This is a genomic window from Chryseobacterium sp. JUb7 (assembly GCF_024806495.1).
In the GTDB taxonomy this organism is placed as follows: domain Bacteria; phylum Bacteroidota; class Bacteroidia; order Flavobacteriales; family Weeksellaceae; genus Chryseobacterium.
This window is the reverse complement of record NZ_JANUFF010000020.1, coordinates 1-50,131: the sequence shown is the minus strand read 5'-3', so window position 1 is coordinate 50,131 and position 50,131 is coordinate 1. Positions and strand designations below refer to the sequence as shown.

General features: G+C 34.5%; 42 protein-coding genes and 4 pseudogenes. 4 read left to right on the top strand and 42 right to left on the bottom strand.

The genetic code is table 11. From position 1 onward, the window contains the following. The 4 genes from M2373_RS21955 to M2373_RS21940 all read right to left on the bottom strand — a co-directional run. Positions 1-5,747, bottom strand: a 5,747-nt coding sequence (locus tag M2373_RS21955) for a hypothetical protein (protein ID WP_259113543.1), incomplete at its 3' end; no start/stop codon positions are given. Positions 5,748-5,763: 16 nt separating this feature from the next. Beyond that, entirely contained in the window at positions 5,764-6,420 is a 657-nt protein-coding gene (locus tag M2373_RS21950) for a hypothetical protein (protein ID WP_259113541.1), read from the bottom strand. 51 nt (positions 6,421-6,471) lie between these two features. Further along, positions 6,472-9,903, bottom strand: coding sequence for a hypothetical protein (locus M2373_RS21945; protein ID WP_259113539.1), 3,432 nt, complete (start codon positions 9,901-9,903; stop codon positions 6,472-6,474). Between the two features lie 548 nt (positions 9,904-10,451). Continuing rightward, positions 10,452-11,105, bottom strand: a complete 654-nt coding sequence (locus tag M2373_RS21940) for a hypothetical protein (RefSeq protein ID WP_259113537.1) — start codon at positions 11,103-11,105, stop codon at positions 10,452-10,454. 478 nt (positions 11,106-11,583) lie between these two features. Here M2373_RS21940 and M2373_RS21935 point away from each other — a divergent pair, with 478 nt between their 5' ends. From M2373_RS21935 to M2373_RS21920, 4 genes are all read left to right on the top strand, one after another. Continuing rightward, positions 11,584-12,612: a methionine ABC transporter ATP-binding protein gene (locus tag M2373_RS21935; RefSeq protein WP_259113535.1), complete on the top strand. Its 1,029-nt coding sequence runs from the start codon at positions 11,584-11,586 to the stop codon at positions 12,610-12,612. Next, positions 12,605-13,261, top strand: coding sequence for a methionine ABC transporter permease MetI (metI, locus tag M2373_RS21930; protein ID WP_259113533.1), 657 nt, complete (start codon positions 12,605-12,607; stop codon positions 13,259-13,261). The genes M2373_RS21935 and metI overlap by 8 nt, the downstream gene beginning before the upstream one ends. A gap of 220 nt (positions 13,262-13,481) precedes the next feature. Then, positions 13,482-14,294, top strand: coding sequence for a methionine ABC transporter substrate-binding lipoprotein MetQ (metQ, locus tag M2373_RS21925; RefSeq protein ID WP_259113531.1), 813 nt, complete (start codon positions 13,482-13,484; stop codon positions 14,292-14,294). Between the two features lie 479 nt (positions 14,295-14,773). After that, a complete protein-coding gene (locus M2373_RS21920) occupies positions 14,774-17,038 on the top strand; it encodes a glycoside hydrolase family 3 C-terminal domain-containing protein (RefSeq protein WP_259113529.1) in 2,265 nt (754 codons plus the stop codon). A 51-nt stretch (positions 17,039-17,089) separates the two neighbouring features. On the opposite strand, the gene M2373_RS21915 is transcribed toward M2373_RS21920, so the two are convergent. The 38 genes and pseudogenes from M2373_RS21915 to M2373_RS21735 all read right to left on the bottom strand — a co-directional run bounded on the left by M2373_RS21915 (position 17,090) and on the right by M2373_RS21735 (position 49,599). Next, complete coding sequence (locus tag M2373_RS21915) at positions 17,090-17,890, bottom strand: hypothetical protein (protein ID WP_259113527.1); 801 nt, start codon at positions 17,888-17,890, stop codon at positions 17,090-17,092. Positions 17,891-18,285: 395 nt separating this feature from the next. Further along, entirely contained in the window at positions 18,286-20,448 is a 2,163-nt protein-coding gene (locus M2373_RS21910; RefSeq protein ID WP_259113526.1) for an outer membrane beta-barrel family protein, read from the bottom strand. Positions 20,449-20,715: 267 nt separating this feature from the next. Continuing rightward, on the bottom strand, positions 20,716-21,135 hold the full coding sequence (locus M2373_RS21905; RefSeq protein ID WP_259113525.1) for a hypothetical protein: 420 nt from the start codon (positions 21,133-21,135) through the stop codon (positions 20,716-20,718). A 5-nt stretch (positions 21,136-21,140) separates the two neighbouring features. Further along, complete coding sequence (locus M2373_RS21900) at positions 21,141-21,785, bottom strand: Hint domain-containing protein (protein WP_259113550.1); 645 nt, start codon at positions 21,783-21,785, stop codon at positions 21,141-21,143. A 351-nt stretch (positions 21,786-22,136) separates the two neighbouring features. Next, complete coding sequence (locus M2373_RS21895) at positions 22,137-22,535, bottom strand: hypothetical protein (RefSeq protein WP_259113523.1); 399 nt, start codon at positions 22,533-22,535, stop codon at positions 22,137-22,139. A gap of 444 nt (positions 22,536-22,979) precedes the next feature. Beyond that, complete coding sequence (locus M2373_RS21890; protein ID WP_259113521.1) at positions 22,980-23,147, bottom strand: hypothetical protein; 168 nt, start codon at positions 23,145-23,147, stop codon at positions 22,980-22,982. Positions 23,148-23,165: 18 nt separating this feature from the next. Further along, positions 23,166-23,357: pseudogene (locus M2373_RS21885) on the bottom strand (hypothetical protein); the annotation flags it as partial. 65 nt (positions 23,358-23,422) lie between these two features. Beyond that, positions 23,423-23,788 carry a hypothetical protein gene (locus tag M2373_RS21880; RefSeq protein WP_259113520.1) on the bottom strand — a complete coding sequence of 122 codons (366 nt, stop codon included), beginning with the start codon at positions 23,786-23,788 and terminating at the stop codon, positions 23,423-23,425. Between the two features lies 1 nt (position 23,789). Next, on the bottom strand, positions 23,790-24,194 hold the full coding sequence (locus tag M2373_RS21875) for a hypothetical protein (protein WP_259113518.1): 405 nt from the start codon (positions 24,192-24,194) through the stop codon (positions 23,790-23,792). 12 nt (positions 24,195-24,206) lie between these two features. After that, positions 24,207-24,533 (bottom strand): hypothetical protein, encoded by a 327-nt coding sequence (locus tag M2373_RS21870; protein WP_259113516.1) that lies wholly within the window; start codon positions 24,531-24,533, stop codon positions 24,207-24,209. 5 nt (positions 24,534-24,538) lie between these two features. Then, positions 24,539-25,039 (bottom strand): Hint domain-containing protein, encoded by a 501-nt coding sequence (locus M2373_RS21865; protein WP_259113549.1) that lies wholly within the window; start codon positions 25,037-25,039, stop codon positions 24,539-24,541. A 44-nt stretch (positions 25,040-25,083) separates the two neighbouring features. Beyond that, positions 25,084-25,557, bottom strand: a complete 474-nt coding sequence (locus M2373_RS21860; RefSeq protein ID WP_259113515.1) for a CPCC family cysteine-rich protein — start codon at positions 25,555-25,557, stop codon at positions 25,084-25,086. Between the two features lie 106 nt (positions 25,558-25,663). Continuing rightward, positions 25,664-26,146 carry a hypothetical protein gene (locus M2373_RS21855; protein ID WP_259113513.1) on the bottom strand — a complete coding sequence of 161 codons (483 nt, stop codon included), beginning with the start codon at positions 26,144-26,146 and terminating at the stop codon, positions 25,664-25,666. Positions 26,147-26,248: 102 nt separating this feature from the next. After that, positions 26,249-26,647 carry a hypothetical protein gene (locus M2373_RS21850; RefSeq protein WP_259113511.1) on the bottom strand — a complete coding sequence of 133 codons (399 nt, stop codon included), beginning with the start codon at positions 26,645-26,647 and terminating at the stop codon, positions 26,249-26,251. Continuing rightward, positions 26,644-26,895 carry a hypothetical protein gene (locus M2373_RS21845; protein WP_259113510.1) on the bottom strand — a complete coding sequence of 84 codons (252 nt, stop codon included), beginning with the start codon at positions 26,893-26,895 and terminating at the stop codon, positions 26,644-26,646. Before M2373_RS21845 ends, M2373_RS21850 begins: the two co-directional genes overlap by 4 nt. Positions 26,896-26,946: 51 nt before the next feature. After that, positions 26,947-27,021, bottom strand: a pseudogene (locus tag M2373_RS22615) (hypothetical protein); the annotation flags it as partial. 27 nt (positions 27,022-27,048) lie between these two features. Beyond that, the gene (locus M2373_RS21840) at positions 27,049-27,600 is read right to left on the bottom strand and encodes a hypothetical protein (protein ID WP_259113508.1); all 552 of its coding nucleotides are present in this window, start codon (positions 27,598-27,600) and stop codon (positions 27,049-27,051) included. Between the two features lie 14 nt (positions 27,601-27,614). Continuing rightward, positions 27,615-28,394, bottom strand: coding sequence for a Hint domain-containing protein (locus M2373_RS21835; protein WP_259113548.1), 780 nt, complete (start codon positions 28,392-28,394; stop codon positions 27,615-27,617). 522 nt (positions 28,395-28,916) lie between these two features. Further along, positions 28,917-29,138: pseudogene (locus M2373_RS21830) on the bottom strand (RHS repeat-associated core domain-containing protein); the annotation flags it as partial. A gap of 262 nt (positions 29,139-29,400) precedes the next feature. After that, positions 29,401-29,718 carry a hypothetical protein gene (locus tag M2373_RS21825; protein ID WP_259113507.1) on the bottom strand — a complete coding sequence of 106 codons (318 nt, stop codon included), beginning with the start codon at positions 29,716-29,718 and terminating at the stop codon, positions 29,401-29,403. A 100-nt stretch (positions 29,719-29,818) separates the two neighbouring features. Then, entirely contained in the window at positions 29,819-30,154 is a 336-nt protein-coding gene (locus tag M2373_RS21820; RefSeq protein WP_259113505.1) for an SMI1/KNR4 family protein, read from the bottom strand. Beyond that, positions 30,144-30,773 carry a hypothetical protein gene (locus M2373_RS21815; protein WP_259113503.1) on the bottom strand — a complete coding sequence of 210 codons (630 nt, stop codon included), beginning with the start codon at positions 30,771-30,773 and terminating at the stop codon, positions 30,144-30,146. Before M2373_RS21815 ends, M2373_RS21820 begins: the two co-directional genes overlap by 11 nt. 46 nt (positions 30,774-30,819) lie before the next feature. Next, positions 30,820-31,239: a hypothetical protein gene (locus M2373_RS21810; RefSeq protein WP_259113501.1), complete on the bottom strand. Its 420-nt coding sequence runs from the start codon at positions 31,237-31,239 to the stop codon at positions 30,820-30,822. Between the two features lie 153 nt (positions 31,240-31,392). Further along, entirely contained in the window at positions 31,393-31,701 is a 309-nt protein-coding gene (locus M2373_RS21805) for a hypothetical protein (RefSeq protein ID WP_259113500.1), read from the bottom strand. A gap of 13 nt (positions 31,702-31,714) precedes the next feature. Beyond that, on the bottom strand, positions 31,715-31,984 hold the full coding sequence (locus M2373_RS21800) for a papain fold toxin domain-containing protein (protein WP_409013223.1): 270 nt from the start codon (positions 31,982-31,984) through the stop codon (positions 31,715-31,717). 579 nt (positions 31,985-32,563) lie between these two features. Continuing rightward, positions 32,564-32,782, bottom strand: a pseudogene (locus M2373_RS21795) (RHS repeat domain-containing protein); the annotation flags it as partial. Positions 32,783-32,923: 141 nt separating this feature from the next. After that, the gene (locus tag M2373_RS21790) at positions 32,924-33,178 is read right to left on the bottom strand and encodes a hypothetical protein (RefSeq protein WP_259113499.1); all 255 of its coding nucleotides are present in this window, start codon (positions 33,176-33,178) and stop codon (positions 32,924-32,926) included. Then, positions 33,171-33,644, bottom strand: a complete 474-nt coding sequence (locus tag M2373_RS21785; RefSeq protein WP_259113497.1) for a hypothetical protein — start codon at positions 33,642-33,644, stop codon at positions 33,171-33,173. Before M2373_RS21785 ends, M2373_RS21790 begins: the two co-directional genes overlap by 8 nt. 72 nt (positions 33,645-33,716) lie before the next feature. Further along, positions 33,717-33,920 carry a hypothetical protein gene (locus M2373_RS21780; protein ID WP_259113495.1) on the bottom strand — a complete coding sequence of 68 codons (204 nt, stop codon included), beginning with the start codon at positions 33,918-33,920 and terminating at the stop codon, positions 33,717-33,719. A gap of 371 nt (positions 33,921-34,291) precedes the next feature. Beyond that, on the bottom strand, positions 34,292-34,459 hold the full coding sequence (locus tag M2373_RS21775; RefSeq protein WP_259113493.1) for a hypothetical protein: 168 nt from the start codon (positions 34,457-34,459) through the stop codon (positions 34,292-34,294). Between the two features lie 96 nt (positions 34,460-34,555). Beyond that, positions 34,556-34,903 (bottom strand): hypothetical protein, encoded by a 348-nt coding sequence (locus M2373_RS21770; protein WP_259113491.1) that lies wholly within the window; start codon positions 34,901-34,903, stop codon positions 34,556-34,558. 5 nt (positions 34,904-34,908) lie between these two features. Continuing rightward, entirely contained in the window at positions 34,909-38,253 is a 3,345-nt protein-coding gene (locus M2373_RS21765) for an RHS repeat-associated core domain-containing protein (protein ID WP_259113544.1), read from the bottom strand. A gap of 254 nt (positions 38,254-38,507) precedes the next feature. After that, positions 38,508-41,318, bottom strand: a complete 2,811-nt coding sequence (locus tag M2373_RS21760; protein ID WP_259113490.1) for a hypothetical protein — start codon at positions 41,316-41,318, stop codon at positions 38,508-38,510. Positions 41,319-41,325: 7 nt separating this feature from the next. After that, positions 41,326-42,900 carry a T9SS type A sorting domain-containing protein gene (locus M2373_RS21755; protein ID WP_259113488.1) on the bottom strand — a complete coding sequence of 525 codons (1,575 nt, stop codon included), beginning with the start codon at positions 42,898-42,900 and terminating at the stop codon, positions 41,326-41,328. 361 nt (positions 42,901-43,261) lie between these two features. Then, positions 43,262-43,810 carry a DUF2652 domain-containing protein gene (locus tag M2373_RS21750; protein WP_259113487.1) on the bottom strand — a complete coding sequence of 183 codons (549 nt, stop codon included), beginning with the start codon at positions 43,808-43,810 and terminating at the stop codon, positions 43,262-43,264. 56 nt (positions 43,811-43,866) lie between these two features. Beyond that, complete coding sequence (locus M2373_RS21745) at positions 43,867-45,285, bottom strand: efflux transporter outer membrane subunit (protein ID WP_259113485.1); 1,419 nt, start codon at positions 45,283-45,285, stop codon at positions 43,867-43,869. A gap of 18 nt (positions 45,286-45,303) precedes the next feature. Beyond that, entirely contained in the window at positions 45,304-48,444 is a 3,141-nt protein-coding gene (locus M2373_RS21740; RefSeq protein ID WP_259113483.1) for an efflux RND transporter permease subunit, read from the bottom strand. Between the two features lie 9 nt (positions 48,445-48,453). Next, on the bottom strand, positions 48,454-49,599 hold the full coding sequence (locus M2373_RS21735; RefSeq protein ID WP_259113481.1) for an efflux RND transporter periplasmic adaptor subunit: 1,146 nt from the start codon (positions 49,597-49,599) through the stop codon (positions 48,454-48,456). Between the last annotated feature and the right edge of the window lie 532 nt (positions 49,600-50,131).

Genomic DNA, 50,131 nt, shown 5'->3' with positions numbered 1-50,131 from the left:
GCATACTGGCTCAATACGGTTGGAATAGCAGGGTCGGTATCCGTAAGCCACTCTTCGAAGGTTTGGGAAATCTCACTAGGTGAAGTCTCGATAAACTGCTCGCTGGCACCGATATAAGGTGGGTTAATCACCGAAATGCCTTCCACAGGGTCTTTGATAATGATCTTCATTGTTCCTCCAAGAGGCTTCAGACCTTTATAGGTTGGCCATCCATCTAACAGTTTAGAGACATAACTCGAAGTAAAGTACATAGAGATTTCTGTCGTATCATCCTGGTAGAATAACGGCTTGGCATTCACCAGGTTTCCGTCTGCATTAGGATAAGATCGCTGGTAATCGATGTACGCTCTCAAAGAGGTATGAGGATACTGATCAGGATGTGCCGTCTGCTGCTCAATGGTATTCCAGTTGGTATCGCGGAGAACTCCTGTGGTATCTTCCAAAATATGGATCGATCCGTCCGGATTTTCAATCTTGATATCTCCATACGTAGCATCCCTGTCCAGATGGAAGAACCCTAAAGGTCCCGTCGTACGGAAGGCATAACCGTAAGTATAAGGCTTGTGAACCAAATTATCTACTGTATCTTTAACCGTAAACTTCATATAATACGCCGTATCCGGTCTCCAAATCGGCTGTACAGAATGCGTGATCGCGGCAACAGCTGCCTGGGCTTCGGCTGCAATAGCCGCCTGAGAAGGAATACTAAGATTGAACTCATAATCTTCTACCGATAACCATTTAACCTCGTGGAATAACGTAAAGCATTTCTTGCTGCTTGAGCAGTTGCCCAAATCTTTAAGCATTGAAATAATCTCTTCACAGGCCGTATTATAGGCTCCTCGATACATCACATAATAGCTCCACCCTCTCATAAGCGTCGTAGAGATGATATTAATCTGTCTGAATAAAACATCATTCAGATAGAAATATTCAGGATGACTTTCGATAAACTGATTGTAAGCTTCCATAAATGGAGAATTGCTCATCGGTGGTCTGTCATTAAAGATCCCAAACTCTTTGGTAGAAAGCTCTGTACTTAAATTACACAAAGTAGAAATTACACAGATATTCATATCTCTCGACAATCTCTCAATCTGTCTGAACTTCGTTCTTAAAGACTGAAAACGAGAGATAATACCCAGGTTATCCATCGGATTACTGCCAACATAGTATGAAAGATCTTCAAGCAATTTAGCATACTGATCCAGATAAACAGTATATAAAGCAGATGAAGTAATACCCGACTGCAAGTCTGAAAGCATCGAATGGAAAACTCCCGACTCTACCTTACTTCTGATGAAAGCTCCGAACTGTAATGCATTAGGAGCATTAACACCTCCGGGGAAGAAGTCATTATTATAATGCTGGACAATCTGTGGGTATAGTTTGCACAACATCTCGTCCTTATCCTGTCTCATACCCTCACATCCGATCGACTGCAGTTTTTCCAGCTGAGACTGCAGACTCATATACTGCTGCCAGTCGCTTGGCTGTACCTGCCCGACATAGCCGCCATTGCCCAAAGCCTGCTGATAACCCTGCTGCATCAATACTGCCATCTGTTCCTGGATAAGATTGATCTGTACGGAATCCGCTACATCAGGAATAATAACGATTTTTGTAATCCCTTTTTTCGCAATATATTCAGGAACCTCAATCTTATCATTCAGTGTATCCCGTGAATAGTATTCTTCATCCATATCGTACTGAACAAAAGACTGCGTATCATCAATTAGAGGACTGAAATACTGAATCGTTAATCCTGTACTGTACGTACTTAGCTTAAGCTCAACCTTTTGAGACGGTGCAGGAAGCATGATCGTAAGGTGAGATTTGTTCTTGAATTCCAGTGATTTATCGAAGCCATAGATATTTACGGCATCAGATACCTTACCCGAATCGCCCTGCATCACAGGATTGCCGTTAGGATCTACACTATACTGTACATCGCCCGAGATCTGGTAAGAAGCTCCTTTACTCTGGAAGAAGCTGTTGTTCGATGCATAATACTGCGTATTCAATGGCTTATCTAAAAAGTCGGAAAGTGAATCATCGATATTCTGCCCTGTACAGAACAGGGTCGATGGCATCACGCCGTACTGCTCAGGAATAAACCAACCAGGATTTCCCTGCTCCGTATAAGAGAATGGCGTCATCCCTAAAATACGGATCGCATTGTACTGATTGTCCTTTTTCTGCCACTGACCCGCTTTGGCCGCATCCAGATACGTATTACCCGGATCCATAGCTTTGAATGGGTTATATTTAATCCATCCTGCAGGAATCAGCTGACCGGTAGCAGGATCAACATGCGCTTCTTCTTTGTAGGCATTGATCTCGATACTCTCAAGCGTATACTGGTGTTTGACCTGTCTCATTTCAAGACCTTTCATCACCTTATCAGGCGGGATAAGATCTACGGCATTACCCGCAGCGCTCGTATATCCGCCAATGATCTCATTGGATATTGAGCTCGGAAGTAAGCCCTTCGTGGTTTTGATATCAATATAGGTATCCAGTGGGACCACTTTGGTAATCGTATTTACCGCCGGATAAGATTCAGGATTACTAACCTGCTGAAGATCAAAGGTCTCATTGGTAAGCATGCTCACCCCTTTGACAAGACTCTCGGTCTGATCTGATATTTCTGTAAACGGATTCACAGGCGTTCTGTCAACCGTCTTATTGAATTCCCATTTAAGCTCGATCTTGGCACTGAAGCTCAGTTTAAAGAATAAAATCTTGATCTTAAACGCTACACTGAATGCGCCGTAGATAAGGAAAGGCTCGGGAGATTCTACCGCAAGAAGGATCGTGACCGAAGCGTAGATACGGATGATTTTAACATCGATATCAATCGTTAAACCAGCCTCAAAGTAAGCGCCCATCTGGGGCTTCTGGAAACTGATTTTTCCACCCAGTTCAAGATAAGCCAGAACAAAAATCTTAATCGGTCCGAATTTTCTGTCGAACCTGAATTCTCCTCGTGCTCCCGCTTCAATACCTTTGCCCGAAATCATTAAAAATGCTTTCAGCGTAAAGAGATTCTTCAGAAGACTTGCCGTAATAGGCGCCTGCTTGGTTCCGAAATTAATGTACCAAGCCGATGGATTGTTAAAGAAGAAACCGGCCTGAATCTCAGCATAAAGCTTGATGATATCTCCTGAACTTTCAGGGAATTTATAATCCGCTCCAAATCCGAATTCCAAAGAATTATCTCCGAAAATAAAGAACGCAAAGAATGGTGGATCATCCTGATACGTTACCCTGCTCGATAAAAGCTTCATCCTGGCATCGACCATCACCATCGACGGTAAAGACAACAGAAGCATCGCATTGGCTGAGATGATATTTCCATTGGCCATCGTATCACCTAAAAGGGCACCGACTCCTAACGAGAACGGGAAATTGTAATGCTCTGTCTTATCAGGACGGTTGAATTTATTAACCCCAACTCCACGCTCAGGGGCGGTATAATACTGATACCACGTGTTCTCGGAAGTCATCCCGATCGCTTCTTTCTCAGCCACATAACGGTAGCCTAAAAGACCGCGGAAGCCATAAATAGATACCGGACCAAGCGCAATAGGGTTCGGTAGTTCAATGTGAGCATCAATCAGAAACGCAGGATATTTGGGCGCAAGACGCATATCTACGCCTCCCGTGATTCTAGGGTTTTTAACCTTTAAGCTCACACCGCCCTTATATTCCTGGAATTCTCCCGGCTCAGGGATCGAAAGCCATCCTTTGATCGAAACCGTAGGATCACTCGAATTCGCAGGAATGATCATATCGACATGGATCGTCTGGATATGAAGATACGAATCCGGTCCTTTACCCTCAGCATCATTATTATCAACCGTATAGTAATACTTGATTCCGTCTCCTCGTGCATCAATTCCTGCGACACCGATACTTACGCCGCCATCGAAGCCGAAGTAGTTGTACTTACGGATAACTCCTCCTTTTTCTCGCTCGTGAGAACCAAAGTGGATCGCCGTAACTGAAACGTCTACCGGTCCAATCGGAATTTTGATAGGCTTGGGAAGCGTCATATTGCCACCGTTGACCCTGAAGTCGATATGACCGTCGCTGTAAATCCTTAATGCGGAAATGCTTAAAGTCTGACCTTTTAATAATTCGCCGAAAGTGCCTAAGAATTCTACGTCGGCCGAAGCGCCGATGAAAAACTTACCGTCTTCCTTGCCCAGTTCTACGGACTTTAAATGCAAGGCGAAAACTCCTGGTAAGGTGATTTTTGGATCAAAAGGCGGAACGGCTGCCGCTGTTAAAAGAAAATCACCATCGGCATCTAAATGTCCCGTTACATCTATTGTTGCAGGGGCGCCATTTGAGCTTTCAAATTTTGGAATTACTAGTCTTGCTTTAATATTGGATGAGACAATATCACTCTGTTTGAAGGTAATATCAAAAGAGTTAAAGCCGATACTCCATGGATTTTCAGCATTTTTATCTAGCTTCATCCATAAAAAATCCATTTGACCTGGAGCATTTCCCGTATCAATAGCTTCTAGAGCAATAGTTCCTGAAATTCCTCCTGTTCCTATTAAGAGATGCTTTCCTGATATTTTAAGGGTTTGGCTTACTGTATCATCTTTTGAAAACCATTTTTTAGGAAGTAAAATATCTGTTTGCTCTGTATAAACTCCCATAAATTCTGGAGGACGACCATCCTCATCGGCTTCAGGAAAATTACTTTTTGTACTAAGGTCTATTTTTAAATTATGTATGTTTACAATAAGTCCTGTATTTCCTATTTGTACCGGTGTTACTGTATTAATAACAAGATCCATATTATATCCAAAACCTTGTGTTGTATCAGCATAAAATAGTGCCTCTGCAAAAGTAAATATTGCTTTAGGAGTTTGCTCTTGTATGGGGGCATTTGAATTAGTTGCAGGAATTATTTCATATGAAACATCTTCACTATTTATTATTGTTCCTTCCGGATAAACAGGTGTAAGCATATTTCTTGGAAATTCGATACCTGCAGAAAGCGCTAATGTCGCACGAGCTTTTGGTAAGATAATATCTTTGATGAATGTTGCAATATCTATAGGGACTAACTCAGCGAATATAGCTTTAAGTTTATTATTTAAATCACTAATTGAACCATTGGTAAGATACAAAGCAACGACAACTTCATATACAGGAAGGTTGGTTTGATTATTAATCTCATTAACTATAAAATCAATTTCATTTTCAGTATTAATTGGTAATGAAATTGCAACTCCGTACTGTGCATTGACATCAGAAATCAGTTTACTGATGCCGGACAATGTCGAGTTATCATTTAAAATATTTTTTAAGATTAAGCTTAAAACTTCTTTTTCTGTAATGTTAAAAATTTCAAGTAACAAATTAAAATAATCTTTTACTGAAAAAGAAACAGTGCTCAGATTAAAAGAATTTTTGTACGTTAATGCTTTCCATTCCCATTCTACAGTTAATGGGAAAGAAGAAATATTATTATCCTGATGATCAGGATTTAAAACAAAAGAAATATTGGTTCCGGGAATTTCAATTGCTAATTTTTGTAAACTGACGATATCTAAGCTGTAGAATGCTGCATCTCCTTTAATACTCTTTGAGAATTGCAAATTTTTATAATACATTTTATCAAATAAATGTACAATTCCATCACGTACGAAAGATAATATTTCAGGGATATCGTTAACAGTTACAATTTCGGATATAGCCGGATAGTATACTGGTTGAGACATATTTAGTTATTGGTTTTTATAGGTTATTAAAAATTTTTGAGCTTTTCTGTTTAAGAAAATCACCATGAACTCCATCATATATTCGAAAAATAAATTCATTGCTGTTTAGGGATTCTCTAAACTTCAATACCCAATAGGACTTTTTTAATTCAAAATCCTGTGGTGTTAATCCTATTACAGGAATGCCTGTAAGATCATCATCCAGATAGATCCTATAGATAGATCCATTTTGATAGCTATTTTCTTTTATTACATTAATGATACTTTGTATGTCTATTTTGAAACACTCATCATAATTTTTGCTTTCATATAATTCACCTTGATTGAATTTTTCAATTATTTTCACATACCTTTGAACAGCTATTTCGTCGCTTTCAGAAACATGAATTGTTTCGGTATTTTGAGATTTTACATATTTCTGTAATAATCCTTCTGAATTATAAGTATAAAAGTCATTTGTATTTTCCCTGATATTTGTAATATTTTCGGTGATTCCAACGATTTTAAAATCTTTCTTCGAAACAAAAATTGTACTTATAGTATTGTCTTTTGTTTCATAAATATAAAAACTACCTTCTCCAGAAGCCTCTGGGATAATTTTTCTATTATCTAAAATTTCATCTACACTTGCTATTGATAAATTTTCTAATTCTGTGACATTTATTTTTTTCATATTTTTTTTACTTATTTGGTAGTTGATATAGCCATACATGAAGTACGAAACTTATACTTCTTTGAGTATGACAGGATTTCTTTTCATAACATTCCACTGGTATTTCATTGAAGTTGTTCTGTAACCGGTTGTCAACGAAGTACTGTTTTTGTAGTCCATAATATTATCTGTGATAAATTTTTTCATGGTGTACATACTATCGTCTGAAAAAGAATGATATAATCCTAATCCGTGCATACTCTCATGCCCTGATGTATTTACATCATTATCACTTGCGGGTACTGCTTTATATAAACCAGATTTATATAATATAATATCGGGAACATTAATTTTTGATACTTCACCAGAGGTAACAATAGTTCCACTTACTGGAGCAGGTTCCCCACAAAGCTCATCAATACAGAAAATTTTTATTTCATTACTTATTTGGTCGGAAGAACTAAGTAGACCTTTAATATATGAATGCTGTACTCTAGGTCGGAGATATGCAGTCCCAGCAATAGCTCCATAAGATGTGTAAAATACAGGTCTGCTAGCTCTTGTCAGATCTAAAGAAACTGTCCTGAAGGCCTTTATATCAATTAATGATTGATTCAAAGTTTTATTAATTTCACTTAATATTTTATTTCTAGTTACAAATGGTGCTACCGTTTCCAAACCAGTCACTGTTGAGGATGGATCTAAATCTGTCGTACAGTTAATAAGTAAAATACTAGTTTCATATCGGTTATCCTTAGAATTTGGTATCACTTTAAGCTCTCCTGAAAATTTTTCACCCCCCCCCTCAGTAGATATACATCTAATGGTTTTTACTTCCGCAAATTCATTTTTAGCTTTAACTTCTATTTCTATTGAATTGGGAAAAGCACCTGAAGAAGTATTATTAATTTTTAAATTGGTAAAAATATTTCCTGATTCATCCGTTGTATCAGGCAAAATTGAAGTTAAGGATGTATTTATTGATCGTATCTCAAAATGCTTCTTTTCAAACTTTAACTTCAATAGGGAAATTGCGGATGGAGAACTGAAATTTAGGATTAGGTTAAGCCTAACAGTAGTTAAACATTTATCTTTTCCTTCTTCATTTAATTTAGGAAACGGTGTTGCGACACCTAAATGATTCTTAGAGGGATATATTGCTAACCATGGTGAAGAATAAGTTGATTCAAGACCTAACTGTCTTGGATAAGAAAAAAAATTTTGTGTTAAAGAATGAAATTCTTCTTTTTCAGCACGAAAATTGGTATCGTTATCGTCTTTCTCATCCGTTGTTGCATTCAGATAATAATGTCCTACGGTTTGTAAATACTTTCTATTTCCAGAATCACCAGGGAGACCTGAGTCCTGGATTCTAATCCAGTCAAAACCAAATTCTCCTTGCCAATCAGTTTTTGGTCTAAAGTGCACTTCATTACTTGAAATTTCTGAGAAAAACTCTTGATAACTGGCAAATTCTTTTGAACAGAAAAATAATCCATCTACAGTAAAAACTTCAACAATATTTGAACCTGTTGGATATTTAATTTCCAAATTTCCGGCACTATTTTCAAATTTTAATCCAACGCTGTATTTCTTATAACTTTTATTAGCTGGAGAGCTGACTTCGTTCAAATGAATAGAGATATTGCTAACATCCGATGGAAGATGTGATGTTGAAGAACCTGTTATGGGCGTAAGATTATTATATAATATTTTATTATATTCCTCTTCAGTAATTCCAAATAAGAAAAATTTTTGCGTTAATCTATGATTTTCTTTATGAATTAGTGACAATGTAGAAATGTCATTACCACTATCATTGATTTTACCTTTATAAATAGCATAGTTTCTATCGTTAAATAAGAAAGATGATAATTCCTCATTACTTTTAATCGTTTCACTCGTTTTGGAAACATTAAATGCACTATTATTCAACTCACTATTTTCACTGCCATATGTATCTGTAATACTTGCAATATATAATTTTCGTTTTTTTACTCCTCCAGTTAAATTTTTACCATAGTCACTAAAAACTTTTTGTTGAGTAACTGCATTTCTAAACTTTAATAAATCAGATAAGTTGGCCGTATTGTAGCGATTAAGCAAGTGAACTTTATTAATTCCACTACCGGGAGTCTCAAAAATATCTTTCGTATTAAAAGTCCATAAATCTTCATGATACTTTTGTGATGGTAAACGCTGAGAAGCTTTTATATAGCCGAAATGAAAAGAAGAAACAGGATAATTTTTTGTGGGGGACGTTGCTGGTAAACCAATATTACTAAATAAAGAAACAATAGGCTTACACTGGCCAACTGGATAGCCATTTCCTAATTCATTCACATCCTTAAAACACTCTGCATCATATCTAGGAAAGTTTAGGTAAGCAAAGAAATTAATATCCGTACTATATACTTGGGTATCTAAATTATACTCAAAACTAAATTGAAATCTATTAACAGTAGTTGCTAAAGGTTGGTCAAATTCTTTAATTAAAATAGGCCATCCGTCTTGTTCATAACTTACTTGATTTTCTGGCTGCCCAGATAAAGTAACCGATACTTTTCCAGTAGGATATAATGATGTTCCATAATAATTGTAAGACCTACCTCTTTCTCCCACTAAATAGAAATAAAGCTTATGTCTAGTCTGATAATGCTTCACGGCATTATTGTAAATATCTCCTCCAGAACTTACAGGTGCTGTCATCGAATGAAAACGTAAATTTCCATTATTGATATGAGCTCCCCAAAATGCTGCAGCATCAATAAACTGATGAATATATTCTTTATATTTTTTCTTTGCAGCAGCTCCTGAAATTGGAGATAAATCCAATACATGATTATATTTTCTTGCAAAACCTAAGTTAAAATTAAAAGTTTCCTGTTCATAATCAAGATGATAATCACCTCTATCTATCACGATATCCAAACCTATGAATCCTGAGAAATTTCCTAGTAACTCTCCTTTAGTACATTTAGGTAAACTAATTTCTGAATCTGATTTAAAAAAAAATTCATCTAATAATGTAGTATCAGGCATACTTGCGTCATACCCTATTGATTTAGCCTCTATTTGGGTAGCCGGAGGCACATTGATAGCTGTTGAAATAGCAAAATTTAATGCCCAGATCCTTTTAAGAAAATCTGGAGAATTACTGGTAGAAGATGCTAAATTTGCACCATTTATAATATCAGCCTTATTTACACCTCTATATATAAAATACTTAATTTTAAAGGGAGAATAAGAGACAGTAGGCCGTAGGATAATATTCACTTTAGAGTTATCCTCTGTATTATTTTGTATAAGAATATATCCGTCACAAATTGCAAAAACTTTTGAAACAGCAGAAGATCTTACAAAGGAAGTAGTCCTATATTTACTTGACAGATTGCCTTGTACAGGACCAAAACCATCTACCGCCAAATTAGCAATATCTGGAGTTGAAATGTTAGTATGATCCACAAAAAAGTGGGAATTAGGGGAAAATTTATTTATAGACATTATAAAAAATTTTAGTTGTTAAATGAAAGATTAATAAGTATTTATTGACTATTCTGTCAGCATAAATTATTTGAACGAAATACTATTCTATATTTATAAAAAAAATAAAGTTTCATAGATATCGTAATTGCCTTGAAAGAAAGAGCAGAAATATGATAATTAAGTGTAATAAAATACTTATATTTTTTCGTAAATAATTATTGTTTGTTTTTTATAGAAGCAAATAAAACAAGGGAAAATGTTTTTATTACATTAAGTATATTTATTTTATTTTTAATATTTTATTTTTTGATTCCTTATTCTTAATAGCAAAACTAGTTCTGGTTAACGACAGATCTCGACGTATTAAATTTTATTTTAGAAATTATATTTTCATAGTAAGTTTTATCATTAAAATATCATTTCCCTTATTTATTCGCTTATGAATAAAGCAAAACTACTAATGCATTACGTCAAAACTCGACGTATTATTTTTTTTGATTATTTATATATAAAAAAGTAGCAGGCCGATTAAATCAGCCTGCTACTTTTAAATCTTACTTATAAATTTAAGATATGAAAATTACACTTGAACTTTTTTCTAAAATAAATCTGCCGGATATACCATCATAAATTCTCAGAAAAAACTCATTACTACCTTCAATCTTACTATATCTTATGACCCAATAAGGTGTATTCAAATTAAAATCATTTTTCGTTAGTCCTAGAATTGGAACATTTGTCAGTTCGTCATCTAAATAAATTTTTGATATTGATACATCTTTATATTCATTCTTTTCGACAATTGCAAGAATATCATTTAATTTTATTTTAAAAAGACTATTATAGTTTTTTTGGAATACTATATTTCTGCTCTCATTAAACCTCTCAATTATCATAACGTATCGGTTAACAGAAACTGGTTTCATACCCAATTTCTGAATTATTTCAGAATCTTTAGATTTTATATACTGTTGTAAATTGCCATTTGATAAGTAAGAAAATAATTCTGTAATATTTTCTTTCGAGTATTTAACAGTCTTGGTAACTTGAAAAATTTTAGAGTTCTTTTTAGATACGCTAATGTTTATATCTTTATTTTTCTTTTTCTCGTATATATAAAAGCCTCCTTCGCCCGATGCTTCAAAAACAACTTCTTTATTTTTTGATTTATAATTTTTATCTTTTGAAAGATTTTCTAGCTGGATAATATCTATTTTCATGTTTTCTCCGTTTTTACAGGGTAAACTACCGCAGTTATTAATTGAAAGAAATATTAGAGAAGTAATTATTATGCGTACCATATACTATTATAACTTGTATTATACAGACACTTGCTGTATCAATTATTTACCTTACTTAAAGTATCTAAAGTTACTAAAATTCACGATATTAAAAAGTACTTTAATTACAAATTAAATCTAACAAAAATTCAAATATGATAAAAAAACAAAAAAGTCTACTTTTTTAGTGGACTAATAAGAATTTATGCCTTATATTTGCAACCGTAATCAGGATATTATATAATGAAGGCAGAATTTAAAAACAATTCAGTGAGAAAACATACCATCAATACTATGATGATGTATTGCTGTATGCCTGAATTTCAAATTTGCTGTGGTTGACCTTACTTTTATATGACATATTTTTAAAGGCTTTACCACGCGGTAAAGCCTTTTTTTAATAAGAACAGAATCAAAAATGATAGAGATAAAGAATATTTCAAAAACTTTTCACCAGAAGAAACAGTCTTTTAAAGCATTGGATGACGTGAGCCTCAATATCGAAAAAGGTGATATTGTCGGAATCATAGGATTTTCCGGAGCCGGAAAAAGTACTTTAATCCGAACGGTGAACCTCCTTGAAAGGCCGGATCAGGGTGAAATTATTATTAACGGAAAAGATTTTACAAAATTAAATTCAAAACAATTAGCCCGCGAGAGAAAAAAAATCGGAATGATTTTTCAGCATTTCAATCTTCTTTCATCAAGAACGGTTTTTGAAAATATTGCCCTTCCCTTAGAACTGGATCATAATAATAAAACCGATATCAACAGAAAAGTTAACGAACTGCTGACCATCGTGGGACTGGAAGATAAAGCCAATGATTATCCCAGAAGTCTGTCGGGTGGACAAAAGCAAAGAGTCGCCATTGCACGAGCTTTAGCCAATGATCCCTATCTCCTGCTTTGTGATGAAGCAACAAGTGCACTCGACCCGGCAACCACTCAGTCTATTTTACAGTTACTGAGAGATATCAACCAGAGACTGGGCATTACGATTTTATTAATCACCCACGAAATGGAAGTCATCAAAACGGTCTGCAACCACGTAGCTGTGATTGACAAAGGGAAATTATTAGCCAAAGGAACTTTAAGCGAGATTGTCTCCGACAAAGAGAATCCTATTATCAAACAATTTTTAAACTCTGGGGTTATGACTATACCGCAAGAACTGAATAAAAAACTAAAAAAAGAGCCGCAAGAGGGATTATTTCCCCTTATTGAAGTAGAGCTGAACGAAAAAATATCTGTTGAAGAATTACTTTCAATAGTCTATGATAAATATAAAATTCCTTACAAACTTTTGAAAGCGGATGTAGAATATCTTGGCGAGTCCAACTTTGGAAAATTGCTGCTTCAGCTTCAGGGGGAAGAGGAGAAAAATCAACAGGCGATCTATTATTTCAATCAGAATAAAATTCAAAATACAGTAAGAGGATATGCTTAGTGATACAGTAATTTCTCTTTTATCAAAGGGAGTTTGGGAAACGGTTTATATGACGTTTGTTTCAGGGTTTTTCGGATTTGTTCTGGGGCTGCCTGTTGGAATTTTATTGTTTTTAACCAGAAAAGATCAATTGTTGGAAAACCAAATTTATAACAGAATTCTATCTGTTCTGGTGAATATTTTCAGGTCTATCCCTTTCATTATTTTAATTGTCTGGATGATTCCTTTTACAAGAAGTATAGTCGGAACATCGATCGGTATGAACGCTGCACTCGTTCCATTGAGTATTGGTGCCGCACCTTTTATTGCAAGGCTGGTGGAAAACAGCCTTCTTGAAGTTCCTCAGGGACTGATTGAAACATCAAGAGCCCTTGGAGCGAGCCCACTTCAGATTATCCGGAAAGTTTTGTTACCTGAAGCATTACCTTCATTAATCAATAATGCTACCATTACCTTAATCACCTTAGTCGGTTATTCTGCGATGGGAGGAGCTGTAGGAGCCGGCGGACTGGGACAAATCGGGTATCAATACGGTTATATAGGTTATGACGCAGTGATTATGAATCTGGTTTTGGGTTTACTGGTTGCCATCGTCTTTATCATTCAGTTTTCCGGAGACAGACTGGCAAAAAGATTTGATCATCGTTAACCTTGAATGTTGAATAATTTCAGTATTTGAGAATATAAAAATATGAGCACTTCAGAAAATATTATGTGTACGTGAAATAGTGTGGTGGTATTGAAAATTTCAGCCATCAATCCGGCGAAAAAATAGCAAAAAGGTGTAAAGCCATATTCTATTTTTATCTAGTAACTCAAAATTTAGCCTTTTTGCTTTTTCGCCATTTTTTAAAGAAAAATAATTTACAATGAAAAAAATAAAGATTTTAGGTCTATTAACAGCAGGACTCTTATTATTCACTGCCTGTCAATCTTCAAAAAAAGATGATCCGAACTATATTAAAGTCGGAATCACTTCCGGTCCGGAACAGGAAATTGCAGAAACAGCAAAAAAAGTAGCTAAAGAAAAATATAACCTTGACGTAGAACTGGTGGCATTCAATGATTATGTTGTGCCCAACGAAGCTTTGAATAACGGCGATATTGACGCCAATGCTTTTCAGCATGTTCCTTATCTGAACGAACAGTCAAAACAACGGGGCTATAAACTGGCAGTTGTAGGAAATACTTTTGTTTACCCTATCGTAGCGTATTCAAAAAAAATAAAAAATATTAATGAACTTAAAAACGGGAGTACAGTTGTCATTCCGAATGACCCGACCAATGGAGGGCGTTCTTTACTTCTTTTACAGAAAAACGGTTTACTAAAACTGAAAGACGGCATCGGATTATTACCAAAAGTTACTGATATTGTGGATAACCCGAAACAGTTAAAAATCCTGGAAATCGAAGCACCTCAATTACCAAGAGTATTGGATGATAAAGAGGTGGTAATTGCGATTATCAATAATAATTTTGCCGCACAGGCCGGTTTGGATGCCGATAAAGACGGAATTTTTAAAGAAGATAAAGATTCACCTTATGTGAATGTCGTTGTTGCAAGGCATGATAACAAAGATGCTGAAAAAGTAAAAAACTTTTTAAAAGCTTACCAGTCTGATGAAGTTGTAAAAAAAGCAGCAGAAATTTTCAAAGGAGGTGCAGTGAAAGGCTGGAATTAATTTAAAGCTATAAGCAATCGGCTGTAAGCTGATTTGCCGACAAAAATATTCTATTATTATATATTTAGACATTGTTTCAATTCTTTTGAAATGATGTCTTTTCTTTTTTAACACATAAAAGCCTGCTTAAATTTCATTAAGACATTCTCAACATATTGGTTTTCAAAAACCCTGAATTATGATCTTCGACAGACTAAGACTGACCAATCTGGTACTCAATGTATGATTTGGAGGTATCAGGTTGAGCTCAGCCTGTAGTGAGCTTGACGAACTATCGGAACCTCTTAGAGTTTTTTTCAAGCTAAATTTAAACATGCTCTAAGTTATAAAATGGAATACTTTTAAAAACTGATCCTGAAACCTACAAATTTGAAACAATCAATTGGTTAGAAATAACCATTTATTCAAAATATTCATTTTCTCAATTTGAGATAATAAATATTTTCCTTATTTTTGTTTCCAATCAAAAAAAGGCTTTTATGTTAAAGAAAACTGCCATTGTAAGTTTATTCACCCTTATTTCTGCTTCGTATATGGCTCAATCAAATACTACTTTACCCGTTTATTTAGATGAATCAAAATCTGTAGAACAGCGTGTTCAGGATGCACTTTCAAGAATGACCACTGAAGAGAAAATTGCGATGCTTCATGCTCAGTCAAAATTCAGCTCTCCGGGAGTGCCAAGATTGGGAATTCCTGAATTCTGGACAACAGACGGTCCTCATGGAGTACGTCCGGAAGTAATGTGGGATGAATGGAACCAGGCAGGATGGACTAATGACTCTATTATTGCCTACCCGGCTTTAACTGCTCTTTCTGCAACATGGAATAAAAAAATGTCGTGGAATTATGGAAAAGCTTTAGGTGAAGAAGCCCGTTACAGAAAAAAAGACATTCTTCTGGGACCAGGAGTGAATATTTACAGAACTCCTCTGAACGGAAGAAACTTTGAATATATGGGTGAAGATCCTTATCTGACCTCAAAAATGGTCGTACCTTATATCAAGGGGGTCCAATCCAATGGTGTAGCCACTTCGGTGAAGCATTTTGCCCTGAATAATCAGGAAATGTTCCGTCATACCAGCAATGTAAAGATAGACGACAGAACATTATATGAAATCTATCTTCCACCATTTAAAGCGGCTGTGACCGAAGGAGATTCTTGGACAATCATGGGTGCTTATGATATGTACAAAGGTCAGTATGCAAGCCAGAACCAATATCTTTTGAATGATATTCTGAAAGGTGAATGGAAATACAAAGGTGTTGTAGTTTCCGACTGGGGCGCTGTAAACAATACCGAGCAGGCTATCCATAACGGACTGGATCTTGAATTCGGAAGCTGGACCAACGGACTTTCCGCAGGGACAAAAAATGCGTATGATAATTATTATCTGGCAAAACCTTATTTAGATTTAATTAAATCCGGAAAGGTCGGAACCAAAGAGCTTGATGACAAAGTGACAAGACTTTTGACCCTTGCTTATAAAACAACAATGAACAGAAACAAGCCTTTCGGAAATATTGCTTCTGAAGAGCACAAAGCTGTAGCTAAAGAAATCGGTGAAGAGGGAATCGTATTGCTGAAAAATCAGGGTAACGTGCTTCCGATCGACCTTAATAAAGCTAAAAAAATTGCCGTAATCGGTGAAAATGCCATTAAAATCATGACTGTTGGTGGTGGTTCATCTTCATTAAAAGTGAAATATGAAACCCTTCCTTTAGACGGAATTAAAGCCAGGTTCGGAAAACAGTCTGATGTACAATATGCAAGAGGTTACGTCGGTGATATCGGTGGGGAATACAACGGTGTAAAATCCGGTCAGGATCTGAAAGATACGCGCTCGCCTCAGGAATTACTAAACGAAGCTGTAGAACTGGCAAAAAAATCTGATTATGTTATTTTCGTAGGAGGATTAAACAAAGCTGATTTCCAGGACAGTGAAGGAAACGACAGAAAAAGCTACGGACTACCATATAATCAGGATAATGTGATTGCAGCTCTGGCAAAAGCAAATAAAAATCTTGCTGTAGTACTAGTTTCAGGAAATGCAGTGGCCATGCCATGGATTAAGGAAGTTCCGACGGTTTTACAATCCTGGTATTTAGGTTCTGAAGCTGGAAACTCAATCGCATCAGTACTGGCAGGTGATGCCAATCCATCCGGAAAGTTACCATTTACTTTCCCTGTGAAGCTGGAGGATAATTCAGCGCATCAGCTGGGAGAATATCCTGGACAAAAAGATGAGCTGGCAGCAGGAAAAGGGAAAGATCAGCAAAACCCAATCAATATTACCTACAATGAAGGAATTTTCGTTGGATACCGTTGGCATGACACGAAAAAAATCAAACCTTTATTCAGTTTCGGCCATGGTTTGAGCTATACTACTTTTGAGTTTGGAAAAGCGAAAGCCGATAAAACGACAATTTCTCAGGACGATAAAATTACATTTACCGTTTCTGTAAAAAACACAGGAAAGAAAGCCGGAGCGGAAGTTGCTCAGTTATATATTTCTGATTTAAAATCTTCCGTTGAAAGACCTACCAAGGAACTGAAAGGTTTTGAAAAGGTATATTTAAATCCCGGAGAAGAAAAAGAAGTGACCTTTACGATTGACAAAACAGCTCTAAGTTTCTTCGATGCTCAAAAACACGACTGGGTAGCTGAACCGGGAGATTTTGAAGCACAAATCGGAAATTCTTCCGACGCCATTAAAACGAAGGTGAAGTTTACTTTAAAGTAATCTTACTTATATATTTCTAAAACGAATGTCCGGATTTTATTCGGGCATTTTTTATTTATGAGTATAAAAAAATTTTCTCTCTTCTATTAATTTTTTATTTCCGTCTTTTATTTCAAATATTTTCACAACATTCCCTTTTTCATCAAGTTCTTTTTGTTGTTTGGGTAAGTTATATAAATCAACTATTTCTGCATCCTTTTCTCCTTCAATTTGTAAACTCCCTTTCATAGATAAAATATTGCCTTGCTCATCTAATAAATAAGTTCCAACGAATTTTTGCCGTGGAAAAGTAAATTGTTCAGATTCATAATTGTAGCCATTTCCATTGAGAAGCCAATCATATTTTTTTATATCATTAACAACAATATCATTATTTGAATAAAATATATTAATAATCTCTTTTTTTCGCCCTTTTTCATCATTGATTTGAAATACTTTATTCTGAAGTTTACTTTCAGAATTATAATAATTTTTCGAAATAGTATTTATTCTATAAATATATTCTGCAACCCTGCTGAAGATGGTATCTTTAAGCTTGTTATTTCTGATAACAACACCAGTTAAAAATTCTTTTTCTTTTATTAATTTATAGCTATCATTATAATTTAAGATAGCATATAATAATTTTGCATGTAAATCATCCTTAGGTTTTTCGTAATTACAAAATAGAAAGTCATTTTCATTTTTACGATGATGGATTACATTAGCTAAAACTAGTTTTTCATTTTTATTTTTATAAATCTGTATTGAATCAAATGTACTTTTAATTAAATTCTCATTCAAAACATATTGTATCTGAGCATAAGCACACAAACTGGAAAATAAAAGTATAGTTATCAAAAATTTCTTCATAGTTATTAAATCACGCTGACAAATTAAAACAAAATATTTAGTAAAAGTATTTCTGAAATTTAAAAATCAATCTATGATAGTATCAAATGATACTATCATCAATATTTAAAAACTATAATACCAGGAAATAAAAGAACAGAAAGTTCCCTACCCTGTTATTCATGTTTTAGAAGACTTTATTCATTTTGGAGTTCAGGGAGAGCTCCATCAATGATGATTCAGTTATCTCATCATCATGTGGCTGGAAGCTGGAAGAGAAAGGCTGAAGGTTGCTGTTAATCTATTTGTAAGGATTTTTATGAGCACTAAGTTGTCTTATAGTTATGGTTTAGCTAATTCAAAAAAAAGACATGCACAAAACAGGCATGTCTTCATTTTATTAAAAAAGCAAATGGCTACTTACCTCCGCCGCCATTTTTTTCAACATCGATTTTCGTATTTCCTTTTACTTTCTGATTTCCAAAACGTTTTACTAGGGTAAGAGAAACTCCATACCAGTCAGATTGTGAAGAGTTTCTGAAAGTACCTGTCGAACTGAAGGTAGTTGCATCAAAATTAGGTCTCTGGAAAATATTCATCAGCTGTACGCTGGCTTCCATCTGTGTTTTCGGGAAAATTTTGGTTACCGAAATATTATGAAAGACATTGGTTCTGTTTGCTAAAGAATTTCCGTTATTCTGATTCGAAAGTTCAACCCACGCACTCAGATTAATGTTTTTATTAAAAAGATTCGTGTATGAAAGATTGGTAGATCCGCCCCAATAGCTGATATAGTTTCTAGGGCCTGAACCATCTTCTTTATTGAGTCCGTTTTTGGTATTAAAATCACTGTTGTCAATATAATACCATCCGAAACCTACATTAACGCTCAGTTTATTTTTAAGAAAAGTCTGGTTCGTACTTGCAAAAAGATAGTATTTTTCTACTTTTCCAGGGAAATTACCCGGATAAGAAATCGTTTTATTGTTTTCATAATCATAGGTTGTCCAATAATCCTGTTTTGTAAACATATACCTTGCAGAAAGGAAATACTTCTTAAAAACTCCTAATTTCATTACTACCCTGTCACTTGGATTGGGTTCCAGATCCATATTTCCACGGGTATAGATCCCATCGTTATTGGGAATAAGAAACGGATTAAATTCCGAATACCAAGGTCGCCAGATATTACGGTTATAAGTTACACTAAGATCATATTTATCAGAAAAAGAATACTTTAACAATAAATTAGGCAAAAAAGTTCCGTAAGAATCTTTTCTGTAGGTTCCGGCAACATCCTGACGTACTTTAAAATCAATATGTTCATAGCGAAGTCCGATTCTGGTTTCCAGTTTTTTGAAAAAGGTCCTGCTGTAGTTGGCATACAGTGAATTGATATTATCCCTGTAATGGAAAATGTCATTCATCCGAAGGTCGCTATCCAAATGATTTCCGTACAAATCGTTGGGAATAACGTTATTGTTAAAATCCATTTTTCCTCCGACTTCAAATGTAGCCCCGGATTTTCCTAAAGGCTGAGTGTAATCTACTTTCAGGTAATAGTTCCGCATCTGATTATTGGAGTTAATTCCCAATTCATCCGCTACAGGCTCTGTACTGATATCTTTTATAAAAAGACTGTTATCTTTCTGAGAATCGTAATTGGTCCCGATGTTAATATCTAAAATTTTATTTTTCTCTTTATCGTAATATTTATAAAAAAAATTGGTTCCCAGCGTTCGGTTTAGTCCCTTTGAATTTTGAGTCTGAACGTATGAATCTTCAAAAGCATTATTCATAAAATTGGCTCCGCTTGCATCAGACGACGACGATGTATTACTCTGATAGTATTCAAGAATAAGTCCTATATTATTTTTTTCATTCAATTCATATTCGGAAGTTGAAGAAAGAGACGGACTCTGATTTTTATAAATACTTTCGCTCTCTATCTGTGTAATTTTATTATTCTCATATAAGGTGTTGAAGATAGAATTTTGCTGAACATAAGTATTGTCACTATAACTTCCGATTACCGTCTGGGTAAATTTTTCTTTATGATAATTAAGGTTCAGGTTGGTATACTGAGAATTCTTCCGGTTCTGTCTGTTATTAAATGTAGCACTTCCCTTCAGCCCTTCATCATCGCGCTTTTTAAGAACAATATTAATGACAGATCCTGCACTTTCATACCGCGAAGACGGACTTGTGATCACTTCTATTTTCAGTAGATTATCGGCAGGAATCGTGGCAAGATATTCCTTTAATTCTTTTCCTGTAAAAACAGATTTTCTATCGTTGATATAAACCGTTACGGATTCTCCTTCCGCCTTTATGGCATCGTTATTATCAATGCTTACCAACGGAGTCATTCTCAGTACATCCCAGGTTGTATTTCCTGCGACGATCGAGCTGTTGGCAACATTAAAAACAGTTCGGTCCACTTTGGACTCTACCGTTGGTTTTCTGGCTGTCAACGTAACCGCAGCAATTTCTTTTTCTTGTTTTATGGTATCATTTTTTTCCTGAGCAAATGCCAGGAGACCCGCCAGTAAGGCAATTGGCGAAAATAACTTCTTCATTAATTATTTGTTTTCCATTATAAGACACCTCAGTCTGAATAATTGTTACATGAAAAAGTAAAAAAGGTAAAAAAAATCTACAACATAACCGTATTAACTAAAAAAGCGTCTGGATTTCTCTGGACGCTTGGTATATTACTTTTCTATTGAGTTAATCTTAAAGCATTTAGTTTGGTTTCCTCCTTTAATTTTAATTATATTCTACTTCATAGGCTTTTAAAAGATTGGAAAAATTCCTGCAAAAAAAAAGTAAAGGAATAATTTATTTTAATATTGATCTAAATTCTTCTCAATAGAAATATTTAAATGTGTTAAATGTTTTAGCATTTCTATTATTATTATCCATGATTTTCCTTCAAGTTTTAATGGTAATATTTTTTCATTGTAATAAATATTTAAACAGCTTTCATTAAGAGTTTTAATATTTTTAAACATTTCAATTTTTGAAATATTACTTAAAAGTATTATATCTAAGTTATTATTATAATTATAAATTGTTTTATCTGTTATTAGCCACCATTCAAAATCATTTACAAAAGATGTAATAATAGGTTTTTCCGTTATCGATAAATTAATACTTTGCAAAATAATATTTTGTTTGGAAATATTTAAAGTCTTCCATAATTCAGTATAATTCAGGTCGAGTTTACTCCTTCTGAATTTTGCTTCTAAAGTTGATATTTTCATTGTATTTAGGGAATTGGGGCTGTAAGTCTTATTGATGATTCACTTAATTTTTCAAAAGTGAAACCTAATCTTCGAGCAACAGTTTCATTAAATAATTTATTATTCATTATATCTTTTCCTCTTAGTTCAAGCATTGTTGCTCCATGACTTTTTGCTTCATTAAACATTGTTTTTAGTAATAAATTAAGGTCCGTTGATTCTTGTGCTTTAGCTAATAATGAAATAGACTTTGTATATGTATTTCCAGAAATATAGTTTTTTGAATACACAAAATATTGCCCTTCCGCATATAAGTCATCTGTTAAACCTAAAAATCTTTCACAATTATTATGCACCAAAATCCCTTTCTCAGAAACATAGTAATTATGGTTGTCTTCAACCTCAAAGTTATAGACTTTTACCTTTTCATCCAAGAAATTAATAGATTCTACAGGAGAAGTTGTTCCGTCCAAAGTGGTTAAAAGCATTCCTCTGATAAGGTCTTTGGCTTCTATCCAGTTTCCGTTTACGTAGAAAGGGTGCTCCGGAGTACAGGTAATTTCTGTGCCGTTAACAGAAATTTTCACTAATGAAGAAGAGGTATTTCTGGATAATGCTACTACTTTTTTCAGTTCTTTTTTGTCTGTTTTTTCATTGTAGCTCCATACCAGATCGCCTTCTTTAGAGCCTGTTTAAATTTTATGTGTATTATATTTATTGTTTTTAAGAAGGGTTTTATCTAAGAGCATGTCTAAATTTAGTTCAAAAAATATCTAAGATTTCGACAAGCTCAATCTGACACCGTTAAATCATACATTTAGTATTAGGTTTGTCAGTCTGAGCCTGTCGAAGACTAGAATTAATATGTATTGAAAATCAATATAATAAAAATATTAGAAAGAATTTTAAACAGGCTCTTAATATCTTCAATCTTTTTGTTGCCTTTTTCTACGGCTACTAAAGCTCTTAAAAAAATAGCATTGAAATTCAACGCTATTTTTTTAAACAATTCTCTTTTTATTTTAAATATTAGGACACTCTAAATGGTCTAAATTGAATAAATCATTTTTAGAAATTATAAAATTATTTTTCTTAATGTCTTCATAGAAATTAGATGGAAGTACCAAATCATTATGCTCAATAAATTCACAAATATTATCCAACCAAATCCACTTTCCATCGGTACGAATAGAAATTTCTCCTGATTCTATGATTGATGTAAAAGGATTTTGAAAAGCAGATCTGCTTGTAGAGGCAACTATATGCCCATTTTTTAAATAATTCAACAATGCAACCTTTTGATAGTTACTATTAATTTCATTATTTATAAAAGAAGTTATTGTTGGAAAATTATTATAATCTTCTCCATATTCTTTCCAAAATCCAAACCATTTATATGGCCAATTTTCTAATTCTCTCAATATATATATTATTATAAAATTGCTGACAAGATAAATATCCTCCTATAAATGAATCTAAAAGATAAATATCTTTTGTTTTTAAATACATTAAAGGTCTTTTCTCAATGTATGGTAATATTTCGTGTATAGTCATAATTTAAAAAAAAATCCTCTAAAGTATCTAATAATTTTGCAACTTTTTCTTCCTTAGATAATTTCTCATTAATATAATCAAACTGTGCAAACCAATTCATATTAGGTGCTCTAAATGTTACTTTATCCTGATACCATTTTGAGATTTCTCTTTCAAAATTTATATTAAGAGCGAATTCTAAACTGTAAAAAAAGCACCTTCAAAAAAATGGATATAGTCTTTTAAAACAGCATTTGCTCCGTCGAAAAAAACCATACCTGGTCTCCTTTTAATGTTATGTATTAATTCTATAATTTTAGTTTCCATTTATTTTATTTTACTGTTCTTTTTGAAACAATTTCAAACATTAGATCTGAATTATATTCAAATAGCTGTATGTATTTTTCCATGGCCATTCCTGCAGAGCCAGTTAATCTATCATAGACCATTCCATTTTTGGTTGCTGCAACATGCCAACTCCAGCCGGAGTTTTCTCCCATTACGTTACCCAATTGGTTTCAAAACCTAGGTATTATTTGTAAATATTCAGCTCCTTTTCCTAATGCTCCTACAGCTCTGTCTACAACCACTTCACAGCCATTTCTTACGCTTAAACTTCTTGCTTTACTTAACCAATCCAAACAAGTATTATGCATCAAAATCCCTTTCTCAGAAACATAATAATTATGGTTGCCTTCTACTTCAAAGTTGTAGACTTTTACTTTCTATAAAATATTCTTCTACTGAAATAGTAAAGGAATATATATTTAATAACTTAGTTATTTAAAGGAATAATTATTGATTCTAACTTTTGTTTTAGATCAATTTCTGGGTCATTAAAAAACTCTCTTATTTTAATAAACAATTTTTTTTTTGCTATTTCGTCATCATCGTTAGACTCGATTTCTAAGATATAAGCTGTCCAAATTAATGCTGTATTTTTACCTTTTTGATTAATCCATACAGATAAACGATAATTAATTTCATCTTGTATATATGTTCCTAATGAATAAAAATAACCTTGAACAAAAACTGATATAGTATTATAACTATTATCAGTTACAAAGTAAAGAGGTCTTTTCTCTAATAAATCAAAAAGATATTCAAAATTAGTATATAAATTATTTTCTTTATTTTCCATTTTATTTAAATATTAAATCATCAGCGTATTCAAATAATTTTTTGTAATCGTTAATGTGCATTCCCGAAGGCCCTGTTAATCTATCAAATACTGTATCACCAACTCTGACTGCCTTATGGTAAAACCATTTTCCAATAGTTTCCTCTCCATACTTAACGGGGCCTAAACCTAATGCTCTCCCATTAACAGTCATAGGGTTCGAAACCGTCATAATATCTCCTCCAACCACTTTTTGGATAGCTAATGCATCTGCATCACAACTTGCATTCTGTAGGACTTTAGCAGTTACTTTTCCAAATGGCCACTCGCAATTATTATGCACCAAAATCCCTTTCTCAGAAACATAATAATTATTGTTGTCTTCTACCTCAAAGTTAAAGACTTTAAAAAGGAGCAGATAAACCACTCCTTTTATATTCTATTTTAATGAATAATTTTTCAAATCATAACTTTCAAAAAATTCTATTAATGTATTTAAGAACTTTTCAATTTGTTCTTTTTGCTCTAAACTTTCATTAATATGCTTGAATTGTGCAAACCATACCATATTGGGAGCTTTAAATGTTACTCTTTCTTGATACCATTTTGATAATTCTCTCTCTATATCAATATTATGTTCAAGATAAATGTTGCAAAAAAAACCTTGAAAATAAATAATGTATGTATTTAAGTTATCATCGGACCAAAAAAACATTTTCGGCCTTGACTTAATATGTCTAATTAATTCTAAAATTTTTGATTGCATTATGTCTATTTAATTGTTCTTACCGCAGTTTGTTCGAAACTGATAAAAGAATGATTTTCAAAAAGTTTTATATAATCTTCTACGAGCATTCCAGCTTTTCCTGTTAATCTATCAAAAACTCTCCCATCCTTAATAGCTGCAACGTGCCATCTCCAACCTGAATATTGTCCTTGAACTTCTCCTAATTCAAAACCTAATCTTGGAGTTATTTGTAAATATTCTGCTCCTTGTCCTAAGCTTTTTACAGCTCTATCTGCTACAACTTCGCAACCACTTTTGATTACACTGAAACTTCTTGCCTTACTAAGCCAGTCTAAGCAATCATTATGTACCAAAATCCCTTTCTCAGAAACATAATAATTATGGTTGCCTTCTACTTCAAAGTTATAGACTTTTACCTTTTCATCCAAGAAATTAATAGATTCTACAGGAGAAGTTGTTCCGTCCAAAGTGGTTAAAAGCATTCCTTTGGTAAGGTCTTTGGCTTCTATCCAGTTTCCGTTTATTAAAATTAAAAGAGACCGAACTTTTATCCGGCCTCCTTTATGATTTAACTTGTAGAGGTATTTTTATAATATTTCAATTTACCTTCTTTGTCTACATATTCCAAGAATCTTTCTAAAATAGCTCCTTTTATTTTAAAGTTATTTTTTGCCTCATTTAATGTCATATGGTTTACATGACTATATTTGGACAGATCATTTCCTCCGTCATCTTCCCAAAAACATACTTTACAAATTTGATAATTTCCTCTTTCAAGAATTGTTTTGTAATTGCAACAAAAACATGTAAATAATTCTTTTGGGGCACCACTAACATTTATAGACAATTGATAGAAATTTCTGATTTTCTCTTCTATATATGATAATTTTATTCCAGAATACCGATCTCTTATATACTCAAATAATTCTTCTTCTTCAAATCCTTCCTCTTCAACCATATTCTTGCGTTCTTCAACTGTCATTTTAGAATATTCTTCTAATGATAATATATTTATAGCTGAATTTAAATCTAATTCTATCATAATTTATTTTATTAAAGTCGCAGTCAAATCAAGAGTATCTTTAACCTTATAATTCAAAATAGATTGACAAAACTATCAATCTATTTTGAATTCATTTTATAAAAATTTAATTTTTATTATCTGGATTTAAAAACCATTTCCCCTCTTTTTTATATAACAATATATTACAAATTAACATTTTACAAAAAAATGCAGGATAATAAGAATCTATTATTGCTAATAATTTTGTTTTATCTGTTCTTTCTACACATATAAAATTTGTCTTAGGATGTTGATCATTATCTTTTTTATAATTAAATTTTTCATAATCATTACATAATCCTTCAAAATCATTAGAGTAAACTTCATCATATTTGTTATCTATTATTGAAACAACTCTTTCAGTTGTTATTAACAAATATGAGTCACTTAAATTACAGACCAGAATAGGTAATTCATCTTTTTTTAGTGATACAAATTTAGATTCATAACCGTCATCTAATAATTTGATATTTATTTTATCATTAAAAGTTACCCAGTCTTTTGGTTGTTTATCCACGCACTTATGACTAATTTCAAGCGCTTTATCTTTAAATTCTTTTGTGTTCATAAAAAATTAATGTAAAACTTTTCCCCAAATAACAGTATCCGATTACCTTCAACCTCAAAGTTATTTAAAATAGGTTATCTCAAAAAGAGATAACCTATAAGTTTAATGTCTTATAACATAGGTAAGAATATTGAAAATGATATGCCATGTTAATTTCTCTAGTCTTAAAATAAAAATATGTGTATCCTTTTTAACAATTTCTAGACTATCACATTCGGAATTTCCTCTTCCTTCATCAAAAATTTCAGGAATATTAACTATTTCAATCTCATCAAGAGAAATAATGAAATTATCTGTAATAATTCTAATATCTGTTAACAACCAATAATTATCTTCTGAGGCAAAATAACTTAAAATAGGAGTTTCATTTTCTAAGAATAAAATATTATTGTTTATTTTATATTGTAAATCTTTATCCAAATTTTCATACAAGTCTGTTTTTAAGATATTCTTTTTAATTCTTTTAAATTTGGATTTAATAATATTTATATTTTTTATCATTTTAAAAATGTCACTAGTTCTATACTATTTTTACTAAGTTCTTGATATGTATAACCTAATATTTCTGCACCTCTTTGATTCATTAATCGAGTTTCAACAATATCAATACCTTTAATGACAATTTTATCTACGCCTGCTTTTTGTGCTTGTACTTCAAAAGCTCTAACAAGATTAAACAGACTTTTACCTTCATAATTTGCTAATCCTTGTATTGTTCTTGTATAAACTCCATTTTCTATTGAAGTCATACCTCTTACATAAAATCCTTGTATAAATTCTTTTGTATATTCACAATTATTATGCACCAAAATCCCTTTCTCAGAAACATAATAATTATGGTTGCCTTCAACTTCAAAATTATAATAAAGAGCTATTCTATTAAAGAATAGCTCTTTTTATTATTATTTATAAAATCCAGAAATTATATCTTCTTCTGTTTTTAAAGATTGGATCTTATCAATCACATCATTTTTTGTAATTTCTTTTAGAAGTAGAAATCTATTTAAAACAAAGGCAATCGTGGTAGGATAATATTGAACATATACATCTTCTAATCTTTTATTTGTTGTTTGAACCAAATAATCCAAAGTACAATAAGTCCAATAGAAAGTATTTTTGCTCTTTTTTGAAATAGCTTCAATCATAATAATTTCTAATTCCTCTATATCAATTTGAAAATTTGTATAAAAATAAAAAGCTTCATTTTCTGTTAATAAGAATTTCTTTTTTATTTCAAAAAAGAAAGTTCCGTTTTCATTAATTTCTGTTGGACTATAAAAATTAACATTTTCATCTTCATAATTATAATAATGACCTTCCTCTTCATAAATTAATATATCACATATTAATTTATCTCTATACTTATAACCCCTTGCTAAAGAATGCCCTCGCAAAAAGCTTGAAAATTCATATGGTTGAAAACCAAAAAGTTCCTTATTTATATCTAATTTCATTTAGTTTAAAGTTTTTATTTAAAAAGATAGGGATGTACACTTCCAATTCTTGTTGCAGTTTCATCCATCCATATTCTAACTTGAGTTGTAGTTCCTGATTCATTTATTAGCCTTCCAAAATCCAATATTATTTGGTTTGCTCCTTTTGCAGAAGTTCCAAATGTACCTTCACCTCTACCAATACGTAAAGCTGCCTCTTCTAATACATCCGTATATGATAGACCTTTTTTGAACATCTGAGATATTGGTCTTCCTTCTGGGTTAATATGGAATTTTCCTAAGTAAAAATGCTCAGAAATATGACTTGTAAAACTTGATGCCTTATTTCCTAATGTATTTTTAATAGCACTTGCCCACTCACAATTATTATGTACCAAAATCCCTTTCTCAGAAACATAATAATTATGGTTATCTTCTACTTCAAAGTTATAGACTTTTACCTTTTCATCCAAGAAATTAATAGATTTTACAGGAGATGCTGTTCCATCTAAAGTGGTTAAAAGCATTCCTCTGGTAAGATCTTTGGCTTCTATCCAGTTTCCGTTTACGTAGAATGGGTGCTCCGGAGTACAGGTAATTTCTGTGCCGTTAAGAGAAATTTTCACTAATGAAGAAGAGGTATTTCTGGATAATGCTACAACTTTTTTCAGTTCTTTTTTGCCTGTCTGTTCGTTGTAGCTCCATACCAAGTCTCCTTCTTTTATATCTTCAATCTTTTTATTACCTTTTTCTGTAGTAATTAAAGTACCTTCTGTAAAACAGATTTTAAGAAGACCATTCGTCACCCTTCCCATTGGTCCGCAGATGTATTTGGTAAGATTCATGGCTCTCCATCCTGCAGCTAAAAGCTCTCCTCCTGCAAATGATCCCGGTAACTCCAGAAACAGAAAATTTTCTGCTGCAGATACAGACTGTCCCACTTTTGTATGTTCTATAGCATAATACAGAAGAGAACGGTTCATATTAAGAGTTACTTCTCCTAATGCTCCTGTAAATTTGCTATACATCGTAAAGCTATTCGTTTCTAAATTCTCAGCACTGTTCCAGTTTTTTCTACCTCCTTTTCCCCTAATCATCACTTCAGGAACATTGTAATGCGGACCATCTTCAGCACCACCAACACCCTTGCCCCAGTCTACACCAACCTCCATTAAAAGACGTCTTGTCGTGCCATTCCCCCATTTGATAGTATTCCCATCATAATCCATTGAACCTCCTGCATCATTGGTAAAGCCGGACCCTGTATTATACCAGTTTCTGCCACTCGCAGAACCATGAATCTGATTGATAAATGCCTGAGACAGCATTCCATCCGGATCTATGAATAAAATAGGGTTATTGTTTCCATAGATATAAGGAGACATTCTTCTGGTAGCTTCAGCTAAGGGGTCTATAACGCCCCATCTTGCAATTTCAGGCATATACAGCCTTTCTCCATAATCATTCCAACCCGTTTCTTCCTGAAGTTCTTTGCCATTGTACTGGTATTTATAAGCAGTGTTTCCGGCTAAGCCGTTATGAGCTCCATGCTTTAAACCAAAAGGATAGTAATTGTTTTCTTCAAGAACTTCTGCGCCGTTTTTGCAAAACTTTTTTCAAATAAAATTAGGGTGTTGTTTTAACATCCTAATTGTTTGTAAATTCTTAAAGCAATAAAGAAGTAGTAAATTTTGTTTCTTAAAGAAGATATCACCCAATCCTTACTAATTCTAAAAGTTTCATAATAGATCTTCTATGTCAGCTTCAGTGAGATTAAAACTTATCAATACTTTATATGCTTCTTCGGAAACTGCTAAAGTATTATCCTTCGTGATAAAAAAAATCACTTTTATGTGGTTCTCCACTTACTTTAGCCCATAAAAAAGTAGGAAGTTCTTTACTGGGATAAAGTTCTTCAAATGTTTCTGATTTTGAAGTTATAACCTCTTCAAAACTAATTCCTGTAAGATGTTGCTTTTCTATATCATTTCGTAATCTTTCAGTAACTATATAACATGGAAAAGATTCAAGAATATCATCTCCCATCCATCCATCCATCCATCCATCCATCCATCCATCCATCCATCCATCCATCCATCCATCCATCCATCCATCCATCCATCCATCCATCAAACTCATAATGGAGTTTTTTTACTACTGGAGGAAAAAATGAATTATCCATTTCGGTTTCTTCTCCTAGTCCACCAGCTACTTCTGGTTCTAAAATTCTATACATAATTTAGATTATCTCTAAGTCTTCGTTTTCAAATTTATATATAAACTCGGAAAATGAATTTGCAAGCAAAATAGCATCAGTTTCTTCCATACCCACAAATGGTATTGAATAAATTTTCTTATTCTCTTTGTTAAAAAATATTCCAGTCCCTCCACCATTTGTCCCTATGGTTATAAAGTTTGGAAGTAATTTTTCAATTTCATACTCTGTATTAATTTCATCCAATTCATTTAAGGGAAATAATTCAATATAACCGTTATTAGAAGATAGCTCTTTATCTTCTAAACCTTTCATAAAAGAAATATAATCTTTGGGAAGTTCAAATTTATTAAACGTCATCTTTACAAATTTTCACATTGTCATGGTGCATTAAAAACCTATATCCAAATGGCAGAGCCAGATATTTCAAAATATCAGGACGGGCAAAAACAACATGATAAAAATGTACCATTTTTAAAGACTTAATATCATCATTATAATCATCTGTGATAAGGTACCATCCAGTTTCATCCTGAGGTGAATCATATCTAATTCCTTCTATATCTTTTCCTTCGTAAACACCATCTGATATAACAACTGACTGATTGAAGTTTGGAAAAAGAGGAATCAGATTTTGCTGCCAACATATTTCCCCTTGCTCTCTGACAACCGAAATTGCTGTATCACAACCTTGATTAAAACCACTGCCGTCAGAGTTTGCTTCATAAAGATCATAACAGTTATCTTCATTTAATCTAAACTGTAAAAGCCATGAATAATAACCAATATTCTGATTTTCTGAGATAACTGGCTTGCTATCTACAACATAATCTATAATGTATTTAATGACCTCTATATAGTTTTCAGGTTGATTTTTGCCAATAGTGACTCTAATTTCTTTAGTTATAAAAGAATATAATCCTCCTGTTTCTATAAAGCCATTAATTAAACTTATTTCAATGTCTCTATATGTTATCATAATTTGATTTTGTTAACAAAAAGCAGACTTAAAAAAACATAAATAATTATGTAATTTCACATTTAAAACTATTTTTCTCGTTCACTACAAAAGCAAGAAGAATAGCACTGTTTGAAAAAGTTATAAGATGTGTATTATCTTTAATACTTAATCCAAATACTAAATTTAGTTTACTTTTTTGTGCTTTCATTATTTCGATAAATCCTCCTGAAAAAGTATAATGATTATTCTCTACATTTACAACATCAGAGAGTTTTATACAGTCAAAATATCCTATAGTGAAAGGGCTTCTTTGTTCGATATTTTTACAGTATAAAACCTCAGTTTCAAATTCAATATTCAAAATATCCCCTTCAAAAAGCTCTGCTTCCAGACTAATCTTATTATTACTGTATGAGTATTTTTTCAGTTCAGAATCTCCTGTATTCGAGAAAATTTTTTGTAGCTTTTGTGTAAAATCTTTCATTATTCCCTTCATTAAAATGCTTTATTCTTTCTGTCTTGGCTTAATAAAATTATAGCTCAATTTCTTTACCTAATAAGTAGTATAAATTTTATATCAAAGCTAATACTAAAAGTAGTAATTTATTTTATTGAAGCCATGAAAGAAATGTTCTGATCAATTGTTTATTGATTTCTCTTTTTTAAATAAATGATATTCTCTAAAGAAAACATCCACAGAATTCAAATTTTCAGTCTTACTTATTATTTCTATAAAATCAGCCCAAGTCAAATTATTTTCTAGATTAAATTTTCTTTGCAACCATTCATAAAAACTTGATCTAAAGTCATCTTTAAAGTCTTTATCTTTAAGATATTCACTTGCAAAAAATCCTCCTAAAAATGTTTCCAAAAAATATACATCCTTTTCACGAAAATACATTTGAGGTCTTTTTTCTATTTTAAGTAATAATTCTTCTATGCTCATAATAATTTAAAATTTAAAAAGGTTTTATTATAGGTGCGCGCATCCCAGGGAATCCCACTCCTAAATCGCTTGCCCATTGATTATATGGCAAACCTTTAGGGAACATATTATCATATACTATATTTCCTACTTTTACACCAACATGATCTCCGTTTGTAGAAATGGTTTTCCCTAATCTTTCAGACCAAATAAATCCTGTATCTGACTTTAAAACAACCATTTCTCCTTTTATACCCTTTGCCATCATTTTTTCAACTAAACTTGAAGCAAAATCTTTGCACATATTTAACTGTTTTAAAGAAGAAGGAATCGTTTCAATAATTGTATTAACTCCATTTCCTCCCCAAATCTTCGACATTGCTACTTTTGAAAGAGCCTTTCTTTCTAATCCTTCAGCAGCAGCTTCAGGATTAACAAAAATCATAGCAACAGCACCTACTGTTTCTCTTTCTTCAGCATAAGGACCTACACCCACATTACCAATCGCTGAGTAAGGGTCAGCATTTCCAAATAAAATAGTACTTATTATAAACCAAGTATCAATTCTTTCTTCTTTAACAGGACCTATCTCTAGTTTCCCAGTTCTCGAAACTGTAGCTCCCGGTAAAATAGTCGTAGCCCCTGCACCTTTTTCTCTGTTACTAAATAGGCTTGTCAACCAGCTGGTGTTACGTTCCCACCAACTAGGTCTTGGTCCCAATGCCGTATTTGGAGCAGAAGCTTTGCCACCAAACCGTTCTCCACTATAACCTATTCCGTTGCCTGTTCCATCATCAAAACCACTCCCGTTATTAGTATAGGTACCGCTTCCTAATCCGGATAATCCATCCATAAAAGATTGGAATAATCTTCCATCGGGATCTATAAAAGATACGGGATTATTAACCCCGTAATTATAAGGAGTATGCCTTCTTAAGGCTTCTGCCATAGGATCCATGACACCCCATCTTCCCAGATCCGGCATGTACATTCTGGCTCCATAATCGTTCCAGCCTGTTTCCTGTTGCAATTCTTTACCGTTATACTGATACTTATACACAGGATTTCCGGCTAAAATATTGTAGCCTTCATGCTTTAACCCAAAAGGATAATAATTGTTTTCTGTAAGAACTTCTGCGCCGTTTTTGCAAAACTTTTTTCAAATAAAATTAGGGTATTAAAAAAATAAACACCCTAATTCTTTAAAATTTTCTCAACTTAGAGTATAAAAGTATCAATTGCATTATAACCAATTAAGATAATCATCCTCATTTTTTAGAGCCCGTGGTAAAAAATCATTAGTAGTTTTATGAATGTATTCCCAGTCTTCATTGGTTAATCGAATATCTTTTCCAAGGTTGTAAATTTTAAATGATAATTGTTTATCATCAATAGATACTTCTAAAAACGGGTTCAAATCTTTTTTAAAAAAAACTTCTAAATATGGATAATCCGAATTAATATCTCCTACTTCTTCTATTTTAATATTACTATTCATTATTTCTGTGATTTAGCTCGTCTTTATAATTAAATCTATACTTCCAGTTTTCAATTTCATCAGAAAAATAATTACGATTATTTCTAAAACTTTCATAAGATATTTCATTTAAATCTAAATCTTTGAATAAAAATGTAAAATCAATAAAATTATTATTAAAATTCATATTAAATTTAAAAGGGTCTACCCATTGTTCAGTAGTATTATCTTTCCCCCAAATCATAATTCCCTCAATTAATATTATATTATCAAATCGATTAACTTTAGTAATCAAACTATCATCTATCCAAATTGTATTATCAATATTTGAATCTTCTTTAATTAATGAATATAATAAGCCTGCTAATAAAAAAGAAGTGTCACCCAAAAACTCATTATAATATATTGTGTCTTTTAAATTAATCTTATTAATCTTATCCTGTAGCTCCTCTAATAGTATTTCAGCAATTTCATTTGTCGATTTCATATTTATTTTAAGTATTTTTCGAGATATTTTATTAAATTTTGTTCAGCGCCTTGTCTTTCTCCATGAGTGAGATCACGTCCCAACTTTTATTCTTTGTTGTGCACTTATTTTAAGTTCTTGAAGTAATATTTTTAATTCATCTTTAGAAAACCTAGCTAAATCGATGATTCTAGGTAAGGCACCATGTACTTTTTTCGTTGCATCTATGGATGGTAATTTCTTTAAAAAGCCAGGACCTTTAAATACTCCACCAGGTCCAAGAGGCAGGTCTCCCATATAGGGTCTTATTCCTGTAACTTTTCCATTTGCATCTACATTATAATGTATTCCGTCTGAATCGATCCATTCTCTAGGTTCAAGAGCAGCCCATAATCGGCCAAAAAATGTTGTTTTATTTTCAAGTACTTTATCACCAATTTTGCTAGTTTATCTGGTTCTCCATCAAGATTCCCTGCTCCAAATTTCGTAAAATCCACATGCGAAAACGGATTTTTCCCTTGCCCATCGAGTAAAGATAATCATTATTTAAGGGCAAAAATAAAACGGATAATCAAAAATGGTTATCCGTTTTTCTATAAATTTATTGCGTTTGTAATTGTTGACCCCCCTTTCATAAAGGAAACCAACATGTTTGGTACATTACCCAGTTATGAATTACTTTGAAATAATATTTTATCATGTTCAAGATTAGAGTCATAATTGAAAATTCTATCTTGATTAATCCATTTATTTTTACCTATTAATACTCCTCCTGCGATTATATAATATTTAGATTTTTCAGATTTTAATTCAAATATTTTTGTAACTAATTTCATTTCAGGCTATTGCGGTTCATAATAAAAAATGCCCCTATAATTATCACATTTCTTTTTATCCTTTTATTATCAAAACATTAAAAATATAATAATAAACTACCAACTATAAATACTAGTAAATTTTACATTTGGTTTTTCATTTAACCTTTCAATATTGAAATCAGGTTTTACCCAGATGCACTCATTTTTATCATTAATGATGTAAATTTCACTTTTATCCTTATTTATGTAAACGCTATCAATATGATCAACTATTACTCTTCCTAGTTTATAACTATTTTCATTTGTTTTATACGCATATAATATTGATTGCGTTGGTTTATCTAAATATACATCATCCTTAAGTTGAAACATAAAACTTTCTGCATTTTCTGAAAATATTTTATTGCATGAAATACATATTAAGCTGATTAATATTATTGATAAATATCTTTTTGTATTCATAATCTTTATTTTGAATTTATCCATTTATAATTAAAGTGAATGTTAATTGTTGTTGTTCCTAATGGGGTAATTTTATTACTTCTTTTAAATGAGTCTTTATCATTTCTAGATATACCGGAAGAAACAGTATACTGATCAAAAACTTTCACATATAATTTATTACCTCTTTTTTGCATATCATATATCATGCCTCCCCGCCAAATAGACTGGTCAGCCAATCCTTTTAAATGGGCATCTATGCTTCCACTTATGCCAATTTTATCAGGACTTGATCCTATATAATATCTTTGTACTTGCCCTTCTTTTACTTTTCCTTCCCTGTAATCATTTGCAAACATAGTAGTCGCTCTTGCTGAAGAATTGGACCATTTTATATCTTCTGTTAAAGCATCTCCAGGATAGAAGTTTCTATTTTCAGGACCTGTACCTGAAGCATATTCATACATTAATATAGCTGTTGTCTTTTTTGCACTCTGTTTAAATATATTTTGTTTATCATCTTCTGTTAATTTATCCAAAGTAAATGGAGTGCCAAATAATTTATTTGCAAAAGTAGATAAACCTTGAATAAGGGCATAATGTTGAGCTGTATATTTAGGTCCAGGACCATCAATCCCAAATTTCGTAAAATCAATATGCGAAAAAGGACTCTCATTACCGCTTAAAAGAGAAGTTGAAATTGAGCTTCGCTTTGATGGCATATTATCCCTTAATTGTATAAAAGCATCAATAGCATCCTGACCTGTATAAGTTTTGGCATCATTTCCATCTGGATCAATGATCATCACAGGATTGTTGATGGCATAATTAAACGGACTATAGCTATTATACTTTTCAGATAATGCATCCATCACGCCCCATCTTCCCAATTCCGGCATGTACATTCTGGCTCCATAATCGTTCCAGCCCGTTTCCTGTTGCAATTCTTTACCGTTATACTGATACTTATACGCAGGATTTCCGGCTAAAATATTGTAGCCTTCATGCTTTAACCCAAAAGGATAATAGTTGTTTTCTTCAAGAACTTCTGCGCCGTTTCCATTGTTAAAGTAGCTTACACGCACATTTCCCAGATGGTCAACATAGCTGTAAATATACTTATTATTCTCAAAATTATAATACCCTTCCGAGGTAGGAACAAACTTGATCAGAGGATCAGAATTTGTAGACACTATTTCATACTGAAAACCGTCCAGATATTCCGTTATTTTTTGTTTGTAGACCGAGTCTTCACTGTATTTGTATACTTTCTTCAGCTTTGTGCCATCTGCTCTGTAGGTAAATGCGGTATTTACATTCTGCCATACACCTCTGGTAAAATATAATTGGTCAAACTTCATCGCTGTTGGGAGATCAAGGAAATTATATCTGATTTCTAAAATCCCTTTATCCTTATGCTCCTTCATATTACCGTTGTCATCGTAGGCAATGGTATTTCCGGATATATCGGGATATCCTCTGTAGTTGGTAGAGGTATCGTTTACAGTAGCCAGGCGGTTTCCGGTGTACTGGTAAGTAAGATTATCGATCTGTTCTTTAATTCCTGTGGCTCCTTTGCTGTTTCTCTGCAGGGATTTGATGTTTCCATTCAGGTCATAATCAATAGTTTCGTTAAAGAAATCATTCCCGGGAACAGAAGAGTTGGGCTCAGAATAGGTAGCCTTTTTGAGTCGGTTCAGCGGATCATACTGGTACGAATATCTTTTCAGGATATCATCCTGGGAGGTTCTCCAGTCGATCTGGGAGATATTTCCGTTGTACTTTCCGTCCGTTCCGTTCTGGTACTTCATTTCATAGCCAAAAAGTTTTCCGTTCAGAGCTGCCGGATCATTGATTCTGGTCATCCAGCCGCGGATGTTGTAGGCATAGTCAATGCTCTGAAGATTGTTGCCCACTTTTTTATTGGTCAGCTGCGAGAGCTCGTTGTATGTATTCTCCGTCAGAAGCTCCTGAGGCTGCCCGTTGATCTGATGCCAGTGCTTCATCATCCTGTTTTGGCTGTCATACTCAAAAGTCTGGGTGATGATTTTTTCGGGATCTGTCGCCAGTCTTTTGTGGTAGGTTTTGGTTTGTCTGGTGACTCCTGCAAAATCCAGTTCGCTTTCTGTTTTCGTGTATCCACCGAGATGGTTCAGGGAAAGGGCGCCAATGGATCTTCCTTTTACATCAAAGTATACAAAAGTTTTGGTCCAGCTGTCATCTTCTATATTTTTTACATAAGAAGCCATGGGCAGGTCTTTGGTGTTTTTTCCGGTAGTGCTGTGCCCGAACTGCTTCAGAACTTTCTGTCCCATAATCTGGGTTGGGATAACCACCTCAGAAGGAAGGCTAGGATAGGTATCATAATAATTAACGGTCAGGATCGTCATGCTTCCCGTAGGAAAAGCATTTTTGGTATAGTAAATATTTTCTCCGTTCTGTACGATAGGATTGGTATTATCCCTGCTTTCATTATTTCCCGGGTTGACAGACATGCTGTTAAGAGAATTTTGCATGGTAGCTCTGTCTGCTGTATTGGCAAAAAAACCGGTATATAATACTCTTCCAAAATGATCATATTTGGTGAAGATCCAGCCTCTTTTTAGAAAATTATTGGCTGTAGATCTTAAATTGGCATCTTGGGTGAGTACCATTCGGTCCTGCTTGTCGTACACCATATATTCCCAGTCTTTTCCGGGAAGTTTTTTCTCGGCAAGCCTGTTTTTGCTGTCGTATTGGTACTGGTAACAAAGATCATTTAAGGTTGAAGCTGAGATTGAAGCTAAGGTAGAGGCCAAAGGAGGAAGAACGTACGCCAGTTGCTTATACTCATTGTATACATAATAAGTATCGGTATTCTGAGAAGTACTCACCACTTTTCTTACCAACACGGTCTGTCCCGAACCGTCTTTGAATTCGATCGTAGCATTGCCGTCTTCGTCTTTAACCGTATTTTTAATCAGTGATCCTGTACGGTATTCTTCGGGAACAGCCTGAAATTGGTTGATGTAAAGTTTCTGTGCAGAATCCCAGGTGCTGGAAACATGGTATTTTTTAACATGGTCAGAAGCGGTATTGAGATCGTAAGCGAATACCACAGGCTTATCTGACCATGCGCTTCCAACGGATTTCTGCTGGAGCAGTCTTTCGAGGGGAGAGCTTTCCAGTACCTTTTCGGTGAAGATTTTTTCTCCGGTATAGAAGTTGGTGGCATCGGCAACGGGATAAGGATTCAGTCCTGAAGTTTGGGAATAAATCTGCCCATTCGTTGTCGAAGTTTGCGGAACAGGAAGGTAGTCTCTGGTCTGTCTTCCGTGCTCATCATACACGATGGGAGTGACCAGGTCTTTTCCTGAAGGAGTCGCTTTGATTCCGATGACCTATTTGGGCCTTCCCAAATAATCAAAATACTGGATGGTCTCTACCTTTCTGATGCATGTAGAATCTAGGCAGGTGGTACTTTGTATATAGTTTTCCGAGTTGGTCTGCGCATTGAATACGGCTGCTACAAACAGGGATAGGTATAGTATTATTTTTGTTTTCATAAGCTTTATTGAGTTATAAGTAATGAGCTATGAGTTGGATGTTGGTAACATCATTTATAACTCATCATTCATAACTATGTTTACTGTTTGTAGTTGTATTTATATTTCTTTAAAACATTTCCGTTTTCATCGGTGATCTTATCCAGTCTTCCGGCGCTGTCGTATTGATAGATTTCGCGGATTCCGGAAGGCGGGGTCATGCTCTTCATCCCGATCAGCGGATCGTAGACATAGGTGGTGATCTGGAAATTGGCAAGTTCAGATTTATTCCTGAAAAGATCCAGGGCACTCTGTAAGGCCTGTTCTGAAGTATTGTCTACATCTGCATTCGACCTGGTGACCATATCTGAGATATAAGATGAAATCTGGCTGTAGGTTGCTCCTTCTATTTTGGCAATAGGCTGGGTATTGCTATAGCCCCAGACTACAGAAACAGGAATCCCGTCTTTTGTGGTGTACTGTTCAAGGTTTCCTTTACTGTCATACTGATTGAACGTTACTTCAGAGGCCAGAATATTCTGCGAATCATAAGCAAGAGCTGATGAAGGAAGCTTGTTGGCTGGGTTATCATATTTTGTCTCTGATCTTGCCATTATTTTTCCTGCATCTGCAGCATCTTTTTTAATAACGGTGGTAGTTTCTAAGGGAATTCCAAACATATTAACACTGATCAACTTTTGATTATTTTTATCTAAAGGATACCAGTAAGAGGTTTCCTGAATGCTACCGTCAAAAGCTGTTGATCTTTGCAGATGGGTTCTGTAATTATTTGTATTTCTGAATATCTCTGTTTTTGTTTCCGTTACTCCTGAATCAAAGTAGTTTCGCGAAATTACAGCCTCATTTTTGATCCATGCTGTTTTTGTGTAAGGGGTTCCTGTGATTCCATTATTAACAATAGGGTATTCAGCAGAAGGATAATCCTCCATCGTATAGTCAAACAGGTCTTCTGATAATTTCTGATTGGAAGCATTATAGAGCTCTTTTTTCTCTAAAAGACCGTCGCGTGTTAGATTGTAGTTAGGAATATAGTATATAGGAAGAGGAGTATCTGTATTTCCTATATAAGCATCAGTTCCTTTGAAATAATATTTAGTATATCCTTTTGTATCCCCGGAAACCTTAACATTTTTATAAATGATTACGGGGTTGGCTGGAGCCGCACCATCGTCTGCAAATCCACCACTTTCAAAGTATCTGCTGGATATACTTGGGTCATCAAATTTCTGATAATCATATTCTTCAATTTTCATTGGAATAGTTGTCCAAGAAATATTATCGCGGGGTTCGTTATAATAACTGATTTTCTTTATTCTGGGGAATGCCCTTTGATAAGATCTAAGTTCCTGTATAGTAGTGGATTCACCAATTACTTCAGCAGCTAAAAAATAGATAGGCTCTACAAATGTTCCTGCCGTTGTACTACTTAAAGTCGCATAATACTCTCCCGGAGTAAAGGTTATGGTAGTTTGCTCTGGGAAATTATCAGGGTCTGTAGAATAAACGTTACCCAAACTATATGGGGTTGCCTGATAGGTACTTCCTACCTTTTTATAAAATACAAGATTCCATAAATATCCGGCTAAACTTCCTACAGGTGCACTAATAGTGATCTTTTTTTCTTCGGTAATGTTGAAGAAAAATTGTTTAGTAGAATTGTTAAACTTACTAAAATTTACATTTCCTAAATCTTCTGTGGCCGCAGGAATTACAGTACCAATTTCATATTGGAAAAAGGGAACAAAATCGAAATCGTACTGAATAGTACCTCCAGTAGGCATTTGTACGGTATGAAGTACCGCAGCACCATAAATATTTTTTATCCCAACTCCATCCGGAACCGGTGGAGCAAAGCCCGCAGCTATTGGAATTGCACTATATCCAAATTTTGTTTTCTCCAGAATATTTCCGTTTATATCCACTTTATTGAATGCTTCCAGCGGTCCGTTGCCTTCAAAAGTATATTTGGATACAAATTGATTTCCTGCAGTCATTAAGCTCACGCTTCTAAGTCTATATTTATCATATTTTGGAGTATAAGGCTTTTCCTCGTATTGAAGGTTAATAATCCCTCTGTCTTTAATTTCAATTTGGCTGAGCTTATTGGATTCTGACTCTATAATCTGATTGCCGGTACCTATGGCATACACAATATCTTTACTGTATATAAATTTGGCTAATTCCTGATTATTTTCATCAAGAATAGAGTTTAAGAAAAAAGCACTTCTGTATTTCCAAGGACTATAAACTGAATTAAGCCAAGGGTATCCCCATTTCCAAACGGTAGTATTAGAAATATTATACGTTTCAAATTTATATTTAATACCTTTATCATTAGTAATAGTAAAAGAATCTAAAATTAATGTAGCCTGATTATTATTTCTTTGATATTCTATTTTTGATGTCGTTGGACTCATCTTAATCAGCTCAAAGGTATTATCCGTTGTATTTCTAATAAATTTAAATTTTCCGGATTCTCCGGGGATACTATAATTATAAATATCATCAAATTCATTTTTAATATAAACCACTGCAGAGGCATTATCAAAATGCTCATCAGGGTCATTCAAATTGTCTCGTGAGATAACACCTTGTCCCAATAATGACCATCCGGCTCCCAGATCTCCGGACCATTGGTCTTCTGTTACGTTTGCAGCATGATAATTTAAAGCTAAGCTAATATTTATTGCACTGTTATTAGTTGGAACATTGACCAAAGGATAAGAAATATTGGGAATACCTGTTTGTACGGAAACAGGTACATTGGTATAAGTTCCCAATGATGATATGCTAGGAACCGGCTGAGAAACCCCAGTATTATAACTAAAGGTTTGTCCGTAATAAAGATCGTGTATAAAAACACTCATTAATAGTAAAAATATCTTCTTCATAATTCTATTATTTCTTAATCAATTTAGCATTCGCCGTTTTATTTGTATCCGTTTTGATGGTCACCAGATAAGCTCCCTGAATCAAAGACTGAGTATTGATCTTTGTTACCTTATTCCTAGTTTTCAGATTCTGGATCTGTCTTCCTCCCATATCATACATCATGATTTCAGCTTCCTTAAAATCATATCCGATTTCTACATACGCATAATCTGAAACAGGATTCGGATAAATTTTGATATCCTGTTTTTCAATCAGCTGATCAATTTGTTTGTCACCTAATTTTACAATCTTCCAGTTTTCTTTTCCTAGTTCTTCGGCACTCGTTCCGGCAAGAATAATCGAACCATCTTTGTTCAATTTAATATCAGATAATCTTTCTTCTTTCTTTCTCGACTCACCTTTCACATACTTTCGCCACTGCTCATTACCTCTTTCGTTTACATAAAGCATCCAAAAAGTCTCATCTTCATTCTCTATTCTTCCTTCTGCCTGAGTATAGCCACCCAGCAAGATTCCTTTCGAAGATTTATCATCTGAACTGTGTAAAACACTCATTCCCATTAAAACATCCCTGTTTTTAAAATTGTATGACTTCTGCCAGAGCTCTTCGCCTTTTTCATCCAAAGAAATCAACCACAGATCCGTACCTTCCTCTATTCCTACAGATTTATTACCTGATTTTTCAGATCTTGATTCTCCACCAATTAAATAACCGGTGGAAGTCAATGCCAATGTTCTTAAATGATCATCTCCTTTCCCCCCGAAGTTCTTTTCCCACTGTACTTTGCCGTCTTTATCAAGCTTTACAATCCAGTAATCGCCTTCCCCGTAATTTTCCGTTTGTTTGGAAATACTTCCAGCCTCCAGCTTCCTGCTCCCTGACACTTTCCCACTTCTGGAATACATCCCTAACAGTGCTCCCCCATCTCTGGTAGGAATCATTTTTTCCACTTCATCCAGACCTTTTCCGCCTAAAATTAACTGGGATAATTCTTTCCCGTTTTTATCAAGTCTTACCACCAAAACATCCTTGGAACCATATCCTTTGGCTGAGTTCTGAACGTTTCCTGCCACAAAAAAGCCTAAATCTGTCGTCTGAATTACTGATCTTGCTTCTTCATCCGCATTCGTTCCGATGGTCTTTTGCCACAGTTCATCACCGAACTCATTGATTTGGATTAACCAAAAATCTGATCCTCCTTTTGAATCCTCTTTTTTGTCAAGACCTTTTCCGGAATATGAAGTTCCCGCTACTAAAAATCCTCCTTCCTGAGTATTTACAGTAGCTGACAGGAAATCATGATTTTGTCCTGAAAAATATTTTTCCCAGACTTCATCACCCTGTTGGTTAAGTTTGACCAAATGAAAATCGTAGCCGTTATTCTGTTTACTGCCTCCTGCCTGAAGCTTACTGCTTTGAATACTGCTTCCAGTGATTAAGTATTGTCCATCAATGGTAGTCGTTACCTGGCTTAGAAAATCCTGAGTATTGGATTTGATATCTTTCTGCCAAACGACTTCCTGAGCATACAATACAGCAGTCGTGCACATTAAAAATGCGCATAAATAGAGTTTTTTCATCCCATTAGTTTATTTATTAATTATTTGTTTTTTACTGATTTTGTTGATTGATGTTTATGCATATAGAAAATGCATCATTTCTGAGGTAATTTTATTCATCTTTGTGTTTTATTGTGTTATTTATGGTTACAAAACTAAAAATTTTTATCTTCTCTACAAAGAGATTTATTATTTTTTTAATCATAACATACTGATTTCTATTATTGAATAACAAAGGTATTATTGCTTAGCGACAAAAAGTGTCGTATTAAATATAGAGATGCAATTATTTTGTAAAAGGTTGCAAAGAAAAAAGCGCCCGAAGAATTTCGGGCGCCTGCAATAGCAAAATTACAAGGATTAAAAATATAATAGAGATTGTTTAGTGCTCAAAATAATGAATCATACCTACTTCGGGATGGTGTTTTTTCTCGTCATTAAAATCATCTTCTTCATTCTGACTACTTTCCAGAAACGAATTGCTGAATAAAACATACGATGGATGTTCCGCCAAGCCGTTCTTCAGCATTTGGTGGGCTTCCACAATGGTTTTTCCGTACAGTTTTTTGAAACTTCCGATATTATATTGCGAAAATTTTCCGTAATGAACGATAAATTTTAATGATAAATCGATCGTTGTACTTAATGATGTACTTAATTCTTCAATCTTGCGGGTAAAGGCATTCTGCATCTTCCTCAGCATCTTTGAAATCTTTTGATAGGAAGGCTGCTCATCATACCGGTAAAATAAAATGGCATCGCCTTCAATTTCTGAAATTTCAAAATAGTGCTCATTCATATCAATGAGTGTAGAAAGTAGTTGTCTTACAATATATTCTCCTGTATAAAGTTTTGTATTGAATACAAATTCCGTAAACCCGCTGAAATCCGGAATAAGAATAATGCCATCTTTAATGTTTGTATTCTCCATAATAGTTTGGGTTAAAAACCTGTTACACCATTAGACGTAACAGGTTTGATTTTACTTTATTGCCATCCGCCGCCAACAGAGCGGTAAAGGGTTGTTATGGCGTTTAATCTTTGTGCTTTCAGAGAAGCAAGATCCAGCTCGGTCTGTAGCTTATTGGTTTGAGCCAAAATCACCTCAACATAAGTCGCTGAATTATATTTAAATAAAACATCCGCTTTATGAACTGCCTCATTTGACTTTCTCACTAAACCTTCCGCAATTTTCTGCTGTTCTTCCAATTTTTGAATCTGAACTAAAGCATCAGAAACTTCACCCACAGCTTTTAAAACTGATTGTTTAAAATTAATTTCAGCCTGTTCCGAAACAATTTTTGACTGCTCGTACTGCGTTTTCAGTTGTTTTCCGTTTAAAATAGGTTGCGCCAATGTTCCCAACACAGAACCGAAAAGTGACCCCGGAATATTAAACCAGTTGCTTGCTTTAAAAGCGTTCAAACCACCCTGAGCCGTGATGTTAAAAGATGGATACATATTCGCTCTGGCTACATTTACGGAAGAAATACTTCTTCGTACATCCAGTTCAGCACTTTTAATATCGGGTCTGTAACTCAGCAATTCGGAAGGAATTCCTGTTGCAATATTGTCGGGTGACTGAACATTATTTAAACTTGCACTTCTCTCAATTTTATCAGGCATTGAACCTGTTAAAATACTCAATGCATTTTCCTGAGTCGTAATCGAGCCTTCAATAGCCGGAATTGATTTTAAAATCTGGTCTTTTACAATTTCCTGTTGCTGAACCGCCAAAGCAGTCGTTAAACCTAGTTCCTGTTGTTTCGTTAAAAACTTCAGCGTGTTATCAGAATACGTCAGATTCGATTTGGTAATTTCCAGTTGCGTATCGAGCATAAGCAAATTATAATATCCCTGAACAACCGTCGCTACCAATTGCGTTTTTACGGCTTTTGCCGCTTCCTGCGTTTTAAGATAATCTGCTAAAGCCTGTTCTTTTCTGCCTTTAATTTTACCCCAAATATCCGCTTCCCAGGAAATATTGATGGAAGTCGTATAATCCTGTATGTATCGGCTTCCCATAAACTGCCCCGCCATCATTCCGTTCATACTATTGTCGGAAGGTCGGTTAACACTCGCATTGGCGATGGTTGCACTTACGGTCGGCACATTTCCCCATTTGCTTTGATTATAAGCTAATGATGCAAATTCGATCTGTTTTAAAGCAACCTGCAAATCATTATTCTGAGCCATGGCTTTATCAATTAAACCCACCAAAACAGGGTCTTTGAAAAAGTCTTTATAACTGATTTTCGCAATATTTTCGTTGTGATCAGCTACGATACTGTCGCTTCTGAAAGCTTCAGGCATTTTCACTTCGGGCTGTTCATATTTCTGAACTTTACAGGCAATGGCCGTCCCCGAAATCAATGCGATATATGCTATATTTTTAATTGAATTCATTTTTAAAAATCATTTGAATTAATATTCCCAATCGGCTTCCGTCACTACTCTACCGTTGATTTTCTCATGCAATGCCTGAAATACCACAAACAGAACCGGAACTACAAAAATTCCTAAAATCGTCCCAAACAGCATTCCTGAAATCGCGGCATATCCAATGGAAAGGTTACCCATCGCAGAAGGTCCCACCACAAAAATCAACGGAATCAAACCGGTAATAAATGCCAGAGAAGTCATTAAAATCGGACGAAGACGGGCTTTTGCACCCTCCACTGCCGAAGCGATTAAACTTTTTCCAGCTCTGCGTCGCTGAATGGCAAATTCTACGATAAGAATTCCGTTTTTAGCCAAAAGACCAATCAACATCACCAAAGCGATCTGCACATAAATATTATTGGATAATTCCGCCAGTGTAATTCCTACAAATACTCCTGATAAACCAACCGGAATTGCGATTAACACCGCAAAAGGAAGAATATAACTCTCATACTGCGCTGATAAAAGGAAGAATACAAACACGATACACAATCCGAAAATCATCACCGACTGCGAACTTGATCCTGCTTCTTCACGGCTCATACCTTTATAATCATAGGTATATCCAGGAGGCAGCACTTTTTTGCTGACTTCATCAATTGCTGCCATTGCCTGTCCGGAACTGTAACCCGGAGCTGCCATTACCGTCAGGTTTGATGAATTAAATAAGTTGAAACGGTCTACCACTTCTGCACCAGTCACCTGTTTTAAGCTCACTAATGTGTTTACAGGAACCATTTCTCCCGAACTGTTTTTCACAAAAATTCCGTTTAAAGATTCTTTATCCTGCCTTGTTTCCGGAGTCGACTGCACCAATACTCTGTAATATTTTCCGAATCTGTTAAAATCCGAAGACTGGATGCTTCCGTAATATCCCTGCATTACACTTAACACATCAGAAACACTTACACCTAACTGTGCTGCTTTTACTTCATCAACAACTACTTCAAACTGAGGATAAGAAACATCAAAAGTTGTAAATGCCACCGCCACTTCCGGTCTTTGCATCAAAGCGCCCATCATTCCGTAAGAGATATTTCCTAAATTCTGAAGTTCGCCGTTGGTTCTGTCCTGAAGAACCAGTTCCATTCCACTCGTATTTCCGAATCCATCAACCGTTGGCGTATTGATAACCAGAAAATTTGCTCGTTTATCCTGAGATAATGTTCCCTGAACCTGTCCGATAATATCATTGATATTATTCACCTGCCCTCTTTCACCACCTTTTTTTAATTTAACGAAAATAGAAGCTGCCGAAGAAGACATCGAACCACTGAAAAGATTTAGTCCGTCTACAGAAATCACTTTATCTACCGCGGGATTTTTCATTAAAATATCTTCGGTATCAGAAACTACTTTTGACGTTCTGTCTTTTGAAGCTCCCGGAGCAAGATTCGCTGTTACAATGATGAAACTCTGGTCTTCATCAGGAATAAATCCTTTAGGAGTCGTCATCGACATCCAAACGAACAATCCACCGAATACCAAAACAATAGCTCCTGCAATCCATTTTCTTTTTAATAAAAACAATACTGCTTTTCCGTAACGGAAGGTCAATTTGTTGAAACTTGCATTAAAACCGGCAAAAAAGCGGTCTTTGAAATTCATTTTTTCATGAGATCCACCGTGATGCTGCTTTAAAAATAAAGCACATAAAGCCGGACTTAATGTCAAGGCATTAATCGCAGAAATTACAATCGCAATCGCTAATGTTAATGCAAACTGCTGATAAAATAATCCTGTCGACCCGCTCATAAATGCCACCGGAACGAATACCGCAGACATAATTAACGTAATTGAAACAATTGCTCCCGTAATCTCACTCATCGCCGACATGGTTGCGGCTCTCGGGTTCAGCTTTTTGTGTTCCATTTTAGCATGAACCGCTTCCACGACGACAATGGCGTCATCCACCACAATACCAATGGCCAGTACGAGGGCGAATAGCGTTAATATATTAATTGAGAACCCGAAAATATTCATAAAGAAGAACGTTCCCACAATAGAAACCGGAACCGCAATCGCCGGAATCAGGGTCGAACGGAAATCCTGAAGAAACATATAAACCACGATGAATACGAGGATAAATGCTTCAATCAACGTATGAATCACCTGTTCTATCGATTGGTCCAGAGCATCTTTTGTCGCGTAAGGAATTTCGTAAGCCATTCCTTCAGGGAATGATTTTTCCAGTTCTTTCATTCTTTCCTGAAGGGCAATCTGTACCTCATTGGCATTAGAACCTGCCATCTGGAAAATCGCCATCGTTACGGATGGTTTTTTATTGTAATTCGAAGAAACGGTATAACTGTACGCTCCGAATTCCACTTTGGCAACATCTTTCAGTTTTAAAACAGAACCATCACTTAACGCTTTAATAGTAATATTTTCGTATTGCTGAGGTTCTGTAAATTTTCCTTTATAGCGAAGCACATATTCCATTGCTTCCTTGCTTCTTTCCCCGAATCTTCCCGGTGCAGCCTCTAAGTTCTGCGACTGAATCGCTCTTGAAACATCTGCAGGAGTCAGATTATAAGACGTCAGTTTGTTAGGATCAAGCCAGACTCTCATCGAATAATCTTTATTTCCGTAAACCATTGCGTCACCGACTCCTTTTACCCTTTTCAGTTCGGGAACGATATTGATTTTAGCATAGTTTTCGAGGAAAAGGTCGTCCATTGTCCCGTTTTTACTCGTCAATGAAACCATCGCAATCATACTGTTCTGTCTTTTCACCGTGGTGATACCCGCCTGCACAACCTCGGAAGGAAGCTGATTGGTCACCTGAGCCACCCTGTTCTGAACGTTAATCGCTGCCTGGTCTGGGTCTGTCCCCAATTTAAAAATAACAGTAATTGATAATGAACCATCATTACTCGCTGTCGAAGTAATATAATCCATATTTTCCACTCCATTGATCGCGTTTTCTAATGGTGGAGCCACTGATCTTGCAATCGTTTCGGCATTTGCTCCGGGATACGCTGCAGTCACCATTACAGTGGGAGGTGCGATATCCGGAAATTTCGTAATCGGCAGACTTACCATACCGACAATACCCAAAATAACGAGCAATACGGAGATAACCGTCGCCAGTACGGGTCTTTTTATAATTTTCTTTAACATGATTTTTTCTTACGATTTTTTCGGTTGAGAATTTTGCTTTTGAGCAACGACAGGGGTTCCGGGCTGTAATCTGTCAAAACCTGTCACGATGTACTGATCACCGGCTTTCAACCCTTTTGAAACAATGAAATTTGTTCCTGCTTTTCCACTGACTTCAATCGGAAGCATCAATGCTTTGCCATCTTTAATTGTAAATACAAAAGTTTTATCCTGAATGACTCTTGTAGAAGCAATCGGCAACAGAATAACATTAGAAAAATCCTGTTTCATCACAATTTTTCCTGTATTTCCGCTTCTCAACACATTGTTCGGGTTGTTGAATTTTGCTCTTAAAGTAATTGAACCCGTTGTTTTATTAAACTGGCCTTCAACAGCATCTACCTTTCCTACTTCAGCGTATTTTTCTCCACCTGAAAGCAATAAAGAAACCTGTGGCGTGTTTTTTAAAACCTCATCAATACTGCTTCCCGTATGCTGTTTCTGAAAATTATTAAAATCATTTTCGCTTAAACTGAAATACGTGTACACCTGATGAATATCCGACAATAACGTAATTGCTTCCTGATTGGACGGCGTCAGAAGGCTTCCCAAACGGTAATTGAATCTTCCGATATATCCACTCACCGGAGCTTTAATCGTAGAAAAATTAAGATTGATTTTTGCTGACTCAATCGATGAAGTTGCCTGACTTACTGAACCTCTCGCCGCGTTGTAATTCGCTTCAGCTTCTTTCACCTGAATATCCGAAACCATTTTGTTTCTGAATAATTCTTTTTTTCTGTCCAGATCAATTTTAGACGTTGCTAAACTTGCCTGAGCAGAAATCAACGTTGCCTGAGCCGACTTCAACTGCTCACGAAAAATCTGGTCTTCAATTTTGAAAAGTGGCTGTCCCGCTCTTACAAAATCACCTTCATCGACAAAAATTTTGGTTAAATATCCCGTTACCTGCGGTCTGATTTCAACATTTGAAATTCCTTCCACAGAAGCAGCATATTCGTTTTCCACAGTCGCATTTCCCTGCTGTACTTTTTCTACCGGAAGCTCCGGTGCCTGTTGCTGATAAGCCTGATTGGGATTATTTTTTTTACACCCGGCCAAGACAAATAATGTCAGGGCGAGCATACATGATTTCTGAATAAAAAATCTCTGCATAACACTTTTCCTTTAAATTTTACGGGGCAAAATTCGTTCGAAAAAAGTTCTGCGGAAATATTCGAAAAACCCCTTAATTTGTCAAAAGGACTCCTAATTCGGGAGAATTATGAGAAATATCATGCTCTTGTAATTTGGCTGATTGTAATTTTTGTATCAAATATTTTCTTTTGTCTTGAAATCGAAGATTCGACGTAATCAAACATTTCTTTTGTTTCAACATTTGTCTCACGCTTCAAACACTGGGAATTTTTTAACGGATTAAATTTAAATTTTCTTAATGCTTCAGTTTCCGATGTCGGTTTTAGAGTGGAGGGATTTTGTTTTTATCTTTATTATTTTAAGGAACGACTGCAACCCTAGCCCTGATCGTAGCATTTGTTTGAGCTCATTTTTTAGTTTTGGGGGGGGGGGGGGGGGGGGGGGGGCGCCCCCGCAAAAAAAAAAAAAAAAAAATGACGGGGAGGCGGGGGGGGAGGGAGGATATATAATATATAGTTTAAGGAATGTTTTAAAGGGACACGCGAGTCGC

Excerpts from the sequence above, each read along its gene's own strand:
- M2373_RS21950 (WP_259113541.1), bottom strand. The coding sequence starts at position 6,420 with ATGAAAAAAATAAATGTCACAGAATTAGAAAATTTATCAATAGCAAGT.
- M2373_RS21945 (WP_259113539.1), bottom strand. The coding sequence starts at position 9,903 with ATGTCTATAAATAAATTTTCCCCTAATTCCCACTTTTTTGTGGATCAT.
- M2373_RS21940 (WP_259113537.1), bottom strand. The coding sequence starts at position 11,105 with ATGAAAATAGATATTATCCAGCTAGAAAATCTTTCAAAAGATAAAAAT.
- M2373_RS21935 (WP_259113535.1), top strand. The coding sequence starts at position 11,584 with ATGATAGAGATAAAGAATATTTCAAAAACTTTTCACCAGAAGAAACAG.
- metI (WP_259113533.1), top strand. The coding sequence starts at position 12,605 with ATGCTTAGTGATACAGTAATTTCTCTTTTATCAAAGGGAGTTTGGGAA.
- metQ (WP_259113531.1), top strand. The coding sequence starts at position 13,482 with ATGAAAAAAATAAAGATTTTAGGTCTATTAACAGCAGGACTCTTATTA.
- M2373_RS21920 (WP_259113529.1), top strand. The coding sequence starts at position 14,774 with ATGTTAAAGAAAACTGCCATTGTAAGTTTATTCACCCTTATTTCTGCT.
- M2373_RS21915 (WP_259113527.1), bottom strand. The coding sequence starts at position 17,890 with ATGAAGAAATTTTTGATAACTATACTTTTATTTTCCAGTTTGTGTGCT.
- M2373_RS21910 (WP_259113526.1), bottom strand. The coding sequence starts at position 20,448 with ATGAAGAAGTTATTTTCGCCAATTGCCTTACTGGCGGGTCTCCTGGCA.
- M2373_RS21905 (WP_259113525.1), bottom strand. The coding sequence starts at position 21,135 with ATGAAAATATCAACTTTAGAAGCAAAATTCAGAAGGAGTAAACTCGAC.
- M2373_RS21890 (WP_259113521.1), bottom strand. The coding sequence starts at position 23,147 with ATGGGAGAAAACTCCGGCTGGAGTTGGCATGTTGCAGCAACCAAAAAT.
- M2373_RS21880 (WP_259113520.1), bottom strand. The coding sequence starts at position 23,788 with ATGGAAAATAAAGAAAATAATTTATATACTAATTTTGAATATCTTTTT.
- M2373_RS21870 (WP_259113516.1), bottom strand. The coding sequence starts at position 24,533 with ATGCAATCAAAAATTTTAGAATTAATTAGACATATTAAGTCAAGGCCG.
- M2373_RS21860 (WP_259113515.1), bottom strand. The coding sequence starts at position 25,557 with ATGATAGAATTAGATTTAAATTCAGCTATAAATATATTATCATTAGAA.
- M2373_RS21855 (WP_259113513.1), bottom strand. The coding sequence starts at position 26,146 with ATGAACACAAAAGAATTTAAAGATAAAGCGCTTGAAATTAGTCATAAG.
- M2373_RS21850 (WP_259113511.1), bottom strand. The coding sequence starts at position 26,647 with ATGATAAAAAATATAAATATTATTAAATCCAAATTTAAAAGAATTAAA.
- M2373_RS21845 (WP_259113510.1), bottom strand. The coding sequence starts at position 26,895 with ATGACTTCAATAGAAAATGGAGTTTATACAAGAACAATACAAGGATTA.
- M2373_RS21840 (WP_259113508.1), bottom strand. The coding sequence starts at position 27,600 with ATGAAATTAGATATAAATAAGGAACTTTTTGGTTTTCAACCATATGAA.
- M2373_RS21835 (WP_259113548.1), bottom strand. The coding sequence starts at position 28,394 with ATGGGAAGGGTGACGAATGGTCTTCTTAAAATCTGTTTTACAGAAGGT.
- M2373_RS21825 (WP_259113507.1), bottom strand. The coding sequence starts at position 29,718 with ATGAGTTTGATGGATGGATGGATGGATGGATGGATGGATGGATGGATG.
- M2373_RS21820 (WP_259113505.1), bottom strand. The coding sequence starts at position 30,154 with ATGACGTTTAATAAATTTGAACTTCCCAAAGATTATATTTCTTTTATG.
- M2373_RS21815 (WP_259113503.1), bottom strand. The coding sequence starts at position 30,773 with ATGATAACATATAGAGACATTGAAATAAGTTTAATTAATGGCTTTATA.
- M2373_RS21810 (WP_259113501.1), bottom strand. The coding sequence starts at position 31,239 with ATGAAAGATTTTACACAAAAGCTACAAAAAATTTTCTCGAATACAGGA.
- M2373_RS21805 (WP_259113500.1), bottom strand. The coding sequence starts at position 31,701 with ATGAGCATAGAAGAATTATTACTTAAAATAGAAAAAAGACCTCAAATG.
- M2373_RS21800 (WP_409013223.1), bottom strand. The coding sequence starts at position 31,984 with ATGTGCAAAGATTTTGCTTCAAGTTTAGTTGAAAAAATGATGGCAAAG.
- M2373_RS21790 (WP_259113499.1), bottom strand. The coding sequence starts at position 33,178 with ATGAATAGTAATATTAAAATAGAAGAAGTAGGAGATATTAATTCGGAT.
- M2373_RS21785 (WP_259113497.1), bottom strand. The coding sequence starts at position 33,644 with ATGAAATCGACAAATGAAATTGCTGAAATACTATTAGAGGAGCTACAG.
- M2373_RS21780 (WP_259113495.1), bottom strand. The coding sequence starts at position 33,920 with ATGGGAGACCTGCCTCTTGGACCTGGTGGAGTATTTAAAGGTCCTGGC.
- M2373_RS21775 (WP_259113493.1), bottom strand. The coding sequence starts at position 34,459 with ATGAAATTAGTTACAAAAATATTTGAATTAAAATCTGAAAAATCTAAA.
- M2373_RS21770 (WP_259113491.1), bottom strand. The coding sequence starts at position 34,903 with ATGAATACAAAAAGATATTTATCAATAATATTAATCAGCTTAATATGT.
- M2373_RS21760 (WP_259113490.1), bottom strand. The coding sequence starts at position 41,318 with ATGAAGAAGATATTTTTACTATTAATGAGTGTTTTTATACACGATCTT.
- M2373_RS21755 (WP_259113488.1), bottom strand. The coding sequence starts at position 42,900 with ATGAAAAAACTCTATTTATGCGCATTTTTAATGTGCACGACTGCTGTA.
- M2373_RS21750 (WP_259113487.1), bottom strand. The coding sequence starts at position 43,810 with ATGGAGAATACAAACATTAAAGATGGCATTATTCTTATTCCGGATTTC.
- M2373_RS21745 (WP_259113485.1), bottom strand. The coding sequence starts at position 45,285 with ATGAATTCAATTAAAAATATAGCATATATCGCATTGATTTCGGGGACG.
- M2373_RS21740 (WP_259113483.1), bottom strand. The coding sequence starts at position 48,444 with ATGTTAAAGAAAATTATAAAAAGACCCGTACTGGCGACGGTTATCTCC.
- M2373_RS21735 (WP_259113481.1), bottom strand. The coding sequence starts at position 49,599 with ATGCAGAGATTTTTTATTCAGAAATCATGTATGCTCGCCCTGACATTA.